The following is a 57,671-nucleotide window of genomic DNA, read 5'->3' on the forward strand; positions in this document are numbered from 1 at the left end:
AATGAAAAAAACATTAATAGCCATGTTCTTAACAGTAGCGCTTTTTAGCATTATTGTTCCAGTTCCACCTACTACAATCGGAACGCTCAATCATGGGGTAAACGGTTAATGGCTTTTTCAAAGACCATCTTTCTAAGGTGGTCTTTTCTTTTCCCTGCGGATTTGTCCAGATCGGAGGGAGCAGCGCGCGCTAGGCGCTTGGGCTTCAGCTCGTGGGCGTTCCTGGTACGTGCCTGGCTGCTGTTTCTTCCGGAGGCGAACAAAAGGACGGCCGTGGCCGTCCTGGGTGTGTGAGCTGCACCGGTGAGCGCTATGCTGCGCGGATCTCGTCCGGATCGGAGAGAGCAGCCGCGTGCCGGTCGCTCGGGTCAGCTCGTGGGCGCTCCTGGTACGTGCCTGGCTGCTGTTTCTTCCGGAGTCGAACAAAAGGACGGCCATGGCCGTCCTGGGTGTGTGAGCTGCGCCGGTGAGCGCTATGCTGCGCGGATCTCGTCCGGATCGGATGGAGCGGCGCGTGCTGGGCGCTTGGGCTTCAGCTCGTGGGCGTTCCTGGTACGTGTCTGGCTGCTGTTTCTTCCGGAGCCGAACAAAAGGACGGCTGTGGCCGTCCTGGGTGTGTGAGCTGCGCCAGTGGGCGCTATGTATCGAATAGAGAAATAGCATATTTAGGATACAAAAACCACTATTTTGTATCCTGATTTGTTTGTTTTTTAGCTCTTATTCTCATGGATTTACCGTTTATTTTGTCTGCTCTTACAGCCAATCCAGACAAATAGTCATCTGTGATTCTCTCAGGAAAGACCCCGGTACGATCCCTTAGAATATTTTCTAGTACCCATGCCTTTCGCGTCCAATATTCATAGTCCTTACCTGTTAACTCGGCATGTTCCTGAAAATCACCCTTGGCCTTATTAAGAACCCTCAGATAGTTATAAAAATCTGTCCGTTTCTGACGAACCAAACGAAGCATAACAATTAAATCATTGGTTGATCTTTGCATGAGCTGCATGGTGTTCTCGTCCGCATCTGAAATGGTAACATTGTTTAGCAGGAAAGGGATCTGCTTGCGCTGACCATTCTCCTGTGCATCTTCAGTTGTAATAGACATTTCACAAAAACCACAGTAATAAGAATCTATTTCACTCTTCAGATCACCACCGCAATAAGGACATGTACATATCACCATTCTTCATCCATCCTCTCTTTCCATGACTTTAATCCTGCTGTTTACTACAGCGATGTATGATAAAATAGGAAGGGTGAGCGACCCGGCAAAAGTTTCTCACCCTAAGTCGATTGCTTATGCAGTCGGCTTTTCCTTTTTTATTAACTCATTATACTGATTCAGTACTGAATCAAGCTCCTGGGACTTTATCAACGTTCGCGGATCATTTATACCGTAATTCTCAGCCAGCTCATTAAGTAAACGCCGTTCCACCTCAATGCGACATTTCAAGTCCATCAGTTCATCAGCTCCCATTATTTTATTCCAAATAATTGATCTGCTACCACCGTAAACAATTCATCGACAGCTTTACCATCTCGAATTAGTCTTTCTTCCAAGCCTGGTATCACCGGCACAGCCATTTCCAACATGAAATATTTCAATTCCTGTTCAGGGGTTAGGTCTTCCTCAAAAGAAAATTTCTTTTGAGGAAACAAAACAACGTTACCACTTGGCACTGAGCTGCTTTTATAAACACTCTCCACGCTTCTGATTCTCCTTCCGTTATCGGATAAAAACACTATTCGGCTTGTACGTGTCACCGTGATTTTCAATTTTGGTTAACTGCTTTCGTACATTTTCCGGAACAAGCAGCCATTTAAGCATTTGCTGTAACCCTCTCGAACCTTCACCACTATAGAACCAGGAGAAGCCGGTAAATTGAAATTGCTCACTCGCTGTACGGATTGTAAGTCTGTACCACCTTCTTTGTGTGAACGTGCCGCGAACGCTGATTATTTCGCCAGGCTGAAGCCTACCGGACTCTATGAGACGTTTGGCAGTCTGTAGCGCCTTTTGCGTTGTAGGCTTTCTATAGTACCGATATTTCATTTTTTATTCAGTCTCCTTTATTGCGCCGGGAGAAACCCGGCGCATTAGATTTAATTAGCTTCTTGCTGGCCGCGAATTTCAATAGAAGGAATATCCATTTCAAAAGTTGCGACATGTTCAGTAATGACTGCATCAATTAGTTCCTGAATCTTGTTGGTTATAAGATGACACTCAGTAACTTGCACCGTCCAAATGCAATAATAGATGGGCTTTCTTTCATCCACCATCTTCAGCATACCTGCCCATTCATGAGTTCGGGCAGGGGTGAGGTTATCAACCATTCCCCGGTACTCGTCCATTGTCAGAAAGTGTATTTTAACCGGTTGTCCATTTAAGACAAACACCGCTTTTTTATAAATGCCATGGCATACAGTCAAAGCTGCTAATATTTTTGATTTATGAGTTTTCATATTCTTCCTCCTGCTCTTTGATGGATGGATGTGGGCAGCAGCCTGGCGGCCGCTGCCGGTCTTCCTATTTCCGGTCATTGTATTTTTGCGTTGACCAATTGAGCAGGAAAGTAATCGACTGAAGAAAAATACTGAACAAAATGAGTATCAAAAGTAACATTTCCATTGGGGTTGTCCTCCCTTTAACATGATAAAATTTTGTGTTATGATGGGAGGGTAAGGGTTGAGAAAGCATCCCCCTTACCCAACCTGTTAGCACGGGTTAATTATTTAGGCTTTTTCTTGGGCTTCGACCGCTGCGAACGGTCGGAGCCTTTTACTTTTTGTTGAGCCGTATTCCATTCAATGAACGCCTTGACGACTCCTAAAAGTTGAACAATGACTTGCATAAAAGCCGCGATAACGGCCAACATGACAATCGTCTCATTCTGCATCTTCATCACCTCCTTTCAGCAATTTCTATTTTTTTTTTTAACCTTCAATCCACTTCCAAGGAGCCGGGAATCTTTAGGTTTTAGGTTTGATGCACAGTTTCGGGTCTCGCTGTCTTGCCGTTTTCGTATGCTTTTGTCAAAGAGCGTTTTAATCCCATGTCCATTTCGCCGTCATAGCGTTTAAACCATATATGTTCCTGGGGAACAAGGCTGCCCGTAGGGATGGAAAAAAATTTGAGTGTCGTTCTCAAAATTTTTTCCACCTTGTTCACCAGGGTTATATATGGTTTGCTATTAGGACGGAGAAAGGGCATGGGATTAGCTCAAAGACAAAAGCAGGAGAAAAGGGCAGTCAGAACACTAAACGGTGCGAATCAAACTGCCTTTGACCTTTGCCCCGTGTGGGGTGTTAAGCGAAGGCCAGGAACGTAGGCGGCTTTAGCTGGGGTGTTTTCCCCCGGCTTAGGCCGCCTAGTTATCGGGCTGAGTAACCCCGCAGCGGTGCGTACCAGGTCTTAGGCGGTGTATTTTACCGCCTTAGAGCTGGTAGCATAAGCCCTTGATGAATTAAAATCCTTACTTGGCTCAAGCCAAGCCTATGCTGAAGCATATACAGAAAAAGGGCAGCCCCTTGTAGGCCGCCCTTTTTAATATTCGGAAATTACTTCGTGCCGGCAAGTTGGCCAACAAATTAATGTTCGTGTTTAACCTGATAAATTCCATGCTGCAGAAACTTTGCTTGGATCCAAATTGCATCTATTTCCGAATGTTAGCCTTCATCCACACCCAGGATCAAAGAGAAGGGTACTCGTTCCCAATCATCTAAGTCGATTGAAATTTTAGCCTGCCTTGTCTGTTGATCCATTTGAGTGACTATCCCCGTTAGCGTTCGATCCTCAAACTCCCCAAATATCCGGATTGTTACCTCACGACCAAGTTTTAATGACATTGCAAGTTTCTGACCAATGTCCTCTTTTTCCTGTTCGTCCAAAACAGGCAATTTTTTACGCCGATTTTCTTTCTCTTGTCGCAACATAGACTCACGATGTTCGGGAAGAATAAAACGACTGTGCCACATACTAGGTTCATCCTGAAGCAAAAAACCACCCCCAAAACAAGAACGTATATTCTCATTATGAGGGCGATTTTTGTTTTATGCAATTGATGAATCGAAACTTTTGCAAGGTGAGAGGACCCGGCAAAGTATCCCACCCATCGGAAAGGGGAGGATGACCCCTTCTATCCATTATACAACACGTCCTTTAGGACGTCGATCTTTAGATCGTTATGGAATATTAGATACTTCGGTAATATCTATAAAAAAAGAGAACAGGGAGTTTACCGACCTTGAGATTAAAAGAAGCACGGGAATTAGCGAATTATACTCAGGAATCACTTGTACAAGAAATTCAAATTCAAATGGAATGCTCTTTACGGCATTATCAGAATATAGAATACGGCAAGAAAATACCTACAATGCCCCTTGGACTATTAATCTGTAGGATCTGCGGTGTTGATCCAAACGATATAGACGAGTGGAAGATCACCAGGACAATCGGTAACTCATGAAATTGATGTGCCTGGATGTTCCTAAACGCTCCTACTGTGGTATAATAAAAGTATAACAGGTGTAAAATAAACAAAAGCCACGATGCGCTAACATCGTGACTTGTCTAACAAAGGCCGGTGGGCGACCACGGCGAATTTCAATCAAACGAATGAAAAACCACCGGATTGCAAGGCTACCAACCTATTCCCGGTGGTTTTTCTTGTTCCGCGCTGCTTTCCACGCACTGCATAAGGCTATTAACCCCACTGCAATACTAACTAGCTTATCGCTAATTTCAAGAAAATGCTGCACGACTTCAAGAAGTGACACGGCGTCACCCCCTTTCGGGTAAGCTTCGCCGTGCCGATAATCCCACCGGTTACTTTGTCTTCTCTATTATACCATAATCAGCCTATTTAACGCTCTAATTCTGGCCCTGATTTTGATTTTGGTAACTCATTTAGATTCGATTTGTCTTGTCCTTTTGGCTTCTCGTCTCGATCCGTGGAAGCCGCTGCCACTTCTCTAGCTGCATCCATACCAGGAATCGTTAGCTGCGTTTTTGTAGCTTCCTGTATACGTTCCCTATTCAATTGGTGGTCAACCTCACGAATAATATTATTAGCGGTTTTCTGGATCTCGCCCAGGGCTTGTTTAGCCAATTGAATATCCTTTGCCCAGGTTGCAATATAACCGGCGCTGTAGGCTTCGGTATCCATTCCATAATACTTTGTGACCATAAAGGCCGTGGCTTCAGCCTGGGCTTCCTTGTGTTCTCGTGGCAAGTCCTTCAAAGGACTGTCCATTCGGTGGAGCTGCGAATGTGCATACTCATGGATTAATGTTTTGAATTTCATTGTCGAATTTTCAATAGCCGGATTGATCCGGATGGCATGATCCTCACGATCATAATACCCACGCACATTAGGCTTGTCCTTAAAATCCTCGGCATTCTCTCGTACATCCATTTTCTTTGCAAGATGATCGGAAAACTGACGATACATCTGTGCAGCTCCTGCACTGTCTCTTATATCATCACGGACAAACTGCCGTACATTGACTATTTCTTTACCTTGCGTTTGGCTTACGTCAAATACGTTTACCGCCTTGAAGCCTGTAAGCATTTCCTTCTTCTCGGTAATTTCTTTTCCCTTTGCATCGAGCTGAGGACGTTGTGTAACTGGATCTATTTTAGTCATTTCGACTTTCTTAAATGTAGGAGCGAAAATTTTAACGGCCGTTTCACCTTTCTGCACCTGTCGCCCCATGTCCTTCCACGCATTGTATCCCTGTACCATTGTAGCTTCAGGTTTTTGGGCGTAAATCATAACCACATTATTCAAACTGTATTTTGGAAATTTAGAAGCTACTTCTAAGTAGCGTTGAAATTCAGACTTATTAAATATTCTTTCTATGGCCTGGTCAACTTGTTTCTGCACCTGAGCCATCTTCGCTTCATAGTCGCCAGATTTAGGAAACGGCATCCTTATTCACCCTCCCTCACATATAGAGGTTCGTACAATTTAACCCCGTTTTCTACAATCTCCAGGTAGGCGATTTCTTCATAGTTAACAAGATCCCCGTTTGGAACTTCCTCATATGACAGATATCCTTCAGGCTTTGTCACGTAGATAGGTTTCTCGCTCCCCACGATCTCATAAAATTGGTACATGGTGTTTCCCCTCTCTGTCATGAGAAAATGTTATGAGAAAATAAATTCGATCTTTCCATCTTTCAAGGAAAGAGCTGCTTCAAATTTATTTTTACTTTTGCTTGTAAATCCCTTGATCGTGCCCGTTTTCCCTTTCTCACATAGCGCCTTAATTTGAGTAGGGGTTAACTTTTTGCCTAGTAGCTCTTTGAAAAATGTTATCTTGCAACCCTCTTTATAGGCCGTACAACCGTAAAACTTCCCTTTGTCCGTTATATAGCCGTTCCCACAAGGACATTTGCAAATTTGATCGGCTTCTTCGGTGGCTGCAATCTGCGCCTGGACGTTCAAATTTCCCATGTCAGCAGAAGCTTGTTCCAATAATTTATGACATAATTTTTTCGTGTTCTCAATAAAGACGCTGCTTTTCTTGTTACCTCGGCCGATCTCCTTCAGGAATATTTCCCATTGAGCCGTCATTTCAGGTTTGGAAAGAACGGTACCTTTCACAGCTTCACATAAAACCTCGCCCTTCGGTGTTACATAGACCTGGTTTTTCTTCACTAGTATAAATTCACGTTGCATGAGTGTTTCGATAATACTTGATCTTGTCGCTTCAGTGCCTAATCCTTCACTCTCATTCAAGGCATCCCGCATTTCCTTATCCTCAACGTGACGACCGGCATTAGTCATGAGCGTGATAAGCTGTCCCTGTGTGTACGGCTTAGGCGGCTGCGTCATCCCGTCCTTGACTCCCACGATCCCAGTGGTTGGATCAGCCTGTTTAACGCGCGGTAGGGCTTTATCCTCGTCCTCTTCATCATCTATTCCTTCCGGATCGTTGCGATACAGCAGCTTCCAGCCGATAGACTTTTCAGTCTTTCCCTTTGTAATAAAATCCACTTCACCGATGGCTGTTGTAATGACTGTTTCCTCGTAAGTGTAGTCGGGCAAAAACATGCCTAACGCACTCTTTATAATTTCATCATAGGTAGCCTTTTCCATTTCCGTAAAGTCTGCGGTCGTTGATGGTATTTTTTCGGTCGGAATAATGGCGTAGTGGTCGCTCACTTTATCCGGATTCACATATCGCTTGGATGGCTCCAAACTATGCGCCTGGAACGACACACCTATGAGCTGCTGATAGTTACTTAGGTTTTGCTTCAAGTATGCAAACTCTTCTATTGTTATGTGCTGTGAATCGGATCGCGGATAGGAGACAAAACCTTTTTCATAGAGTGACTGCACAGTAGTTAATACGTCCGTTGGGCTATATTTCTTCTTTTTATTCATGGCAGCCTGTAAACCGGACAGATTATACAAGGTAGGCGGCTGCGTCCGCTTTTCATTCACTTCAACTAGTTTGACTACCCCATTATAAGTAGCCTTTCCATGCTCAATATAGGGTTTTACCGCTTCATACAGTTGTTCTTTAGATTGATAACGATCGCGTAGCTTACCAGTGTATTTCCCTGTAAAAACGGCGAACTCAGCCACAAGCTCATAAAATGGTTCGGATTTGAAATTTTTAATTTCACACTGACGATTGTAAATGAGAGTAAGCACCGGCGTTTGTACTCGGCCAACACTAAATACTTCCTTGAACCCCTTACGCTGCAGATGCAGCGTGTACAATCGACTAGCATTCAGCCCGATTAGCCAGTCAGAGATTTGCCGAGCTTGGGCTTCATAAAAGAGGTTAATGGTCGTTGATCCGTCCCGTACTTCAGCAAAACCTTTCCGTATCGCATTTTCGGTTAGAGAGGAAGTCCATAGCCGTTTTATTGGCTTGTTGGAACAACCGGCCATCATAATAAGCAGCCGGGCAATATTTTCACCCTCTCGCGCCGGGTCAGTCGCTATAATAATTTGATCGGCTTCTTTCAATAAATCCTTTACAATTTTGAACTGTACTGCCTTATCCTTTGAAACCTTATATTCAAAACTCTCCGGAATAATAGGGAGACTGTCCAAGCTCCATCTCTTCCAGGCTTCGTTGTATTCATCTGGATTTTTAAGTTCTACGAGATGCCCAATAGCCCATGTGACCTTAGCACCGCTCGTAAACTCCTTGCATGGGTTAATGAGAAGAAAGCCTTTCCCCTTGGTATGTGGGAAAGGCGCAGCCAATTTTCTAGCCTGGTCAGGTTTTTCAGCTAGTACGGTTATCATTGTGCATTCCTCCATTTATCACATTGGTAAGTCGTCTGAATCGTCCAGATCCTTTTTCTCTTCATCCTCAACCGTTTCTTCCTGATCAGCAGCCGCTTCATCTGTAAGCTCCTTAATCACTTCCATTAAAGCTTCAGCGTCAGGATCGTCGTCACCAATGCCGTTTAACGCTTCCTCTAGCTCTCTAAAGGCCGCCTGTACATCTTCATCGGTAAATCCATCATCTGTTGCTTCAGTAGCAATAGGAGCTTCTTCAAGTGGTTCTAATGGTGTTTGATCGATTGGGTCAAGATTACCTAACAACATGCTTAGTTCTTCTGTTGATATACCTTCTCCGTCCTCAAATTCATCTTCTTCCGCAAACGGTACGTCTTCTTCTTCAGGAATCTTTTCCATTTCCTCTTCTAAGGCCAGCATTTCGGCTTCTAAGGCTTCATCATAATCCGCATCTTCTAATTCCCGTTCTTCTGGATCGATGGCTGTATGAGCTTCTGGAAGCTTCTCAACATGGTTTACTGAGCTAATACCGAAGAACTTCAAAAAGTTATTTCTGGAAGAACGTTCGTAGTTAGGTTTACGGTCTTTTCCAAATAGGAATTCGCCATACACTTTATACTGATAAGACTTTTCTAGTTTTAAAGGAAAATAGCCGTTTACGAAAAGATAGCACACAGCAGGGTTTACATTAAGTAGCTCACCTTGTGTAATCAAAGGTCGCTTTACAAACTGTTCGGAAATGCTCTTAGAAGCGTTTTTCTCTCCAATAGAGGTACTTTTCTGTTTATGCTTAATCGTGGTTTCCCCGGCAACATCACTGAAGTATTTGGCGGTCTTGGTATCCTTGGTTCGCAAAAACAGTGTTGTATCATGATTGTTGATGATGGATCGCGCCATATCCGGGCCATACATACGTTTGTCTTCCAATTGCCCGATATCTTGAATAACCGTGTGCATCGACATCCCCAGTCCTCGACAAGTTGCCAGGATGTTCGGATATCCATTGATTTTCCCGATATTCGCAAATTCATCCAGTAAGTAAATAGAGTCAATTGGCAGCCGTGAATGATTCTCGTCCGCGATATCATAGAAGGTGTCAATTAGTTGTTCAAAGAAAGTGGCCGTGAGCTGCTTAAATGGATTACTCTTCATCCGTACTTTAATGTAAAGTACCGTTTTTTCTTCCTGAAGATCCCGGAAGTTAAAAGAACTCTTTGCCGTAAATTTCGCAATCTTCCGCATCGCGAAGATCCCAATTTGTTGAGCCAATGTGGACATAATTCCCGTTCTTGTGTTCCCGGCGCTCATATTAGCCAGAGTAAACATGTCATATGCTGGATGGTCAACAGACATTTCTTCCAGCAAGTTATCCAGGAATTCTTCATCCTTTCCTGCCTTGGCTGTAAATTGTACTACATGAGTCATTGTTGCAGTATGACGGTATTCCGTTTTGATATAGAGAATAATAGCTGCAAAGTAGGCTATGGCCGATTCGCTCCAAAAATCCCTTTTCCCATCATCTACCGCATTGGATGCAATAGTATTCGCGACAGCTCGCGCATCTTCATCATCGTCAACATAATCCAGTGGATTATAGCCAACCTCTTCCGAAAAATTAACAAAGTCAATTTGATAAACTTTGTAACCTTGATCTCGTTTGAGTTGGTGAGTCGCTTCATAAATCTATAGTGATAGGTAAGAGTTTGAAGTAATCTCCGTCTTTTCCCCCACTTCACACCGTACGTGCGCGTTTCCGCGCATACGGCGTTCCATCGTTTCCAATTGACTGAAAGTTAACTTGTTATTGGTTCATTATCTAAGGCGGCTCGTAAATAGTTAAGCTTAATCAACTGCGATTTTTCGAGAGAGAAATATAGTAGGTATTTGTTTATCTTGTCTTCATTTGTAATGTGTAACAGTCTGTGAATGAAGCTATCAATAATGACAAGGTTCGAATATTTGTCTGTCCCACCTTGGTGGATGGGAGTTATATGGTGACAATGTACTCGATCAATACCAATGGGTTCTTTTGTAATGAAGCATCTTCCATACTGGGCAATGTATTTGGATATCCGATTATCGTTGTACTCAATACTCCTGTTTTTGGAGTAGGTCATCATCACTTGATGGAGCACATCTTTCGGTATCGCCTGTAGATTCGTATGAATCTTAGCTCTGCCGAAGGCAGTATAGTCACAGGTGTCTTGACTAAAGTTCCAGGGATTTTTATGGTGAACACCTGAAACAGGGAGCATCGGCGTCTGTTGTACGCTATAGATTTTGGAATCCGGATGGATACCTCTTGTTCTCTTCTTGAAATTTTCACTAGTTGATTTAAAACTCATTATTATACTTTTATTTCTGAGTCTAGCCTTTATGGTCTTAAGAAGAGTGTAATTCACTTCTGTTAAGTCCATATATACGGTTGTAGCTACTCTGTAGTAATTCTGAATCCCAACAAGGGTTGTGTTGAATCTAAGGACATTGTCTGCTACGGGTTCAGCCTGTACATCTTTGACTTTCGCCTTTAGGATTCTTTTGGTTTTCGCAATAGCTTTGTCACTCATAGAAGTCTTGGCTGAGAAGCCATGTTTACTTTTATTTTGCCGAGTGATTTTCACCTTAAATCCAAGAAAGTCAGAGGAATTCTTTTTGAGATTAACCACGCTGGACTTCTCCTCATTGACCTCTAATCCCAGTCGGGATTTAAGAAAGTCGACCGTCGCAAAATAGAAGCGTTTAGCCTCTTGGTATGTACGGCACATGATCTTGAAGTCATCCGCATAACGGACAATGTATCCTGATTTTAAATCCGTATAATCTCTAGCATACTGAGCGAATCCATTCCTGCTCCTTCTCGTTGGCTGGTAAGTTTCCCATTGGTCACTAATCCACCAATCCAGTTCATTAAGAACGATGTTCGAGAGAAGAGGTGATATGATACCTCCCTGCGGAGTTCCTTTGGTGGGTATTCCTATCCCCTGGATTTCGGATTTTAGTATCTTGGATATTATGCAGATTAGGGATTTATCTCTTATTCCTAAAGTCCACATTTGTTTAATCAGTTTTCCATGATCCACGTTATCGAAGAAGCCCTTAATATCAATGTCGACACAATAGTGAGCACGACCAATGTTGATGAGACTTACCATTCTGCTGAGCGCATGATGCGTGCTTCTATTTGGGCGAAACCCATAACTATGAGAATGGAATTTTGCTTCACAAATGGGCTCAAGGACTTGTCTGATCGCCTGTTGTACTAGACGATCCCAGATTGTTGGAATGCCTAGCGGCCGTTTCTTGTCAGATCCTTCTTTAGGAATGAAAACCCTTTTAACAGGTTTGGGCCGGTAGTTGTTCAATCGTTTTCTGACCTCATGAACAATTTCAAAGTCGTTAAGGTGCCAGATGTCTTTGATTGTTAGACCGTCGGTACCTGCCGTTTTGCTTCCCTTGTTGGTTTTGATGTTTCGATAAGCTAACCGTATATTTTGCTCTGAACCAATGATATTTGTTAACTTGTAGAAATTGTTACCATTGAGACTGTCGGAATATAACCCGTCATACACTTTCTGCATGTCGTAATATTCGTTGTATCTCAGCTTGGGTTTCTTCAACATGGGCTGTAACCTCCTGTCCTGTCTGGAGAATTACTTCTCTTAGTCTTACATGAAACCATGTGAACCAAGTCAGTAACTGTCAATCTTCAATCGACTAGTGGCTATCCCTCCACGTTCGTTACACGCTTCATCGGTACTGTGCCACCACTTTCACTGCCATAAATCCGAGTTATACCATTGAGTAGTATCCTCAAAGCTTTCCTCGGAACCGTATCATCGGAATGCAAGTCCTCTACGTTGGCAGTTTCCCACGTTCCGTTATTCCTATCTATGCATATACCGTTAGGTTTCCCCTATGAGCCTGCTACCTTGACATTGCCTGTAACAATGTATGGATTTTCATAAAGGAGAGTTTTACTAATCCACAGTAGCGACACATATTTGTGTCCGAGAGCCTTTCGACTCCCTCCCGATATAGACCCGTACAATCAGAGATTCGTCTGCACTTTACCCTCAATCACTTTGGGCTTATCATGCATCCTAACCATAGGTATTTTGTAGACTTCCGGCTTATAGGTCGCGTCTCTCACCTCTGAGGACTTTCGGACACCGTTAGGTGTCTACGGCGACTCTCAGCCGACTTCACCGAGCTTCTTACGAATTGGTTCTTGCTAACGTCTTCGCAAGTCGGAGGATTAAAGGAAGCCCTTCAAGGCGTTACCCTATCTTTTGACTTCTCGGAATAACAGTTCACTGTGAACTGTATAAGTTCGACAGCGCCTAAGCTTTTCACTTAGGAACGTGTCGCGCCCCCTTTAGGGTCGGTTACGATAATAGTTTCTTCAACATGATTCATCATATTTGGAAAAACATAAGCCTGGCCTTTACCTGATCCAGATGATCCGATAATTAAAACATTTCGATTATCAATATTTGTTCCTTTGGGCATGATGATTAGTTCTTTTCGACTTGGAATTTTCCCCAAGATGATACCCGGTTCCATCTTGAATGCGCTCATTGGATCTTTGTTGTAAGCATTACGTTTAGAAAATGTCTTCCCATTAACTACATCAGATGGCTGACCCCATTTTGATGTTCCGTGTAATCCGAAATCACTGGCATCCACAAGTTTCGGTAACAAAATAGATGACCTCATGGAATACAACATGCCCCCTAAGATAACAAACGGCATCAAGGAAAATATGACTTTCAAATTTTCCTGGGCGTAAGCAAAAGAAACAACCTTTACAGGCTCTAGCAATAATTGAGTTAAATCGCCACCTGGGCCAATTACATAAAAACCAACCATGAGCAGATATGAGAACAAAATACTCATCAGGAAACTAGCAAAAATAGGTTTCCACGCCTTGTTTTTAAATTCCATAATACCTCCTTAATGATCCAACTCTTGACCTCTGTATCTTCTTCGTTGCTTCTTCTCAGTAGGATCTTTTTCATGTTTTTTGTTTTCATTCGCACGTTGCGCTTGCTCCAATGCCTGGAACAATCCAGATGCAACACTTTGTGAATATTGACGTTCGACTTGTTGATCAGGTGTAAATGAATTATCCATAGGTTTGTCATTAATTTCTTTTGTGATTTGTTGATGAATAACATTAAGATCCTGGTCAACTCGTCCGGAACTCATTCCGTTGTCTTGCCGATCCTGAAGGCGTAGTAAGACTTCAGCATTTGTAATGTGATCGAGTGAATCAGAATAATGTTTTTGTAAATTCACTCGAAGTAATTGAACGTTTCCAGCTAAATCTTTTTCATGTCGGTCTTTTTGTAATGTGAACTGTTCAATCTTTTTGTTCGCTTCATAAACAAGATCAAAGTTTTGTTCTTTTAAAGAACTTAACCGTTCTTTCATTTGTTTCTGTATCGCTCTGTCTAAGATGAAAACACTCTTCGAAATATTTCTAGTTTGTTCAGCTAAAGAAGGAGTGTTTTTTTCATGCTCTTTATATTTGGAAACAGCATAAGAAGATACTTCATCTTCGCGTAGAACTTGGTTCGTCTCTTTAAAATACTGAACTGCATGATACATTTCATCGACAGAATAATTATTGGTGGATTGATACAAAACTGAAAATTCTTTTCGAGTAAAATCACTTTGAATATCTAAAGCTTGATCAGCTTTGTCTAAAAGCATTTTCAACTTAGATAGGTCTTCCATATTTTTTTGTTCTAGCGTTTTGATATGTGAAACCTTCTCCTTCATTTGATCCATAAATTTTGAAGGAGTGAAGCCATATTTCAATACTTGCTTCGGATCATCTTGATATGCTTTGTATGCTTTATTTAGTAAGTTCTTTTCAGAAGTAATTTTAACTTTTTCGCTTTCAATTTTCTTATTCCAGTTTCCATTTTCGATTTCATCTTTAACTTGTTTTGCAATGATATAATCCACATAACTTTTCGATCTTTGCGCCACCATAGATAGAGCTGTTTTCTCTCCATCATTCAGCTTTCGACTAGATCGAATAACATCAAGTTGTTCAGAAAGGGATTTTTCATTTTTATATTCAGAAAGAGAAACAACTTGTTGCTTTTTCAATTCTTTTAGCTTATTTAATTCGGAATTAATTTGTTTAATTTCTTCGTTAATTTTTCCATAGTAAGTAACTGGTTCATAAGGAACATTGTTTCTGAGCGCTTGCTCTTTCACTCTAGTTTCATACTGGAAAGCTGTACGTTCCAGTCTGATTCCAGGTACACGATCCAGTCCTTGATTTTTGTAACTTTCGTGACTAACTCGATCTTCGATACCACGATCTTTTAACTTTTCATTAATTAGATCCGCATAATTCTTCCTCCATTGAACGAGCGTTTCTTTTTCATTCCAGTTAGTCAAATGTACACTTACTTTCTTCATCACCCCGTTAACTTCTTTATCAACTTTCTGACGTTTGTTCCCCCAGGAACCATCTTCATTAAACGGACGCATGGTGAGCATGACATGAGCATGGGGATTGTTCTCTTTGTCTCTGTGAATTGCAATATCTGCAACCATTCCTTCATCTGAAAAGTTCTCTTTGCAAAATTGAAGAAGCAATTCCTTTTGATCATCGTTGTTTAGATCGTTAGGAAGAGCAAGACGAATTTCTCTCGCTATTTGTGCATTCTTCTGCTTTTCAATTTTTTCGACTTCATTCCATAAACGTTCACGATTATTGACCCATTTAGGCGCATTCTTCGGAGCCAGGATGAAGCACTCAGGTGGAACAGTTCTTTCACCGTAATTTTTTGTCAAACCATCGCGTTCAGAATATAAAGGTTCTCCGCTGCGATAAGCTGCGGCCGCGACAGCGGAATGATTCATACGGTTAAATATCTGTGAGCTGAAGTAAAAGTACCCCATACCATGCCCACCTCCTTCCAAGCCCCTGCGGGTTATTTGCTGCAAGCAAACTCCCTTTCCAACGGAAAGGTCATTCACGGGAAGTGAATGAAATCGAGCGAAGGTGAGACCCATTCCCTGCGAAACAGGGGTATAAATGGGCACTCTCACTTCGTTTTGTGATTTACTATACCATACATTTCCACATTTTAGTAGACTTTTCTCCTAAATTACGGTAAAATTATTGCACAAAACACCGTATTTACCTAAAGGAGGAAAACAGGAATGGCTAAAAAAAGTAAACTCGGACAAGTGCAGAAATTAGAGGAACAGATTAAAGAGTTACGAGAGAAGCAGAAGAAAATAATCGAGCAAGCTCAAAAAGACATTGGGGAATATTTGATGGATTCATGGGAAGTTGAGGACATAGAGCAAGCTAAGAAACTTATTGATAAGTTTCAGCAGGAAGTTAAAAATATGAATGATGCAGTTAGCCGTCAAGTTCCGAGCACAAACAGTAACCAGAATAATTTTAGTACAACCGGTTCTAATTCAGTAAATTGATATGGATACAAGAAAAACTCCGATCTCTGATATTGATATAAAGATTGAACAGCTCGAAGAGAGAAAAAACAGAATAGTTAAACTAGCATCAGATAAAGAAAGAAAGCAGCGCGCTAACCGTTTAATACAGACGGGTGCATTAGCTGAGAAGTATTTTGGAATTGAGCATTTGTCTATTGAGAAAAGAGAAGAATTATTTAACATATTTGCTGCTTTTATATCGAAGAACACACCCGAAAAATACCGGAGGAAGAATAAATAATTTTTCATTTCTTTATGACTGGGAGGTTTAAATAATGGACGCAAGAGATCACTTGAATAATCAAGTTATTGAGATCATTGAAGAACTTGCGAATAAACAAAAAAGCAGATTAATGAGAAGACAACAACTACATGGAAATCAAAATAATCAATCTGTCGATAATAAAGTCGTTCCGATCCGTCCAGACTTGAACGATAGAATCAATAAAGTTAGTAAAACTAACGATACACCACAAAAGGAAGAAATACAGTCTTTAAAAAGCTTGTTGGCTGCGCGTCATAATTTGGAATCACTTAAAGAAAGACTGAATAAAGATTCTAATAAAAATAAAACAGAGCTTGAAAAATTGAGTAAAGTTGAGGTCAAGCTTAACAGCAGCATTGTAAAAGCACAAAGAAAAGAAATCACACTGGCTATTGATAATTTAAAAAGAGAACCTCGAAGATTTGTTTTAAAATTAGCTGATATAAAGAGTAAAATTGAGTTACTTAAAACTAAACTTGAAAACAATCCACGTCTATACAAAATGCACTACGAAAAAATTGAAAAACTCGAAATAATAATCGACAGGAAAATTAACAATACTCAAACAAGAACATTACGATCTGCAATAAATAACATACAAAAAAATCCTGAAAAGTACCGACAAGAAATTGATCGTTATGACGAAATGGAAAAGACTTTAAACAAAGGTTTGAGCCAAAATAATCAAAATAATATGCAAAAAGACAAGGAAAATGAAAAGAACCAAAAGCAAGAAAGGACAAGAGATGACTTGGAGTTGTCACGTTAAGATAAAAACTTTTCTCAACACTAAATCATCCCAAATGTTTTCAAATTGAAAGCATTTTGGATTCGTTTTGAAAAAAATGTTTGATCAGCAGCCAAACTCGCCATATTATGAGCGCAAATTGAATTGCTAATACATTCAGTTGGAGTTACAATGAACCTACGAATGATATTTGAATGCCTTGTGAATTGAATTTGAATTTAAAATTATATCTTAGGAGTGATTCTGTTGAAATTGAGAGTGACAACGGATTTTGGTAACTCAAAAACAAAAATTCGGATCAATGGTGAACGTATCGAACAACCTTCCGTCATCAAAAGACTTCATAATCCTGAACCTGCATCAGAAACAAATATTGAAAAAAATATCGCGAATTTGCTGGAGGAACTCAGCGTAAATATAGCTAGTCCTTCCTTGAAAAGATCCGGATTCTTTTCTGTTGGTCAACACGCAAATCTGGATGCTTTAAAGTCAGAAAACATGAATATTAAGCTCGGAAAAAAATCTAAACATGACATCCCTATCGTTATGAACTTGTCTTTAACAGCTGCACAAGTAGTAAAAAACTATTACAAGAAAAATAAGAAGCTCCCTGAGAAAATTGATGTTCAGGGGACTTTGGCTGGTGCAATCCCTGCTTCTGAGTACACTTCAGAAATAGCAAAAGAATTTGAAGAACGCTTCATCGGAAAAGAAGGGTCTCCAATCGTTCATGTCGTCATTGTATATGTTGGATCTCAGTCTGTAACAGTCACCATTAGATATACGAATGCCAAGATTACACAAGAAGGTATTCCTGCGTTATACGCTTTGATCGAAACGAATGAAACGATTCTGAGAAAATTCCGCGAATTGTATAAAAACGACCCGAAACGCAATAGCATGACTCAAAGAGATTTTCTCTCTCTGAAAGGATTAGGAATTGATATTGGTTCTGGAACGACTGAGTACATTCATAGCCGCGGCGTAAATCCAGTTTTACAAAACTGCCATGGTGAAAAACGCGGCGTGGGACATGCAGCAGAAGAAGCAACGAAATTACTGGAATCGGAGCTTAATGGTCATTTGAAAATAAATCGCCAACGCTTTGATGAAATCATGCAAGATAATCAAAATAATTATCATGAATTGGCTCAAAAATTTATGTCTGAAGCTCAATATGGCGAATCAAACAGAATTTTGGAAGATGTACAAGAAAGGTATAGCGTAATAGGTGGTGATATTGATTTTATGATGGTTTTCGGAGGGGGAAGTATCACTTTCGAGGAAGACCTTTATCCAAGTTTGACCGAATTTTCAGAGGATGTGAAATGTATGATCCTCTGGATTCCGGAAGAGTTTGCAATTGATATGAACTTGGATGGTCTTGAAATTTTGCATACCAAAGTGTTTTTTCCAGGAGTTGCATAACGAATGAGCGATAAAAACAGAAGAGAACTCGTTTCATGGCGCATTGGAAAATTACCCGACACTGACCAATTAAACGATTGGGTAAATGCTCAATCTAATGTTCAAAACTCAATCACTAATTTAGTGAGACATATGATTGAACAGTTCGGTTATCGTGATGTTACGGCATACGATATTCAAAAGACTCTTTTCCAAAAACCAGTAGCTGACGAATTGCGTTCAATTTTATCTGGACTAAAAAATGTTCCTATATCAATTCCAACAGGTGAAGCTCCTTTGTCCAAAAATGAACCAGAAGACGTTGCAGAAAATCCGGCAGAAAATGAAATCAATAAACCTGAAACGCACAAAAATGCTAACGATGATATTTACGGAATGATAGATAGAACAAGTCTTTAAAAAAGAAGATGGTTTGGAAAACCAAGCCATCTTCTTTTTTATGTTCGTGATCTATCTCGTCCGGATCTAACAGCGCGCCAGCCGCTATGAATCAAATCGTATGGGTATTGGTTGGTGCGTGGCTGCTCTATACTTCCAGAGACGAAGGGAAAAACGGCCTTTCGATTATCTCGGTGTATGAGCTGCGCAGTGGCTCTAGATCAATGATTAAGTATCTTACTTGCTCTGTATCCGTATGAACTAACGGTTGATAATAACAGTAAACGGTCATTTTGCATTCAGTAAACGTAAGTGTTTACGTTTACGTTTACGTATGTGTGTTTTAGATATTGTAAACGCTTTGTTCTTTTAAATGCTTACTGACCTGCAAATCATGGTGTAAGTCGTAAAAAAGCAATTTCATCCTGGAACATCATTAAGCAACTTCCTGCGAGCAATAGATATACCGCTATAGTTAAGCACATCTAAACATTTCTGTTATGGTGTGAGTTGCCTGTAGCATAGCCCGCACTCTAAATCAAAATCATATCTGGCTTCACGCATTCACTTGAGTGGTTTAGTAATAAGCCCGTTTTCAATTCATCAGATAACGTGATCCGTTCTAGTTAATCAGATGAGTTCTTCACATACATCATTTTACAATATCACAAACGTATACTTATACGTATACGTTTACAAAAATTCTATCCTAAATGGTCTTATTCTCATTATTCCTTGTTTTCGTAGCTTTATACGTAAGTGACTGTATTCTTGTAAAAAAAAAGAATAGACACTAGATCTAATCTACATAACCGTAGAACCAAAAGGATGTAGGGAAAACAGACATACTTATTTTTAAGTACGTCTGTTTTTTAACGATACGAGTCATTTTATAGTCTTCATAACCAATACGTGGCATGCCTAAAAACAGTCTACATTTACGTAAACGTAGACGTAGACATTAATATTTGCATTAACTTGGCTCACTTAAAGTATCATCTCAGAGCCTCATTGATTATTATACCTCTAGTAGTTAGTACATATAAACATTTCTGTTGTGGTGTGAGTTACCTGCAACATAGTCTGCAACCTAAATCAAATCAGATCTGGCTTCACTCATTCACTGGAGTGGTTTAGTAATAAGCCCGTTTTACGTGATCTGTTCTAGTTAATCAGATGAGTTCTTCACATGCATCTTTTTACATCATCACAAACGTATACGTATACGTTTGTGAAAATTTATAAAGTTCTAATCCTAAATGGTCTTATTCTCATTATTCCTTGTTTTCGTACCTTTATACGTAAGTGATTGTATTCTTGTAAAAAAAGAATAGACACTAGATCTAATCTAATGAACAGGAGAATCAAAAAGAATGCAGGGAAGCAGACGTACATATTTTTTAAGTACGTCTGTCTTTTAACGATACGAATCATTGTATAATCCTCATAACCCATACGTGGCATGCTTAAAAACGTAAACGTATACGTATATGTTTACATTTTCTTTAACTTGGTTCACTAAAGTATCGTCTCAGCACTTCATTGATTATTACACCTCTAGTAGTTAGTTAAGCACATCTAAACATTCCTGTTGTGGTGTGAGTTACTTGCAACGTAGTCCGCACTCTAAATCAAATCAGATCTGGCCTCACTCATTCACTGGAGTGGTTTTAGTAATAAGCCCGTTTTCAATCATCAGAAAACGTGATCCGTTCTAGTTAATCAGATGAGTTCTTCACATGCATCTTTTTACATTCTCACAAACGTATACGTATACGTTTGTGAGAATGTAAAAAATTCTATCCCTAAATGGTCTTATTCCCATTATTCCTTGTTTTCGTACCTTTATACGTAAGTGATTGTATTCTTGTAAAAAAAGAATAGACACTAGATCTAATCTATTGAACAGGAGAATCAAAAAGAATGCAGGGAAGCAGACGTACATATTTTTTAAGTACGTCTGTCTTTTAACGATACGAATCATTTTGTAATCCTTTGTAACCCATACGTGGCACTCTTAAAAAAAAGTTTACATACACGTAAACGTAGACGTAAATGTTTATATTTACATTTGCTTTTACTTGGTTCACCAAAGTACCCTCTCCGCACTTCATTGATTATTACATCTCTAGTAGTGAGTACATCTAAATATTTCTGTTGTGGTGTGAGTTACGTGCAACACACTCCGCACCCTAATCACAAGATCTGACTTCTCGCATTCACTTAAGTAGTTTAGTAATAAGTCCGTTTTCAATTCATTAGAAAACGTATACGTATCTGAAAATTCACAAAATTCTGTCCTTAAATGCTCTTATTCTCATTATTCCTTGTTTTCGTACCTTTATACGTAAGTGACTGTATTCTTGTAAAAAAAGAATAGACACTAGATCTATCTACTGAACAGGATATGTAGTATGCTTAAAAAATTTTACACATACGTAAACGTAGACGTATATGTTTACATTTTCTTTAACTTGGTTCACTAAAGTATCATCTCAGCGCTGGAGAAGACGGATAAGAAGTAGCTCAGTATGAATATGATGCATGGGGGAATGTTTTAAGCCTGAGCGGTACGCTTGCAGAAGAGAACCCATATCAGTATGCTAGTTATAAATATGATACTGAGACAGGATTATATTATTTATGAAGTCGATATTATAATCCTCAGCATGGAAATTTTATAACACTTGATCTTGAACAGGATTCGGACTTAGATAATCCATTGAACAGAAATGGATATAGTTACTCGTTAAATAATCCAGTTTCGTTAGTAGATGATGATGAGAATTTTCCTTTCATCCCGATTATTATCATAGTGATTGTTAGATTCGTAGCAAACTTACACTAAAACCAATACTAAACGGGTACTGTTTATACTGGGCGAACAAGTGGAAAAGGTACGCCTTTAGAAAACATCGCTAAAAGGGATGCTAACCACCACATGAATAAATATGGATATGGTCGAGCAACCATTTATAGGTCATCAAGTAACAAAAATGCAATACGTGGCAGCGGTGCTAAATCTCAAAATGGTACTTCAGGGAATGCGATCAATGGCATTTCTCCGAATAATAAGAAGTACAGTAAGTATATTAAAGCCGCAACGAAGGAGTTTGGAAAGCCGTGAAAAATACGAAACGTAAGCGAATAAAATTGGGAGATATCTACGCTATCCCTTTGCCCAACGGTAAGTTTGCCTTTGGAAGAAGGCTTAAAGATGCCAGCATTGCAATCTATAATCATATAAGTGACTCTATAGAAGGGATACCTCAAGAAGAGGAATACCAATTTATCGTGGGTGTATATGATGATGTACTGAAATCAGGCGATTGGCCGGTCATTGAGAATCGTCCGTTCCCACATGAAGAGGAGGCATGGACCCCACCTGCCTGTATCATTGATAAGATATCAGGGGAATATTTGATTTATCATATGGGAGAGATTAGAGCTTCTAATCGCGAAGAATGTGAAGGACTAGAGATTGCGGCTGTTTGGGAAGCTCATCATATTGTTGATAGAATAATGGGAGATGATAAGTGGCACCGAGACCCGAATACATAGTGTAAGAATATATCGCCTGTAGATCCAGAGATCACTCTGATGCAATATAACTAAGGATCGTTTCATGACAAGGGCGATCCTTAGCTTTATTTAGTATTGAATCTTTGAATTGATATATGAATTATGTTTGATAGGGATCTTTTGGGTGAATTGTGTCACTATCCGAGGTTAGTGTCGAGGGACAAGAACATTGTGTCATTTCGGATTAGACTGTTATCTAATATCATCATGTCAAAACTTATTCCTTGTTTTCCTACCTTTATACGTAAGTGACTGTATTCTTGTAAAAAAAATAGATAAAACACTAGATCATTCTACTAAACTGGAGAATCAAAAAGAATGCAGGGAAAACAAACACGTGGCATGCTCAAAAAAAAGTCTACATTTACGTTTACGTAAATGTAGACTTTTTTATATGCTTTAACTTGATTCACTAAAGTATCGTCTCAGCACTTCATTGATTATTACACCTCTAGTAGTTAGTTAAGCACATCTAAACATTTCTGTTATGGTATGAGTTACCTGTACCATAGCCCACACTCTAAATCAAAATCAGATCTGGCTTCACGCATTCACTTGAGTGGTTTAGTAATAAGCCCGTTTTCAATTCGTCAGAAAATGTGATCCGTTCTAGTTAATAATCAGCTGAGTCTTCACATGCATCCTTTTACAACATCACAAACGTATACGTATACATATACGTATACTAAAAATTTACATAATTCTATCCTTAAATGCTTTTATTCTCATTATTCCTTGTTTTCGCACCTTTATACGTAAGTGACTGTATTCTTGTAAAAAAAGAATAGACAAGACACTAGATCTAATCTACTGAACTAGAGAATCAAAAAGAATGCAGGGAAAACATATAAAAAAGTCTACATTTACGTTTACGTAAATGTAGACTTTTTTATATGCTTTAACTTGGTTCACTAAAGTATCGTCTCAGCGCTTCATTGATAATTCTTGTTTTTTCCCCTCTACCGTATTCTGAGCTCTGACTATCCAGCTTGTCTTTTAGCTCATTCTCAATCCATACCGTATCTCTTCTGTGCAGTTCCTCAAACTTCTTTTTTCTAGGTAAAGCTTTCGGTTTAGTTCCATGAGAGTTATCAATAAGTTCAGAATGAACACTCTTACTACTTGACGCGCTTCTAATTTTGTTTTTCAAATCATCCATCTTAGACACGCTGGATCAGCTCCTTAACGAACTCTCTATATTGTTTTAAACCTTGATTTAATTCAGGGTTACCTTCAAAACCGTTAATAGATAACCGCCCAACTGCAGCTGTACGAGTCATGATAGTTCCGAAGCATAATTCTCCATACTCTTCCTCTATGAGCTCAATCAACGCCTTATTGTCTGTTCTTCTTACATCTATAAGAGAACGTAAGATCCCGGCAACCTTCATGTCCTTATTAACTAACTCTTGTACATGGATAGCCGTCTCTAAAAAACGACTAATAGCAGAGTAGCAAAATTTGCTTGCTTCAAACATAGCAACAACTGCATCTGATGCAGCTAAAGCATTAATAGTCTGATCTCCTAGAGCAGGAGGGGTATCAATTATAATATAATCATAATTGTTCCGAACGGTATCCAATGTTTCCTTCAACACAAGTGAACGGTTACCTCGATAAGTTTCATACAGCCAAGATGGAAATCGAGCAAGATGATCTTCTGCTGTAAGCATATCCAGCCGCTCAGCTACGTTATGTATATAATTGCGAGCATTTTTTTCTTTTAATGCCTCAAAAACAGTTTTCTCATGGAAATTATAGATATCTTGTTGTGTTAACAATTCTGTTAAATTCCCTTGAGAGTCCAGGTCCACAGCAAGTACTCTTTTGTTATATTCCTGGCTAAGAATATAAGCTACAATGCCAGAAGTAGTGGTTTTACTTGACCCGCCTTTCTGTATTCCAAAAGAAATAACTTTAGCCATAAAATCCCCTCCCATTCATTAAGAAAAGCATATCATACAATTACGTATACGTAAACATAAACGTAATTGTGCCAATTACGCCCCTTTCAAACTAAAAAATACATCTTATGTACTTGCTCCGTCAATAAGGTACAAAATTTAAAAAAATCAAACATTCTGATACTCACTGTGTCAGAGCGAGGTAGGAGCCTCTCATTTCGTTAGGAGTTAAGATATAGATAGAAAGTATGAAATGGACTACAGTGGGGTTTTAGAAGGCTTCCTAGGTGCTTATGATTGGTTTGTGATGTTAAGGAGAAGATGTAGACACGAAAGGGACCGTTTGAATCTGCGTTTACGATAGCCCTGTTCGCTCTTTATCATTTGGAATTTGAAGGTAGCGGATGTATGTCCACTGCTTGATTCTATTTTCGACCTTAGCAACTTAGCCTTCTATAATGTTTGGCAGTACACAAATTTGCTGTTTACAGAGCTACTAAGGATCTAACTAACTGTCCCTATAGGGTAGAGCTACAATGTGTCACGGCTCACTTCCTGCTGCTAGCCATCATAGCTCTCTTTAGATTGATGAGGCAATTAAACAGCTACTACGCTACCTTGATAATTGTGGCCGGTTACTAGATGTTACAGATCTGTAGTTATGGAGCCAATTACCTGAGTAACCACTTGTAATCAGACGATATTCTGCACTTTAAATAGCGAATACAGGAGCTTAGCCATTCAATACATTTACAGCTATAAAGAAGGGCTACGAATATTCTCAGGATAGGAGAGAGCAGGGTATGTGTGCTTGGTTGCTTGAATTCAGATTGTTAGTATAGCGCCTGGCTTAGTGACCTTAACTTTGAATATGAATGATACTCGTTAGCTTGCGGTGTCGTCATTTATCAAAAGACATCAAAGGTTCTGTGGTCGTGCATATTTCATGCGGTTTTCCTTTGAAGCTCGTCTTTATACGAATCGGAATAAAAAGCTTAAAATGTTTGTTTCGTTAGATATAAGATCTCAGTATGATGTTGGCATTAATTGCGGTCGCTTGTTCATGCATTTGCTAAAAGACTTCGTACTTGGTTTTAATGTTTTTGAGAATTTGAAAGTTCAATTCGTTTTTATCTTGTAGGTGATGGAGTTTTTATAGACCTATTAAAACCCTCTTTTAACATCATCCTTTAAAACCATATCTCAAAGGATTTCTTTAATACCATAGTTCAAAACATTTAGTTAATACCTTTTAATGGTTACTAAAAACCCTTGATACATAAGGTTTAATTCATCAGTTTTATTTTGGGAAAGATAGTCAAACGCTGGTCACACACTGCTAAAAACTTTCCTCACGATGAAATACGCTATATCAACGGTTACTTGATCTCATTTCACAATAAGAAAAACAATATACAGCTACAAGAAAGTAATATAAACAACAATAAACACGTAATCAAAAGTGAAAAAAACTTTATCCACAGACATTTCAGGTATGAGGTGAAAACATGGCTGAGAAATACCAGAAAAGAGACACTTTCAATGTAAATTTTATTAAAATAATGAGGAGGTTCTTTCATTTTTTCCAATTACAAATAGACAAATAGCAGTCACTCTACCGTCTTGTAGAAGTCACTGCATGAAGTTGGAAATATTTTATATGAAGAACAACTCAAAGAAGCCTAACTTGATATCACAAAATTAGACAGCCTTACTCTTTCGCTTTGAAATAAATTTTTCGATCTCTAGCTTGATTTCTAGAATAGGAGCGGGTAGAGTTTTTATTTGGTAATAACGTTCGACAAACCATTCTGGATGAGATCTGAAACGATTCAGCCAGCAAAGGTTAATCAGTCGAAGCTTGTCCCAAATTAAGCCTTGTTGTTTCTCCGTTTTTTCGATAACTTTTTGGTTTATGTCTGAGATTTCTTCATTGGTAAAGAGAATAGTTTCAGCCATTTGTTTTTGTTGTTGAACATGATCAAGCTCTACAGATAACTGTACGGCGTAATTGAGCTCTGCAGACTCCATAATTGAACGAAAATAAGCACTGATTTCATCTAGTTCATTCTTTTCGTCATTTACGATGTAATCGGAATCATCCTTATAAATCATGTTTAAGAAAGTTTGAGAACGCATTTTATTATGCTGAATACGATAGAGAGCATTATCAAAAATGTCAGTCGCATACTCATATCCGAATTTCACATAATAATCTTCCATGACCTTGGCCATTTGCCAAACGGCTTTACGAGATAGGAATTCACAGCAAAAACGATGCTTTTTCAGTTGTTTTTGAACCCACAACTCAGCACCTTCCGAAAAAACTTCCCCCATGGCGATCCATTTTTGATGGACATTGAGAACCTGGAAGTTTTCAGTGTGTATTTTTATATTCAGATATTTAGAAGCTTTCAAAAGGACTTGCTTAGCTTCTTTTGGAGTTCTTATATTAAGGAGACCTGTTGGTCCGTAGAGATCGCTAACATAACCCCATCGGAAGTTTCTTGGGATGTATACGAGCTCCTTACCCACATAGTGAAGGACAAATCGTTGAACATTCCGATCTTCAGCGAGGAATTCATCGCAGGTGAAAAATACAAAGTTCTTAGCATATAGATTAGTGGGAGTCATTTCTTCCTGATCTCTTACAAAGGTATAACGATTAAAAAATAAGATGCCGATTTCATTATAATGAATGATACCTTCGAGATCTAGTTTTTGAAGGAGGATACGAATACGATATGTAGAGGTTCCCATTCGTTTAGCCAGTTCTCCTTGGGATAAAGGAACCTCGCCACCATAAGCACAAACTGTACCTAGCAGCAGTTTAAGTTTGAACAGCAAACGAGTGTCATTGTAGAGAGTGCGTGCGTCAAATAAATCAGGATGATGCTTCATAATGTCACTCCTTCATTTCAACCCGAAAATGGTATGAGAAATAAAGGTTTTGGCTTTTTTTTCTGAAAAAGACATGCTATAATTAGGACATATCAGTTAAAGAAGTAAGACCAGAACCCGATTTCTCGAATTCTATCTAAGTGCCAGGTCGCCAAACTCAGCCATTTAGATAGAATATTGCGATTGGGTTTTTTTATGGAATTCTTTATTTCGACAATAGATTTTGAGTTTTGATTATTATGTAAATTAAGCTACTTGTCTTCTCTAAACATTATATCACCGATAAATTTCATGGTAAATAGAGGCGAATTGAGCGGAGTTTTGGAGAAATTATGAAGTACCCTTTGAAATATAAGACTTTTAAATAGAGCGGAGATTTGGGGGGGAAACCTCTAAAGCCTTGTGTGCCTAGGATTAGTGATAGTTTAACGAGGAGAAAATTTATTTTCGGAAACTTTCAGCGGAAATTTGGAGAACTTCTTCTGAAATTGTTAGAAGCATTGTCTATATACATATAAAGTACATAAGTTTAGCGGAAATTTGGAGGAATAATTATTGAAATGTTGTACCTAAAGTTAAATTTCCTCTTGAAATTTCGCCGAATTATTTTTGAACTGAGTGTTTCGTGCAAGTAGAGCGGAGATTTAGGTGGTAAATTAAAGTTTAGCGGAGATTTGGAGTAGTTTGTTTATACTAGCGGAGATTTGGAGGAAAAATAAAAATAGAGTTAGTAGTAAACTAACTCTATCAGGGGGGAAATACTATATTGGTAAGGTTAGTTGTTCTGGATTGCTAATAAAATCAGTGATTTGTTGATTCCCAAGCAGATCCTCGGCCTCATAAGGTTTAACCGGTAAAAAGGTGATCTGAAACACATCTTTCTTTCGGACATAGGTCTCAACCGTTACTCCATGATTAACAAAATCATTTAAGCACTCCTCAATAAACGCCAAATTGATATCTTTTCTTTTACTTTTAAACTGTATTTTGTGAATAAAGTACGTGTAATCGAATTCAGCAGTATATCCTTTCTGACGCAAGTAACAAAGAAATCTCTCCTTTTGTAAAGGAAAGATGAGATGCTCAGACATCCGATTCTCAAAATGAATTAACTTATCACTGTATGCGCGAACGACTTGACCCATCATGTAGTTTTGGTGGACGTCCTCTGCAATCGTGATCTCAGCCATTTCTCCATCGCCAAATTCAGTAATGTGTAATCGATCAAAGATGCCAAATACTAGGGTTTCATTATCGTTGATGACATTGAATTTAACATTGGCAAGTTTAGTCAATCGGCTCTTTACGGAAAGATAGTTGCTTTTATTATCAGAACTTTGAGTTCTTCTCACAAGATCCCCGATAGTTACATATATTTTCCGCTCTTCAAAAAACAGTTTGCGATCTCGCATGGATAGCACAGCTCTAAATAGTTTAGAATCTGTTTCATCGATGGCTCGCAAAATTTGATCTTCATTTATAATTTCCTGATTAACAAGTGTTAAGAGTGAATAGTTCTCATCCGGTTGATATTCACTGATGTAATGTAGTTTATTATCGATGAGTACACTTTTTTCAGTTAATTTCATTCGTGACCAGCCTGGATTTACAGCAACGTGATCCGTATAAATAAGCGGTTGATCAATGATGACTTTGTTAATGTTCCCATCAAAGTTTTTAATCAGTATATCTGCAATTGTAACGATCGTATCTGATTTAATTGCTTTTTTTATTTGTAAAGGTGTCTTGTCTTTAATATATAGGAAATCAATGAGTCTAGATGTTTTATCATTTGCCCATTTTGTGATCTCTTTAACTCGTTTTACATTTAACTCCTCAAGCGTATTTACTTCATAAATTTTTTTAAACTGCTCCATACCGTACATCTCAATGAGTTCATTCGCAAGGTCAAGTTCTTTAACAACCTCAACACGTTTGTTTTTTACTTTAGATATACCGGAAAGCTCTTGAAGAGACTTGAGCCATCGTTTCTTTGTTTTTTGAAGTTCTTTAAATGTAACTCTTCTTACCTCATGAAGATTAGCAGGTGTGAGCTCTGAAGAAATGATGTCATGCAGGAAGTCCCGAATGTTTCCATCTTTCAATTTATCGTAGAGTTCTTCACATTTTTGACCTAGTTCATCAACAACTTGATTGATAAAATATTGTGGTACATGTTCCTCCCTCAAAACAATCACCTCCAACTCTATCATACCATAGAAACTCTTGGAGTTTATATTGGAATATATGTTCAACTTGTAGAAATCCAAAGGAGCTAGGTCTTTTAATATTGGAGTGCATTCTTCTTTCGTTGTAGAAGATCATGAGTTCAGTGATCGTCTCATATGCCTATCCATAGGGAAAAGTCATTACAAGTTATCATCTGGAAGAATGCGATGGCCCTATTCGATGTGAGTGTTCGTGTTGGAATACGTTCATGTAGGATTTCAATCCTTCGGAAGCCAACTCAAATGCATGAGAGACAAACTGTGAGGAATTATCCGAACGCACCACGGGCTTTGAACTCTCATGAATAGCTGACGTCAATATACGCTTACTACCTTCAATACTTGTCCTTAATAACGAAACCCGGATTAAGGTCTGAGCCATTTTAGTCCGGACTATACATGGATCAAGAGAGTACATCGATCCTGGAAAAGGAAATCTGGAGATTATGGTTGATCAAGAAACCAAAGATCAAATTATGGCATATAGCATACAAATTCACTGACAGTAAGCAGTCTTTTTTCTATTATCTTATGAATGAGGACATCAAGAAGGCTCATTTGAACTTAAATTTAGGAAATAACGTGAAGAAGGTCCTTGAAAATAAGGTAAAAAGGACCAATATCACAAATCAAATCTACTTAAATTTAGTAGCAGAACAAATTATTAGGGATATTTGCCTATAGGGATTGCCTTCACAACGGGCAATCCCTTCTTTACATGTCAAAATTAATCCAATAGATACTATTTAGATTTAACAAGAGGGATTATATGGTAATAATTAGCTAATTATGGTTGGGAGTATCGTCCAATATTCGACTTAGAAGAAGTCCTGTAAAATTCCTATTAGTAGGGAAAATGTTAACACTAAGGGAGGAATACTTAATGTTCGAGTCGTTACAAGGGTTGTTCAATACATTGTTTGGTGATATTACGAAAACCTTCATTACTCTATTTACAATCGGTATTTTGGTTTGTGGTTTGATGGCTGCATTTGGTGGGGAAGAGAATCAACCTAGATTCAAAAAAGGTTTGATCTCTTGCATTGTCGGATTAATTGTATTTGTTCTCGCAAAACAGATTGTGGACTATTTCCAAAGCAATCTTTAATTTAAGGGGCTGATTATGTGATTTTTGACAATCAGTCAGCAGTAGAGCGTAGAGACCGTTTAAGGGAGGAAGGGAAGATTGAACTTCCTCTCAATGTAGATACGAAAAAATACATCCTCTCCTTAATCAAGTACCGGGATATACTTATCTCTTTGCCATTAATGGCTATAGGATTTCTGGTGTTGTGGTATCTAGTTCATGCTGGCTACTCATTTAGCGCACAATTGCTTCTAATTTGTTTATCACCTTGGGGTACATTCTTACTCATCCTCACCCTCCATCACCCGGATCGTAAAAACATCAACTTCTTTACACATCGGGTTATATGGAGAATCCAGTTCAATAGACGGCAAAAATTATTTGTCTATACGAAAGGTGATTTCATGAGCAGTAAACAAAAAAAGAATGCATCGAAAGATATACGGGAACAGCTTGGCATAAAGAATGTGTACTCTGAATGCTATGAAACAACTGATAATCGGTTCGTGAAAGTCATTCGGGTATCCAGTGTTAACTTGTCATTGCTGAATAAGAAAGAAAAAACGAAGATTTTTCAGGCTTATGAAACATTTTTGAATGATTTACCACGATCCATGTTACCTCTTCAGGTGAGCCAAATTGCTCAACCGATAAACCTTACAAATTATGGTCGTTATATTGATGATCAAACAGCCAAAGAGGAATCCTATCCAAAGGCAATTCTTGCTAAGAGCTATTTAAAATATGTTGACGATATACAGAAAAGTAAAAACATGGTTTCACGGAACAGGTACGTGATAATGGCACGTCCATTTAATTCTATGAACCGCAAAAAGGTGCTTGATGAACTGGAACGAGACGTTAAGATCGTAAGCACTCAAATAGAAAATATGCTTGGTGGACGCTACGAGCTGAAAACAAAAGTTTTGGATAATGAAGAACTTTTTCACTTAATGTTTGCTTGCATCGATTATGAAAACGCACAAGTGAATTTCAGCTTTAAAACAGCTCTATTCTCCCCGTTAACCGTGGGTGAACGGACTTACGAAGAAATGAGTGGAAGCTGGCAGCAGATGAAGACAGATCACATCATGTAAAAAAGAAAGGAGAGCAATATGAACAGATTCTCCAGGAAAAAAAACAAAAAATCTATAATTTCTAAACACGATACACATAAGTTTGTGGTTGGTATGACGGGAACAGGGAGGGGTCATAAGTTTGTTAGTTGGTACGACAGAGGAAACTTTATTCAACAAAAAATGATTGTAGTTTGTTAGGGAAGGAGAGGAACCATGGGCATATTCTCCAAAAAGAAAAAGGAGACATTAGAGTCTTCTTATATCGGCTTCAATGAAAACATATTAAATATGTTATCGCCGGACTCTATCGAAGAAGAAGAATCATTTGTACGTTCAGGTGCTAACTTTACACGTACGCTAGTTGCTGTTGAATACAGCGCTATATTGAACCAGGAACACATTATGAACTTGAACGATCTGAGCGAGAACATCAGTGTGGTGCAGTTTTTGACGGAATATGATTCGGCAGAGGTTCGAAAGCAGTTGTCTGAAAGCATACGTCAGAACCGGCAAAAGGCTGATTCTAAGTATGTAAACGATGCTGGTAAGGCTGAAGCTGAAGCACAGATTGATAGTGCCCGTATGACGCTCAATCAGCTCAGTTACAAAAATGAACGGATGTACATGTTCCAATTGCTCATTCACATTGTTGCAGCGGATAATAAACAACTTGATACACTGACGCAACTGGTTAAATCCGTTGTCGGGCCATTTGCAAAAACTGTAACGCCTATGACCAAGCTCAAAGATGCTTTTGATAGCTTTCTTCCAATTGGTAATAACAAGGTCTATGACTTAACGTATCGGCCAATGAACGCCGAAGCAGTAAGCTTCTTTTTTCCATTTCATGAAAACGAAATTTTTGATCAACATGGGATTATTAAGGGACGCAACATAACAACCGGTAATGTCGTAATCGTAGATGATTCCAAGCTGCACAATAAACATGAGTTTTTGATAGGGATGTCAGGAACCGGTAAATCAAGTACCCTTTTCGCGAACATGATGCGTAAATGGATGCTTGGCAACATCATCCGGACAATTGATCCCAAGGGAGAGTTCGGGGCGATTTATAAAAGTCTCGGCGGTGAGTGGGTTAAATTCTCTTTTAATGGTGGGAGCATAATTAACCCCTTCGATATACCGGCGATCAGCGTCGACGCACAAAAAGAAATGGAAAGACAGGGAATGTCAGAAGGAAATCCATTGCTTGCAAAAATAAGTACCCTGTTAACCATGTTTAAGCTTATGTATCCAGACATGAATGATCTTCAGGAAGATATACTTTCAAAATATCTCATAGAGTTGTACGAGAAATTCAACATCAACGAGCGAACAAACGTAGGGAAACTTAAAAAAACAGACTTTCCGATTATGCGTGATTTGTATGATTTCCTTGCAGAGAAGAAGGAAAAAGGCGAAGAAGAATTTACGAAAATTTCTGATTTCCACACTATCCTATATGCGTATTCCGAAGGACTTTTTGCAAAAATCCTGAACGGTCACACGAACGTGGATATCACGAATCCATTGTGTGACTTTGATATTTTAGAGCTTCAGCACAAACCAAAGTTGCAGCGTGTTGTGTACTTCCTGCTTTTATCTCATATCCAATATGAAGTGGTGAACGGTGATAAATCAGAATCACAACTTTATATTGACGAAGCTCATATCATTGCCGATCCGAAGGTTCCTCTGGCAATGGAATATTTGTACACGGCTATGAAAATGCTGCGATCCTTTAACTGCGGTATTACACCGGCCAGTCAATCTATCAAGGACTTTTTATCGGCTAGAGACGATCAACGAAATTACGGAGAAGCCGTTATTAACCAGGCGACTCAAAGATTCTATCTGCCGATGGCTGATACTGAAGTTGACTTCTTAGAACGTGAAATGAACATGCAATTTTCGGAAGAAGAAAAGACGGCCATAACGGTTGTGGAAGGTCGTAAGGAAGATGAAGCTGGTAAGGGGCTGTACTTTGTTGGATCTAAAAAAATTAGGCTGCAAGTCGTTCTGACAGACGTAGAGAAACAGCTATGGTTCGACCGGAAGCCTTTTAGTGAAGTGATCATGTAAATGAACGACTTTTTAAAACAGGCTTTAATCTACAAAGCAAGGTACTACATTTTGATCATAGCGCTTGTAGCAGGCATGGTAGCAGTCATAGCGGCGATCATGGCCGCTATCGTGGATGATAACAGCGGCGGAAGTGGACCTGGTGGATCTGGGCCTTTGCTCTGTACCCCTGGCGAATTAAACATGGGGTACATTGACAAAATGTTTGCCGATCTAGGGGTTTTTACCGGTAAACAAGATGTATTCATTGATACTGCTACAAACAATAACATTGATCCTATTTTGTTGATGTCCATTGCCATGCATGAAACCACATATGGGAAATCACCAGCCGTGAAAAACAAAAATAATCCCGGTGGACTCATGAGACCCGATGGAGGTGGACTTATGACGTTCAGAACCCTGGATGAAGGCATTGAGTTCATGGCCGCCAATTTGTATAGACTTTATATTTCTCAGGGCTTAGTCACCATTGAGCAAGTAGGTAACAAGTACGCTCCAGTCGGTGCGAAAAATGATCCTAATAATCTAAATGCTCACTGGATTCCAACCGTGACACGGATCGTTAATAGTTTTGGCGGCTTATCGGCAAACTGCGAATATGTTGCTTCCGGAGACTATGCATACCCTGTTACCCCTCCTTTAGTGGTTACATCACACTATGGAATGAGGACGCATCCAGTAACCGGTAAACCATCGACTATGCATAAGGGTACGGACTTAGCGTGCAGTATCGGTGATCCAATTTATGCAGTAGACAATGGGACTATAGCGGTTGCTGTGAAATCAGGCGGCGGTAATTACGGTCATCATATCATCATAAATCACGGAAACAGGTTTACCTTATACGGCCATATGACGGTTGTATCGGTTAGTGTAAACCAAAATGTTACCAAAGGCGAACAGATTGGTACATGTGGGAAAACCGGGCGTGTGACGGGGCCACATTTACACTTCGAAATTCAGACAGGAGATATATACGGTACAAGAGAAGATCCTTGGCCTTTCCTCCAAAGCATCGGGAGGAGCGAGGAAGAGTCTTATCCGGACGAAGGAGCTGACGACTCTATGGGTAGAGAGGATGAATAGAAATGAAAAAGGGTTGGATAATGCTCCTTCTAGGTGTTGGTCTTGCATTGTCTCTCGGATGGGGATTTAACCAGTACACAGCGCTGCACAAGGCGCGGCAGACCATTGCAGGATACCAGGATGTTGAAGCCCTCAATCAGCGCTCTGAAGACTTTGTACGTGCGTATGCACAGGGGAAGCATCGAGAGTTTTTATCGAAGGCTGCTGCCGATCGTTTTGCTAGAGAAGATAATCGGGAAAAAGATCATGAAGACGTGCACATGTCTGAAGACACCGGTCTACAAAAGGTGGACATACAACAGCTGTATACGAAAAAAGTAAAGGACAGAGACGATCAGGCCGAATCTTATGCAACGCTTCGTCTGCAGTATGAATTAGGTGGATCAAATAGCCCAGCTGATGATTATATTCAAACCTTCTCGGTTCATTCGGTTTGGATCCGGGAGAATGAGCAATGGAAGGTGAATGACGTGGACATCATCCTTACGGGTGATACCAGTGACGACGAGTTAAAACGCCAAGCACAAGAGGCTTTAGAAAATGCTACGAGGGCGAGGGACGGGGAATGAGACTATCTCCAAGCCAAAGAGCAAAATTGCTGAAGCTATCCCGTAATACGCTGGCTGGCCTAGATAAGCTATTCAAGCTACTGTCCAAAATTTATGAGCAGCCAATAGAAAAAGCAAAGCGTGAATTTTATTTAGAGTACAAAACTGAAATGACAGAGGATGAGATCAGAGAGTTAAGGTATCGGATCACATTAAAGTGGAGTGTTGCTGTTTTTGTTGTCCTGTTTCTCATTTTCTTTATTGGGAGGTCTGGAGGACAATGAAAATAGCAAAGTGGTTAGCAAGTTTCGTTCTTCTCCTTACGTTAGTAATAACGATTTCCCCGGCAGTCAGTTATGCCGATGAAGGAGATTACTATAATGAGCATCAACCCTTTTTTGAAAATGCTCCAGAGAGCTATGTAGACTTTATCAAAAAATATGATCCGGTTGAACGTACAGTAAGTTGTGGTCGATTCGACGTATCATGTCATGTCTATAAAATCGCTTTGGATTCTGGGGTTTCAGCCATGGATTTCATTAAAGATCTAATGAAAAAAACTGTCATATCCCCAACAGATGTGATCGGAAATCCATCGTATGAAGCGTATAAAGATGGTATTTTTGCATTATCCAAGATTGTTTTAGCCATATTTATTGCCTTTAATGCTGCGAAGATTGTGAGTTTACGAATGGGTGATGCGGAGGACAGCACAACCGTATGGAATGAAAAAATAGTGTCGATTGTAGTCAGTGCATTTTTTCTCTTCGTCTACGACTCGATCATTGAATGGATTTTGCACGCGCAGGAGCTGCTAATGAATGAGATTATCGACACGATCAGCAGTCAAAATATGATATTAAACATGATTACCAATATTCTAATGGGGCCAGGACTGTTTTCAATCATCGTCATTTTAATCATCGGTATTCTGCTTATTGTTTTAATGCTTCAACTCTTTTATCGCACCGCCTTTGTAGCCATTTTGTATATTGCTGGGCCAATTGCGATAGCAACAAAAATAAATGACACGTACAACTTTTTCGATTTCTGGCTCAAAAACTTCATTATTGCTTTCGTCACGTTAGCATTACAACTTATTGCTATAGCGGTCGGATTAAATCAATTCCTTATACCACCTTCTTACTTTGGGGATACGTATCACCTATTTATGGGTGCAGCATTTTTTATCCTCTCGTTGACTCTTCCAGGCATATTAGGACAATGGGGATTCAGTACTGGATCGGCTAGATCTGTGGCTTCAGGTGCTAAGTCGGCGGTTAAAATGATGGTTATGAAACGTAGATAAAAGGAGTGATTCAGGGTGAAAAAACTTATTTTTTTAGCAGCTGCCTTCATAATCGTTTTGTCGGGGTGCAGCAAGGATGATTCAGCAGCACCTGTAAGTAATCCTATAGGTGGTGGAGAACAAGTTCAGGAACCAGTGCAACAGCAGGAACCGCAAAGGGAAGCTGTCTTTAAGAATGAAGATATTGACAAGGCTAAAAAAATGGCACAGCAATATGTTGCTACACTTACTGGATTTCATGGGCGTACAGTGTTTTCTACAGCAGATGTAGATGGTTTACAAAAAGAAATGTCAGAGAAAATTAAATCTACCATATCTATTCATGAACAATCACGCATCTATCCAGAGAGTGGGACAAGTAGCAATGATGATCACAAGATGGAGCTGAGTGCTTCACGTTTTGGCTTGCTTTTAGAAGAAGTACAAGAAGTTTATTATCCCAACCTTAATGTAAGTGAGCTAATCATCCCGATGACTTATGTAATACCCGGAAAATACGCAAGTGGCGATCCTAAAACATACAAACTACACTTCGTTAAAAATAATGATAATCAGGTACAGCTTATCTATGATGGTTTTTTTGTAGGCGGTTCTAATCTGGAAAAGAAAGATCAAGATGAAGTAGACCAGTATAATCCTGAAAAATTAAAAGAAGATCTAGAAATTCAGTGAATGGAGTGAAAACTAGTATGCAATCTACTGTTAATAAATATGGTGAAATTGAAGTGGTTGGTAATGAAGTTCACTACAGCATACCGCTTTCGTATACCGATTTTGATAGCCTGGATGAATTAGAAACGGTCTATAAGCAAAAGGGAATATCGTTAGCAGCCTTCAAAAATTATTTGTTTGCACATGATATAACACTTGTGACTAATCGCCTGGTGTTCACTTACTTTTTAGAAGACATGAAATCTTTTTTCTACTTGCGACAGTTGTATTTTGAAGACCAAATTTACTATTTCCGATCTTTCATTGAATTAGCTAAAAATAATCCTAATACAGCGATTTTGTGGGATAAAAATAATCTTTTTGTGGATCTGACAGATAGTAAAATTAAGGCTCTGGTCTTTGAATTTGAAGGTCATAGGCTTTACAGCACCCCTCCTACGTTGGATGGACTGAAAGAAGTAATTTTGTTATCCTTAACTACACTTTATAGGGTTTTGGGCAAGCCGCGGCTAATTGATTTTATAGACCAAAGGGATAAAGTAATCAGGTTTGCAGAACAGGTGCTTAGGGCCTCGTCAGTCCAGGAAGTTGAACGGGTGCTGGAAGAAACCATTGTAAATGTGGAACGTCAGGAAGAGATTCACCGGGAGTACGAGGAAAACCTAAAGCAAATGAAATTTTTTGAAAGACGCAAGGAAATTCGAAAAGCCAAGGCTAACGGGAAGTTAACGGCTGCAACTTCATCTGAATTTGTAGAGAAGCTGAACCGCGGCTTGCGATCCAAAAATGATCTTGCTCGACCTGTCAAGAAGAAAGGCGATCTGGAAGAAAAACAAGGCTTCTTCAGTTCCAAGTATTTTTACTTGGGATCGGTGGGTGTAGCGGCCGTAATTCTTTTAGCGAACACACTCACACCGCCTAATCCGGACGCGAATGCAGCATCTTCAGAAAACGCCGAGGAGCAGCAGACGCAAGAGAAGCCAGCGCTGAACTCAGATCAGGCGGCCGATGTTTACCGCAAAGTCATGAATGGCGAAAACGAAGAAGCTCTAAAAATATTGGAAACAGTCGGATACGAGAACCTGGCTGAAGCCGAAAAGAAACAAATGGTACTATTATATGAAAAAGAAGGGCTTTATGAAGAGCTCCTACAGCTTGACCCCACCCAATCCGATACAGTGGTCATGAAAATGATTGAGAACAAAGAAACGGCCAAACTAAAGGAACTACAGATACAATACCCTGATGCTGCATCGATTAATTATGAGGTTGCCTATATGACAGCTAAATATGATACTGTAATCGGCCTAGCGAAGGATATTGATATGACAGATGGTGAGCTTGCGGACAGAAGAAAAAACCAGCTTCTGGTTTCTTATCTCTGGTCAGGATTGATTCAAGAAGCTACTCAATTAGCCGGGGATGATCCCGAAATGAAAGAGAAAGTGACTCAGTTCAAATCCAGCAACCGACGAATCAAGGAACTCACTGATAAAATCAATGTTGCTCAAAATAAAAATGATGATAAGCAAGTGAAGGAGCTGAAACAGAAGATTGAACAAATTAAAGCTAACGTAAACAGAATCTAGAATCTAACTTGGGCAGGGGGAGGATGGTTTGCAAAAGAAGAAGTATATCCGGAGTCTTGACGAGATAGGAAGATTTGTTCTTCCAAAGCAGATTCGTAAAGAACTGCATTTAGGGGAGAAACAGATGCTTGAAGTATTCAGTGATGGTGAGAGGATCATCATTGAAAAATACGACAATCTGGAACCCTGTTTAGTTACAGGAGAATCAACAAAAGCAAATCACACCTTTGCATTTGGAAATGGAACAGTAACGTTAAGCCCTGAAGGGCTGGAAAAATTAATTGAAGAATTAAGTGAGTATAAAAAATCAAATGAGGATTGAAGGAAGGCAGCCCTTTGGGGTTGTTTTTTTTTCACGGAACTCGTCCAACGTTGATATATTGTGGATATTCGGAGAGCTGAAAGGCTCTCTTTTTAGTACACTTCAACCGATAAATATACTGAATACATTGAGGGGGAATTTACATGAAATCCAAACCGCCTAAAAATCAGAGAAATAAGGCAAAGGGAAAGAGTAAGGCCGGGGTGATGATTGCAATAGTGGCCGGACTTAGTTTATTACTTTCCGGATGCGGTGGCGGTGACGACATCAAATTTGAATTTAAAGTACAAGAAAAATACTCAGGACAGTTTATTTCAGAGGAGGCAGCACGGCTACTCGACTATTTGACGCTGGCGACTGAGATATAAAATGAAGGGTATGACACGCTTGAGATTACGGAGGCAGAACAGGCCCTAGTAGACAGTGAGGCAATTGACTATTTCACAAAATCGGATGGGGCTGCAAGTACAGAAGTCGCCAAAACTATGCTAAATCTTAAGATTAATGTAGTAACCACAAAATGGGTTAAAGTTAAATATGCCTCAGCCGAGCTTGATGAGGAGATGGGGATCGATTCGGAATACGAGGAGTACCTTGACGAAGAACTTGTTCTTAAAAATAAGGAAGATGCCCGAGAGGCCCTTTTAGCTATTAAAGAATATGTAAAGTAAACGACAAAGAGACCATCCGGAGGGAGTTAAAAGAAGTGCAACGTACTACTAGATCAACAATCAATCAACCTAACAAGACAACGCTCTCCCAAGATAACAGGAGCGGTCAGTCTAGAGCGGGGATTCAATCGAACACTGCAAATCATGTAAGTTCCGTTACTTGTCGCAAATGCAAGTCACAGCAAATTGTAGCCAATAAAAGGGGTTACAGTTTTTCAAACATGTTCAAAACACTTGGGTGGATGGGATTACTACCACTCATATTAGTGTTAGTCGGTACGGTTGGGGCTTATCTTTTTATGCAGAATGTGAGTGGTGGAAGTGGTATAGGGGGTGGGGAAACTGAAGGTTTCATTTTCTTCGGCATTATTTGTTGGATATCAATTAGTTTGTCCTTGCCTGTAAGTATCTTAGTCGGCTTCGTTGGGAGAAGTGAAATTGTTAACGGCTGTATGAACTGTGGCTTCAAATGGAGACCTTCCAAGAAAAAGTGAAACTTGACGGGGTGGGTCTAATTTTGATGTACCTCCCACATTATGACAGTCAAGACTCGTTGGCCGTCCTGGGCATGAGAATCGTAAATGGGCGCTACTGGTGGTATGAAAAAGAATGTTCAAAAATAACAGCCTTTTAGGTAACTTAAATTAAGCATTCATCAATCGTTCGTATTTTTAATACTTTTAGTACAATGACATTTTTTTCGTTCGGTTTTTGATGTGACGGCTTGTCACACTTGGTTTGTGAAAATAAAAACTTCTTCAGAAACAAAAAACCATCTGTCCAAGCAAAAGTCCGGACAGATGGTTTTTTTTGGTCTATTCATCTTTCATACGAGAAGTGAATGCTTGCCGGTCCTAGGAGGGAGTTCCGGCGTTTTTATATTGCTGGTGTCGCTGTCGTTGGTTCTATGATAGGCTGCTGAAGATGCTTTGTTTAGGGGGTGGAGCAGCAGTAGATCCAACAACCAAGCGATAGCGATTGTCGTATTGCTCACCTCATACTTCGCTGCAATCTCATCGATTTTTGCGTTGCCCCAGAAGACACCTTCAAACAATTTGTATTGGAAAGGTTATCATGGATGAATTGGTGTTATCATACAGACGGCAATAATCAAGATACTGCCATCACAGTTCACCACATCATCATTCTCCATATTCACGTTGATTCCAAAATTTTAAATATGTGTACGCACTTGAAAAAAACTTGGCTTCTTTCATGGAGTTATTTAAACATTTAAATAGACGTCTCGGCTAGAATATTATTGTCAAGAACAAATATTGAAGCTTCAACTGAGGGAGTATTTAACTGCAGAACGTCATGATATACACATAGGAACTGGGTGTTATAGTAATAGAGCTTCTCCTCTCAAACACTTGTGCTCAACTTTTTAAAGAAGTAACGCAAGAGTGCTTGGCCTATCACTGATGCTAAATATAAAGAATAACACGCTATACAGCATAATGTTGATAGTTGGGTAACCTTTTGAAATACAACGTGAAGTATCTATTTTAACTCAATTAAATGAGACGTTGACTTCTTCAAGGCATACAGATGTAAGAGAATATAATTGGCACAGAACAGGTCTTCGGGAGAAATCCCGGAAACCTGTTCAATTAATATTATCAATTTCCTGAATCCGTGAAATAATTATGATCGTCAAAACAAGATCGGCTATGGACTTGTTTCACCTCAGACAAGCCCGGATCTGACTTTTTCAGGCATAGGAAAACAGAGCTTGCCCTTCAACAAGCCTTTATCGAACGTTTGTTTCCTGAATTCTAATGCGACAAGCTTCTGTAAATACGTTGTAAGGTTGGAAACCAAGGATTGTGCCTTCCAAAAGGAAGCTTCGTTTGTCTCGCATGTTCCACCATACGGGAAGCCAGCCAGATCAGGTCAGCATCTACCTCGATAACCTGTTCGACATACCTGGCGTTATTATCCCAAAAACGGGAACTGTCCAAAATTACAGCAATTTGGAAATCAGACTGTAAACTCCTGCGGGTGGATGGTGGTTCAGTGAAACACTTCCCTTAAGTCTGCGAGGAACTCGCGACAACTAATTCTTATTCCCACGGTTTTTTTTAAAATCGTAAGCAAAAGGCCACTTGCAAATTGCAGATGGCCTCTTAAATATTACGTATACATTTACGTATACGTAAATGTAAATGTGAATAATAAGTGGCATACATGGTAACTGCGGGCCTCTTTTTATTCATTGCTATTACTACAAAAAGGACAACTATATAGTTTAATCAGTTTCTTTTTGTTATTTACTTTATCTTATATTTCATATTGCGCTACATCCAACTTTGCAAGGAGCAGGTATGAAACTGAGAATAGTCTACGGATTCTCCCAAACTCCGTTCTTTTTCCTACACCAATGGCTATGGTTAGTTTTGCCGCTTCTATTTATCTTAGGAATTTGTTGTTTTATTTTTCTGGTATACACGGTCCCTTTATTTTCAAGGAGTTAACTACCCGTTATGGCTCAGGCAGCGACTATTCTTCTGACCATAATTATATCTCCGATTATTCTTCCCTTAACCAGGAATACGAGCTGCAATTAGAAAGAGACAGGGAAGATGCAGCCGACGAAGCCCGCAGGTCGAATAGAAGCAGAGCTGAAATTGATTATTTGGATGATGCGGCTGATAGGGATTCTCTGGACCGAAGGGTTGCGGACCATCGTAATGGGTACTTTTCCGAGGATGACGATTAAGGAAAAAGGAAAATCGACCACACAGAAAAAATAGTTATGGCTCAGATTGGATATCTTATACACTAAAATTTGATACATTGGGCAAACAATCATTCCCCATAGAGATTGTATATGAGCCCATTTTCGTAACTCCTGTTTCAAGGACTCTAACAGTAAGCTATTCTGATCAAGTAAACGTCTAGGGATTGGGCTTCCAATTAAGTAGTTCTTCAACTACAGTAGCAGGATTAACTTGAAGATTGACGGTGTAGAGTATGCACTCCATTACATTCAATTAAACAAGGGACCAACCATTCATATGGATACATTTGGTTCCTTAATCACTTTTTGGCTGTATGATTGATATTCTTTAGTGTACAAGAGTTTGTAGAAAGAGTGGTTTTTCATAAGTCTACGAACGTCTTCAATAAATTCAACTAGTACTTTTACTCATTTAATACTGGTATAATAGAACCGGTACTATTGTCCTAATATCATAAGGGAGGAGTCAAATGAGTATTTTAGCTTTAGCTGGAGTTTAACTTCCAAATTTCGAATGAATAAGAATATATAAAATAACCGAATTGGAGACTTAAAAATGAAAAAGTTGACTATCACACTTCTTTCCATAACATTATTTTTTATGGTGTTCGTTCCAGTAATACAAGCAAATAATACTAGTTCAGCTCCAGTCATTGAATCAATGTATGACAATGCAACAATATATGATGGTACATACACTTTTAGTGAAGGACTTGCATGGGTAGTCTTAGACTACAAGGCTGGAGTAATTAATACATCTGGTGATTGGGTTGTTGAACCTCAATATAACTTTGATATTTATCGTCATGGGTCTTATCGATTCAGTGAAGGACTTTCCAGAGTATATGATCAGAAATGGAAGTTTATTGATAAAAACGGTAAAGTTGTGATAGATACAAATTATCAATCTGTCAAAGATTTCAGTGAAGGTTTAGCTGCTGTTAAAAAGAACAATTTATGGGGTTTCATTGACCGTAAGGGTAAAGAAGTCATCAAACCCCAATACAAGCTATTGGCGGAGCTTTAGGTTATCTAGGAGAAGGCTCTGGTGGATTTAATGAGGGATTAGTTGCAGTTAAGAAAAATGGAAAATGGGGATACATTGATAAAAGCGGGAAAACAATAATTAAATTTCAATATTACATAGCAGATAACTTTAATGAAGGTATTGCCCGTGTTTATCTTGATGAAAATACTACAAGTAGTAATAGATACATTAACAAAACAGGAAAAATTGTTCTCACTAACGTTACTTCTATAAAATTCATAGAGATCACAGATTTCCATGATGGATTAGCGATAATAGTAAATCCTTCAGGCTACTGGGGAGTCATAAATAAAACAGGGAAGAAAATTGTTAAGCCAACAAATAGAAAAGAATACGAAACGATATCTTCATTTAGTGAAGGCATGGCAGTTGTACAATCCTCTTATATCTATGGGAAGTCTATTTGGAGCTATTGATAAAACGGGGAAAATCATTATAAAACCAAAGTATAATGAGTTGAAAGATTTCCATGAAGGTTTGGCGGCTGTTGGAAAAGAAATAAATGGTGATACGTTATATGGGTTTATCGATAAGACAGGCAAAGAGGTGATTAAACCTCAATACGCTAGTGTAGGAAGTTTTAACAGCGGATTAGCTCTCGTTCAAGACAAAAATACTCTCAAGTATGGGTTTATTTATAATCCATTAAAATAATATCTCACGGGTTAAGACAGTAGGAGCACTGAGACGATACGGAGGAACAGTCTTCAAATGCTGAATATTTGTGCTGAGAGCAGAAAAATTGTCTAAGTCTTCTTGTTTCAAAAAAATGTAACTTTAAAGAATCCCAATTTATAAGGGGTTCTTTTTCATTTATATCGTTTTTAACTTGAATGTAGTGCTCCATACGATAATTGATGGACGTTATTTATGGTGTGTTGAATAAGAAGAGTCTAAAGAAGGAAAATAATCGAATGATGTCGAAGTTTGATATTCGAGTAATTTTCCAAGATACACCAATAAGGGGCGGAATAATGATGGGCTTTGTTAGTATTAACCGTAACAAGTATAAAAAGAGTTTATGGCTTTGTATGATAGGTGTATTAAGCATAATTTTGCTTGTCAGCTGTAAAGATGAAAAAGAGCAGTCATCACAGGAGAAGAACACAGTTACGACCGTTGGCGACGAGAAATCTTACTCCGATCCAGACCAAATGGGCGAGGCGTTTATTTCACTCTATAATAACCGAGAGTATGATAAAATCCCGTCGTTTTTCTCTACCTATTATTGGAACGCTACCAATACGGATTCCGAACAGTTATATAACAAGCTACACACCAGTAACTCGAATAATCCGGGGGATTATCGGATGAGCTTTACGGACTCCCCTGACAGTACGCATCACATTTACTACTATACTTCTGAGAAGGCTACAGATTCAGTGCTTGTTCTTCGTTCTGTTCAGGAGAATGGGGAGTGGCGGTTTACCGAGATGTTTAACGGTCATCGATCGGAGACAGAATCAGATCACGCCGTTGTGCAGCACGAGTATCGTCAATTCATCCAAGCACTCAACAGCGGTGAGTTGGAACGGGTACTACCTTATTTCCCTAATTTCGATAATCCGAACTGGTTGGTCGAGATCATGGACAAGTATGCTCCGTTCCGCTATGTTGCGGGGGATGAAGCAAGTTTCAACTCTACTGTAACCATCTATGATAAAGAAAACGAAGAGTATCTGCTATCGCTCGAGGGGACGGAAACTTCCTTAATTCAGCAGCCGGTTGTCTATATTTGGAACTTCAAGGGAGAGAGCATATTCGCTCCATTTCGTGCAGAACAGAAGCGAAAAAACAGTCCTATTGCTTGGGATCCTCTCAATAATATAGGTGTCGATGATCTAGTCATGCAACGTGGGAAAGTGTCTTCTCCTACTGAATATCAGAAACAAATGAAAGCCTTTTTGATGGCCTTCAATAAAAAAGATTGGGAGTCGGATGCCGTACAGTCGTTCTTCAGCGGACCGATCAATAATACGGACAACCTGGATCTTCTGTACGAAGCTTTTGCTCCATTCGATACTGAGAATATCGTAGAGACTAGTTACCCAGTAAGCATACAAGAAATTGTTGTCGATAAGAATGGAATGAATCACACCTTCGCTATCCTTTATGATAGCGGGAAGCTGGTTATTTGGGAGGCGCCTGCCTATGACATTGCGTTGGGGAATGGCATTTACCAAGAGTATAGCGAAAATAGCTTTCTAACGAATTAAGCTTAGGAAATATCATTTATATTATTCAGGAGTTTAAGATATTAATTTCAATTATATATCGACTGTCATTATCTCACTCTTTCTGTGGATGGAGCTTTATTTCACGGGTTGTTGATGAGGTCATATACGATCTTATTAAAGAGGAATGGTTACATATCAGTGCCGGTTGAACTAACGGGAAATGTTAGCTCTGTAAAACAAAGAAAGCAGCCGATCAATAGTGAAGTGACCCCTTAAAGTTAGACAAATATTTTTATGCAACTTGTTGGGCATGAGCTCGGTATTGTACCGGGCTCATGCCTTTTAATTTTGACTTGATGCGTTTGTGATTGTAGTAATCCATATACCATGCTAGTTCTTGCTTGAAGTGATCTACCCTTTCAAACTCATGAAGATAAAGAAACTCTGACTTCATAATGCCAAAGAAGTTCTCCATTACTGCGTTATCGTAACAATTCCCTTTGCGTGACATGCTCTGGGTAATCGCTTGTTCCTTTAAAGCCTGTCGATACTGCTTCATCTGGTAGTGCCAGCCTTGATCCGAATGCAGGAGGAGCTCATCCTTGCTGGATAAGCGCTTAAAGGCTTTATTTAGCATTTCGGAGACTAATGAATACGTAGGGCGAGACCCTACTGTGTAAGTGATAATTTCACCGTTGAACAAGTCCATAACAGGTGATACATACAGCTTTTCTCCAAACAACTTCAATTCCGTAATATCGGTAACCCATTTCTCATTTGGTTTTTCTGCTTGAAAGTTACGATCCAGTACGTTTTAGGTGCAATTTTATCTACGGTTCCTTTATAGGAACGATATTTTTTTATGCGAACCACAGATTTCAAGCCTAATTCTTTCATGATACGTTGTACCTTTTTATGGTTAACTTGGTGTCCACGATTAAATAGTTCATCACGGATACGGCGATAGCCATAACGCCCCTGATGTTCCTCGTAAATGGATTGAATAAGGAGTTTCAGGTCTGTGTCTAGATCGGGCTTCTCCAACTGTTTCACCCAGTAATAGAAGGTGCCCGTGGGACTTCAGCGAACGCTAGCAATGCAACTACCGGGAATTCAAGCCTTAATTCATAGACGACTTGTGATTTGTCTTGTTTGGTGATTTTTCCTTGTTTTGAACTAAGGCATTCAACTTTTTTAAGTAGGCATTTTCTATACGTAAACGTTCTAATTCAGCTTGTAGAGCTTCAACGGATCCCTCAGCAGCCTCATTCTTTTTAAGCCCTTTTTTATTCTTATCCGTCATACGATGATGCCCCTTTATCTTTGGTTTTAGGGCGTCGATCCCATTTTCATTGAACTGACTACGCCACCTTCGAATAACCCCTGGAGAAGAGATATTGAAAATGACAGCTGCTTCATTTGGAGACGTCCCATTTTCGTTCATATCGTTGAGTACGTCTAGTTTATATGGAAGGGAGTAAGCTGTATAGGTTTTTTCAAAAGCTTTTATACCGTGATAGTCGTATTGCTTGATCCACATACGCAGGACTTCATGATTAATTCCTAAGGATTTCGCAATGCTTTTAATCCCTTCATTTCCTGATAAGTATTGATGAATAGCTTCTATTTTCAAGTCTAAATTAAATTTCGACAAAAAAACTGCACCTCCAATTGCTAGTTGGTGTCTAACAATTGGGGTGCAGTTCAAACACTGACCGTGAACGGAAATGTCACTACAAGTGGACAAGCTAGTAACCCGATCTCCCTGACTGCTGGAAGCAATTCCATCACGATCCTGGTGACTGCACCAGGTGGGCAGACGAAGACATATACGATTCATGTCACTCGTCAAGTAGCCATTCCATATTAGGATGCGACTCTGACAGCGATCACGGTTCCAAGACTTAATCTGACTCCAGCCTTCAGCCCGGATGTGGACAGTATACAGCTAGCGTGAGCAGTTCAACCAGCACGTTAGTGGTTAGTGTCACTCCAGTTCAAGAGGGTGCGAGCGTTCAGATAAATAGTACGAGTGGAAATAGTGCAAATATTGCGTTCGAAAACGGATGCAATATAGTAACTATCGAGGTGACTGCACCGAATGGCAACACCAAGAAGACATACACGCTGCTCATTACTCGTAGTATCAGCAGCCCTGATAACCCGATCGATAATAATACAGGCAGTGGAAACTCTGCTGGAACTATTGGTACTTGGAGCAAGCAACGGCGGTGGAGGCGTTACGCCACCATTGACAAATAATAATTCCAGCAGCGGCGTTCAGGTACTGGTGAACGGCTGGGCAGAATCTGCGGGAAGCTTAACGACTACCACAGTGAATGGGAAGCAGGTCGTGACGATCTCTGTAAATGCGGAAGCGATTGCCCAGAAGCTGAATACCGAACCCGCTGGCAGCGTAATCACGATTCCAGTCACGGGATAGTAATAGCGCGAGTGCAAGTGTAATTATCGGTGAGCTGAACGGACAGACGATGAAGCTCATGGAAGATAAGCAGGCGGTGCTGGTGCTCCAGACGGACACAGCAAGCTACACACTGCCAGCAAGTCAGATTCAGATTGACAGCGTGGCTGAGCAACTTGAATTGAATAGTAACGACTCCCTTGAGAGCATTAAGCTTCAAGTAGAGATTTGCTCAAGTAGATCCGAATACGGTGGAAGCAACGAAGTCCGTTGCACAGCAAGGTGGATATACGCTAGTCGGAACACCTGTGGAATTCAACGTAATCGCTAGCTATAACGGTAACACCACACCTGTAAATGAATTCAGTAGCTACGTGGAGCGTACGATTGCTCTTCCAGCCAACAGTGCTCCAGACCAAATGACAACAGGCGTCGTCATTGATAAAGATGGCAGCGCTCGTCATGTACCAACGAAGATTACAACAATTAACGGAGTATATTATGCTCAGATTAACAGCTTGACCAAAAGTGCATATAGCATTGTGTACTAATCTCAAGCCTTCACGGATGTGGCTAACCACTGGAGTAATACAGCAGTGAACGATATGGGCTCGCGTATGATCGTGAGTGGCGTATCGGACAGAACTTTCGAACCAGATCGCAGCATTACACGCGCCGTATTCGCAGTCATCGTCGTACATGCACTGGGTCTAAAGCCAGGTGAAGGAAGCAATAGCTTCCGCGATGTGAACGAGAGAGACTGGTATGCAGATGTCGTGAAAACTGCTTCTGACTATGGTCTGATCAGCGGCTATGAGGACGGCACATTCCGTCCGTAAGAGCAGATTAACCGTCAGGAAGCGATCTCTGATCGCACGAGCCATGAAGGTGACAGGACTGAACAGCCAGGTACCTGCCAATGCTGTGCAGCAATTATCCAGCTTCTCAGATGCAGTACAAGTAGCCGACTGGGCGAAGGAAGCAGCCGCAGCTAGTATCCACACGGGACTAGTGACGGGTCGCGGTTCGAATACGATTGCACCATTGCAGTCGATCACAAGAGCCGAGACAGCTACCATCCTTAGAAGACTATTGCAACAGTCTGACCTGATCTAAGATAACAAGGATTCATGACTGATCCAGTCATTGCAATCCAGTTTGTGAAGAGCCTCCGTACGGTTAGATGCCGAGCGGAGGCTCTGTGCTCCTTAAAAATCCAAAAGCTTATAACAATAGTTCATTAAGCTAACGGGAAACGATAGCTTAATGAACAACGCGACAATCGGTCGTTAATCGGCTGCTGTTTTCATTGAAGTAACTGAGGGTTGTTTGGTTATAAGGAACTCGCATTCTACTTCTATGGGAAAATACACCTAATAAAGGAGGAGCTTAGTTGAACATTGAAATAGTGCTTGTTCCGTATGAAGAAAAAACGGTTCTTTACAATCTCGTTCAGTTATATCGTTACGATAGTAGTGAATTTGACGGGCATGTAATTAATGATCATGGATTGTACTTATATAAATATTTTGATCATCAATGGACAGATAATTTCTCGTCGTGGGAACTGCTATGACAATGCTTGTATTGAGGTCGTTCTTCTCCCACTTAAAAACGGAGAAGTTGTATTTGGAGAAGCCTCAGAATCTGGAGCAAGCAAGGAGCCAAATTACGAAGTACAGTTTGTTTTACAACAAGGAACGTTTCCAAAACAAATGCGGCGACCTCCCCCCGATTGAACTTCCGGGAAAAGTCGCCGCTTGATAAATTTCTTTTTTTATTGTCTACTTGACGGGGCTATGACCAGTTGTTCTTTTTCCTTCTTAATTATTATTCTATTGATATCCTAAAATTGCAGATATTGTTTGAATAATTCGAGCTTCATCAAGTAACAGTTATAGTGCAGCAAATGCATTCAACTAGCCCAAAGTCCCAGTGGAAATGAGGAGTCGCTTTAGACATCGTGTGGCTCTGTTCGACTAGGGCTTGAAGAGCAGTCGGAGCGAGGAGACGTCTGAAACATGACGACGTTCATTATCCAAACGGCATCATGCATGGAGTAACCTAGTACGGGCACCTTTTCATAATTATTATTTTCGATAAATTTGAACATAACTTATTTTGCTTTTTGATGTATCCGCAAAAATATCAATACTGTTTTCACCAAACTTGTACTGTTCTACATAGAGATCTAAGAGTATATCATCATAATAAGATTTAACCGGTTTTCCAAGAGATTTATGAACCTCTGCAAATGTACTAAATGTTAAGGAACCAGCGCCTATTATTACATACCTGAGCATGTCTTTAGAAGTACCAGAGCCATCATCAAAATTAAATCCAGCATTTTTCGCGATTTTGTATGTCCAGAATTCCCCGCCTAAATCATAGAATGAATCATTTGGCTGCATACCCAAAGTATCGGATACTTGCTTTTTAGTCATACCGAGGTTTAGACCAGCAAACCCTGTTATCTTTCCTATTTTCAAGTCGGACTTTGTACTTTCGTTTAGAACAAATTTCAGTGGCTCTGTAATAGCGTTTTCCGGTTTTGATTTATTAATGGTCTTAAAAGGCACCTTTATATCGATATAACTAGTTGAGAATAGTTTTTGAGGATTAAATCGAATTACAATTCCACTATTATAATAATAAAAAGATGCATCGTCATAAGAAGGATTTTTAATATTGTCTTCTGGGATGGAGATGCCTTTGCTCTTTTTCTCTAGCAGTCCAGAAACTACCGCCTCATTCAAATTATTTAATTGGTTTTGTGTTGGTGTTAAATCTTTCAACTGAATTATATCTCCAGTCTTAAGATTGAAATTATAAACGCTGTAAATATGAATACTACCAGGACCGCCAACATTCACCACAGTTTCCATAGAAACAGATAGAAGCTCATTCTTATTAAATAATGTGTTTTGATATATATAATTGTATCCATTATTATCTTTTTTATATTCTGAATTAGCTTGTGCTGATTGAACAGCCTCATTTTTTAGTTTCTTATTGATTTTGGTAGTTGCGGTTTTATTACCTCCATTCACTTTTATATATTCCTGCCCTTTGTAGGTTTCAACCTTAGTAGTGACAGTAACCTTTTTGGTTGCTCCATTCACTTCATTGACCGGTGAAAAAAGAACGAAAATGACAACGAACAAGATGAACCATGTGATTTTTCTTTTCATAAAAACGCTCCTTTAGGTTTCCACATCACTTTTGTTTTTTGTTCATAGCAATAAATGTTATTCAAGCAAAATCATTATATAATTTAACTAAAAAATTCACAATAAAGAAAACACAGCCTGCAAGTAAACAATGAGGCTATTAATGTCACTTAGTCGGTTAGAAATGGAATACAACATTCTTAAACAGGATATCCAGGAACGTTGTTTCGTATGGGAAAATCTTGATGATAATGATGATGGAATACAAATCTCACTTTGATTGGTAATCCGGAATGCTGTTGCGACTAGATTAATATGGATAACACTGAAAAATTTCATATTTCGAAAGCAAGAAATTAGATTCACTCTACCTATGTGGTAGTTTAAGTGAAATTGAACCCTCTAGAGGAACTTATGTGCTATATTAAAGTACGCCAAACATTAATTTGACGCTCTTTAATTTTTAATAGATTTTAATGTATGAAGTAGACTCGTTATAGGCGAACTTTCTTCGTGAAATGACCTTTTATTTCAATTAATCATATTAAATGGATGTACTTGTTTTGGAAAATTGATTAACGAATATTCTTATCAAAATTAGTCTTAATACGAGACCGGAGTGAGCGAAATGCGTAACCGATATGAACTCGAGGATTTGTATAGTGAACAAATCCGTGCTTTTCGAATTTATCTGAAACAATCCGGATACACGGCATCAACTCAGAAAGAGTATATGAGAGAAAGCCTGATCTTTTTAGACTCGTTGAATGGCTCTTTACCCCAAGATGCAGGGAAATTGCACATCATGGAGTTTCTAAGTGACAAGCAGGGTTCTGCTGGTGATAAGACTCGTAATAGATCTCTTTCTGCCATTCGAACATTCTATATGGCTCTGATTGATTTTGATCTTGCATCAAAAAATCCGGCTGCTGAAGTGAAAAAGTCTAAAACTGAAAAAAATAAGAAACCGATCTATTTAGAGGAAGAGGATCTATCTGAGAATCTTAAATATATTGAGGGACGCTATAAGAACAGAAACATTGCGATATTTTTACTTATGGCCTATTGTGGATTGCGTGTAGGGGAAGTTCACAGGTTGAATTTAAAAGATTTGAAAAAAACTAGAGGAACGATTGAAGTATTTGGGAAAGGGCGAAAGTGGAATGAGATACCTGTACCAGACGTATTACTGAACTATCTACTGGCGGTAGAAAAGGAGAGGATTTCTCCTTACAGACTTCAGGAAGAAGCGTTCTTTGTATCTCAAAAAGGGCGCAGACTCTCTATAAGGCAGATACAGAAAATCGTTAATCTCACATTTGAAGCATTCAAGAAGAGCAATCCAAATGTTAGTGATATGAAACTTTCATGCCACAAATTACGGCACTCTTTTGCTACAATGTTACTGAAAAATGATGTAGATATACGCGTGGTGAAGGAACTTATGGGGCATTCTTCGATTGAAACAACCATGATATATACGCACGTTAATGATGAACAAAAGAAAAGAGCTATGGCTACAGTAAATGTTCCCTTGAACGCAATTGGTGAATACAGTCCTTATGCTGGCCAGGCATAAATAGCTTGATGCCTGCATGAAATTTGCTGTGAACGCTTTGATTTTTGGTATAATGGAAGTGTATTAAAGAATGGAGTTTCTGTTATGGAATTACTTGATCTTTGAGTAGATTTTGTCTTCAAACGTATCTTTGGCAGTGAAAATAATAAAGATGTATTACTTGCATTTCTGAATCGAGTACTCACTAAAGTGGGAGATCCACCACTTACAGAAATTATCTTGATGAATCCTTAAACGGACAAAGATGACCCGCTCGATAAGCAATCCATCTTTGATGTTTACGCTAGAACATCAGAAGGAAAACTGATTGATATTGAAATGCAGCTATTTAATAAGTACGATATTGAGAAAAGGACATTGTTTTACTGGAGTAAACGATATTCCAGTCAGCTTCATGAGGGAGAGAAATACCAAGAATTGAAAAAATGCGTCACAATTAATATACTGAACTATGCATTTTTAGCAAATGATGCTTACCATAGTACATTTCATCTTAGAGAAAACCGAACAGGTTTAACTCTAATTGATGACATTGAGATACATTTTCTGGAATTACCTAAGTTAGATGATAGCATTCCTTCACACGGTGGTCTTGAGAACTGGTTATTGTTTCTGAAGGGTGTGGATGCTACACATCGGGAGGTGCTGAAGATGAATGAACCAGGATTAGAGAAGGCTATGGATACCTTGCAATTTTTGAGCCAGGACTCCGATGCCCGTCGCTTGTATGAAGCGCGTCAGAAATATTTGCATGATGAAGCGTCGATGCTTGAAGGAGCACGAAAAGCAGGTATCACAGAAGTGGCCCAAAATATGCTGGATTTGAATTTGGATATAGCTACGATTGCCAAGGCAACTGGATTGACTGAACAGGAAATCATTCAGTTAAAAAGATAATCACTCTTTATAAGTCGCTAAATTAGCGGCTTTTTGTAATCCCGGCCTTTGTATTGCGGCGTAATATGGAGAATATTATCTCCCACAATTTTGTTATCGAATCCCTTGGGTGTAGTGCCCCAACAGAATCTAATCGTTGCTTACAAACGACTATCGCAGAGACCCTGTCTGTTATGCTAGATGGAGAACAATTCGTGGCTATAAGTCTATTTCTCCAATCGTAATCCCCCTACAAAGTGGTTTGATTGAGATCGCTCTCCTAGGGAACCAATCATGCTCAAATCTCAGATAAAGCGCTGGAAGTTACTCAAAATTCGATTAACCACTTTCTGAGAAAATGCTTGGTTTGGAGACCTACTTACAAATCGTTTCTAGAGGAGCTATCGCACTTCGTTTGACATCCTCAAAATAAGCCTACGCATTTTCGAAATCCGAACCTTCATTTAATAGATTTACTTTACCAACACCTCGTGAAGCGTCCTCCATTAGTTCTATGTGCTAGCGTTATCTCGCCGTTACTCAAAAAAAGGAACAGTACTATAATCCTAAATAGTGGTAGCCAGTCAGGTAGTACGATGGTATGATTATTAGATTATTTAGGACTAAAAGTCTATGAGAGAGAGGCAGAAAAGAGATGTATTGTACAAACTGTGGGAAGAAATTAAACCCAAAAAACATGTTTTGCAGCGAATGTGGACAAGCGAGAAACGCCTCGGAACCTGAAAGGAACCAGGAGGAGGTTCAACTACCACAAAAAGGTAATGAGGCATCTGGTACACAAGTGGAAGTGGTTCATCACAAAGGAAAAAAAGTATCTAAACCTAACGTATCAAAAAGATTAATATTATCAATTGCGACAGTTCTTTTGATTGGAGGAGCAGCAGGACTTTGGTATTGGAACTCAGTAAGCGGAGCTTTCAATACCCAAGTGACCGTTAATTCAAATAAAGGATCAGACGCAAAGACGGATCAAGCTGTTTCGATAACTCCTGAACCGATAAGTTCCTCAAATGAGCCAGCAAAACTTGTCTTAAAACCTGCTTATATTCAAGTAAATCAGGTAGATTCGTCCAAATATGAGAATGGAGAAGTCGACGTTTATTTTTCGCTTTTTTCCGACAATGAATTTTCCAATTCGTTAGATTCAACTAGCTTGACAAAAGACATGTTTAAAGTTAACGGTTTGCCTGTTAACTCCGTTTCTCAAGTGAACCAAATTGATACCGTAAGTGTCGATCTTGTTCTAGATAAAAGCGGAAGTATGATGGAACCACCAAATGGATTTATGAATCAATCCAAGATGGAATTGGTTCGAAATGCAGCGATAGAATTTCTTGAAAATGTCCCACATGATGCGAAAGGGAAATTTGGGTTGTTAACATTCTCTAGCTTTGCACCGGAGGTTGCAGATATTGCATTTAATTCAGATCGACAACACATCGCCTCATATTTAAGCACTTTAGAGTCCGATAATGGAAGAACTGCATTATACGATTCCTTAACTAAGGCATTGTATGATACAAATCTACAAATTGGCCCCAAATACATTATAGCCTTTACAGATGGAATAGACTCCGAAGATTCTGACTATGGATCGTCTGCACAATCCGTTATCGATCTATCTAAGCAACTGGGGATCCCCATTTATACAATTGGTTTTGGAGATGCTTTTACAGATTTACAATGGATTTCGGAGGAGACTGGAGGAAGTTACTTCTCCATTCATGAAGAGGATAATTTACAACTAGAGCTGCAAACAATTTATGAGAATGTTTTTCAAAAGTATGTAAAGCAATACAAATTAACATATCGCCCCGAGCAAAAAGTTAGTCCAGGTGAGGAGTTCCCTCTTGCACTCCAATTGGAGTCTCCTGAGTATACGGCTCAAACATCAACATTAGAATTCACTCGTAAGATTGAAGCCACATCTATTGAAGCAATGAACGGACTGTTTGAGTACCAAGTTAATTATGCTAATGCCGTAAATAATCTTGATTTCAGTCTAGTCAGCAATAACGTGAGTAGAGATTCAGACTTCTATAACAATCTAAAAAATAGAATAGAGAAAGACTACGTGAGCTTAAATAATCAAGGGAATCCAAAAATCATTGATCCATTAGAAAATTACAGAACCGAATCCATCGTTAAATTGGCAGACGGAAGTTACAGAATTGAGTTTTTCAAGCTATTCCCTTTAGAGCTTAATCAGGAAAGGGTATACGAAGCAGACTTAAATACCTACACATTAGAGAAAGACTCCTATACTGGAAAATGGCAAGTAAACAGTTTTGGCCGGAGTGAATGTTCAATTTATAAAAATGAATCTGATCCAGGATCCTCTTGCAAAAATGTCAATGGAACTACCAAATTGTACAGTCAAGATCCTTGGGCTAGAGTTTATTAAGGACTACGTATACTAAATAGGAAATTTCAGGGTGATTTATTGATATGAGATTAGGAATACTTTGTTTTCTATTGAGTTTTTTTATACTTACAACCGCTTGTAGCTCAAACTATCACGAGCCAATGATTGAAACTCCTGAGGTCGTGAATAAAACTATCTCTCCTGAATCGACGGATTCGGTGGTATCCATTAAACAGGAGCCATTAGCTAATGGAGAGTTACCTAAGAAGACCGACAACGTTAAAAAGCCTCTCATCTGTATTGAAGCTGGTCATCAAGAAAAAGCAAATTTGGAATTGGAGCCAACGGCACCTGGCAGCAAAATAATGAAAGAAAAAGTGAGAGGTGGAACGCAAGGGGTTCAAACAAAGAAGGCAGAGCACCAATTGAATTTAGAAGTTGCAATGATGCTGGAGAATGCACTTGCTGAAGATTTTGATGTGGTCATGGTGCGTCGAACTAACGATGTCGACATTTCAAACAGTGAACGAGCAATGATATGTAATGATGCGCATGCAGATTTGATGATTCGGTTACATGCAGATGGGAATGACAACAGTGAAGTCAAGGGAATGACCTTTTTCTACCCTTCTTCTGAAAACGAGTATACGAAGCCGGTTGCAGAGAAAAGTAAAGATATTTTAGAGGTGGTTGCCCAAAATATTATTAGTGAAACCGGTGCGAAGTCACGTGGTATCATCCCTCGGGGTGATTTAACGGGGTTCAACTGGTTGAAGGTGCCGTCCATTCTTATTGAAATGGGATTCATGACAAATAAAGAAGAAGATGTTTTACTCAGTAATGCTGAGTACCAGGCGAAAATTGTTGCCGGCATTAAAAAGGGATTAACAGTGTATGATTTTCAAAAATAATATAAACACGAACAAATGACCTAAATCGATTAAAAGGATGGTAGATATGTCTAATAATTTTCAAAATATAATAGGAGAAGGACTGTCCAAGCTTCAGGGAGGTATTGAGCAAGGCAAGCAAAAGTTACAAACTGCTCAAGAAATAAATGAACTCAATAAGCAGACCAATGATCTTAATCAACAGAAAAGTAAGATTCTCTTAGATCTTGGTCAGTTGGCTTATTACAAGATAAGAACTGGCCAAATTTCTGATTTAGAAATGACCGAATTAACAAAAGATTTATTTCAATTAGATCAACAAATATATCGTTCCCTTAGACAACTTTCGGAGTGTAAGAGTTCAAAACAGCAGGGGACTACATGCGGAAATTGCGGTAATTCAACGGATGGCATTGATAAATATTGTGGCAGTTGTGGTGCGAAAGTAGAAATGCAACAAGAAATAGTTTTCCAAGGTGAAGTGGAATGTAGAAGTTGTGGAGAACTTACTCCTTTACACGCTAATCACTGTCCATGCTGTGGCATGAGAATGAATAACTAAACAACATGGAAAGAGGAAGTGAGAGGATGTATTGCAAGCATTGTGGCACGAAAACAGTGGAGGGTGCATTGTACTGTCAGAATGATGGAAGTCCTTTAATACCATTGTTTGAAGGATTGCGATTAAAAAAGGATTCAACGATTCTTTTCTGTAATCATTGTAGTTGCGAGAATAGTAAG

Annotated in this window: 56 protein-coding genes and 5 pseudogenes; 39 read left to right on the plus strand and 22 right to left on the minus strand. The window is 39.3% G+C overall.

Annotated features, from left to right (window positions below; genetic code table 11):
* Window positions 1-682 precede the first annotated feature (682 nt).
* From WFI24_RS30800 to WFI24_RS30835, 8 genes are all read right to left on the minus strand, one after another.
* Window positions 683-1,186, minus strand: coding sequence for a hypothetical protein (locus tag WFI24_RS30800; protein ID WP_336765651.1), 504 nt, complete (start codon window positions 1,184-1,186; stop codon window positions 683-685).
* 114 nt (window positions 1,187-1,300) lie between these two features.
* Window positions 1,301-1,480, minus strand: coding sequence for an aspartyl-phosphate phosphatase Spo0E family protein (locus WFI24_RS30805; protein WP_336765652.1), 180 nt, complete (start codon window positions 1,478-1,480; stop codon window positions 1,301-1,303).
* Complete coding sequence (locus WFI24_RS30810; protein WP_336765653.1) at window positions 1,480-1,710, minus strand: hypothetical protein; 231 nt, start codon at window positions 1,708-1,710, stop codon at window positions 1,480-1,482. Before WFI24_RS30810 ends, WFI24_RS30805 begins: the two co-directional genes overlap by 1 nt.
* A 19-nt stretch (window positions 1,711-1,729) precedes the next feature.
* Window positions 1,730-2,056 carry a hypothetical protein gene (locus WFI24_RS30815; protein WP_063568278.1) on the minus strand — a complete coding sequence of 109 codons (327 nt, stop codon included), beginning with the start codon at window positions 2,054-2,056 and terminating at the stop codon, window positions 1,730-1,732.
* 50 nt (window positions 2,057-2,106) lie between these two features.
* Window positions 2,107-2,466: a hypothetical protein gene (locus tag WFI24_RS30820; protein ID WP_336765654.1), complete on the minus strand. Its 360-nt coding sequence runs from the start codon at window positions 2,464-2,466 to the stop codon at window positions 2,107-2,109.
* A gap of 266 nt (window positions 2,467-2,732) precedes the next feature.
* On the minus strand, window positions 2,733-2,900 hold the full coding sequence (locus tag WFI24_RS30825; RefSeq protein WP_336765655.1) for a hypothetical protein: 168 nt from the start codon (window positions 2,898-2,900) through the stop codon (window positions 2,733-2,735).
* Window positions 2,901-2,980: 80 nt separating this feature from the next.
* Complete coding sequence (locus WFI24_RS30830; protein WP_006211837.1) at window positions 2,981-3,151, minus strand: hypothetical protein; 171 nt, start codon at window positions 3,149-3,151, stop codon at window positions 2,981-2,983.
* Between the two features lie 518 nt (window positions 3,152-3,669).
* Window positions 3,670-3,978 carry a YolD-like family protein gene (locus WFI24_RS30835; RefSeq protein ID WP_006211838.1) on the minus strand — a complete coding sequence of 103 codons (309 nt, stop codon included), beginning with the start codon at window positions 3,976-3,978 and terminating at the stop codon, window positions 3,670-3,672.
* A 269-nt stretch (window positions 3,979-4,247) separates the two neighbouring features.
* Here WFI24_RS30835 and WFI24_RS30840 point away from each other — a divergent pair, with 269 nt between their 5' ends.
* Complete coding sequence (locus WFI24_RS30840) at window positions 4,248-4,469, plus strand: helix-turn-helix transcriptional regulator (protein ID WP_006211839.1); 222 nt, start codon at window positions 4,248-4,250, stop codon at window positions 4,467-4,469.
* Window positions 4,470-4,865: 396 nt separating this feature from the next.
* Here WFI24_RS30840 and WFI24_RS30845 read toward each other — a convergent pair whose 3' ends face one another.
* From WFI24_RS30845 to mobQ, 7 genes are all read right to left on the minus strand, one after another.
* Window positions 4,866-5,933 (minus strand): ArdC family protein, encoded by a 1,068-nt coding sequence (locus tag WFI24_RS30845; protein ID WP_336765657.1) that lies wholly within the window; start codon window positions 5,931-5,933, stop codon window positions 4,866-4,868.
* A 2-nt stretch (window positions 5,934-5,935) separates the two neighbouring features.
* Window positions 5,936-6,121 (minus strand): hypothetical protein, encoded by a 186-nt coding sequence (locus WFI24_RS30850; protein ID WP_006211841.1) that lies wholly within the window; start codon window positions 6,119-6,121, stop codon window positions 5,936-5,938.
* Window positions 6,122-6,151: 30 nt separating this feature from the next.
* A complete protein-coding gene (locus tag WFI24_RS30855; protein ID WP_336765660.1) occupies window positions 6,152-8,272 on the minus strand; it encodes a type IA DNA topoisomerase in 2,121 nt (706 codons plus the stop codon).
* 18 nt (window positions 8,273-8,290) lie between these two features.
* A complete protein-coding gene (locus WFI24_RS30860) occupies window positions 8,291-9,952 on the minus strand; it encodes a VirD4-like conjugal transfer protein, CD1115 family (RefSeq protein ID WP_336765719.1) in 1,662 nt (553 codons plus the stop codon).
* 110 nt (window positions 9,953-10,062) lie between these two features.
* The gene (ltrA, locus tag WFI24_RS30865) at window positions 10,063-11,889 is read right to left on the minus strand and encodes a group II intron reverse transcriptase/maturase (RefSeq protein ID WP_336765662.1); all 1,827 of its coding nucleotides are present in this window, start codon (window positions 11,887-11,889) and stop codon (window positions 10,063-10,065) included.
* Between the two features lie 733 nt (window positions 11,890-12,622).
* Entirely contained in the window at window positions 12,623-13,213 is a 591-nt protein-coding gene (locus tag WFI24_RS30870; protein WP_336765664.1) for a type IV secretory system conjugative DNA transfer family protein, read from the minus strand.
* 9 nt (window positions 13,214-13,222) lie between these two features.
* Window positions 13,223-15,238 (minus strand): MobQ family relaxase, encoded by a 2,016-nt coding sequence (gene mobQ / locus WFI24_RS30875; RefSeq protein ID WP_336765665.1) that lies wholly within the window; start codon window positions 15,236-15,238, stop codon window positions 13,223-13,225.
* 219 nt (window positions 15,239-15,457) lie between these two features.
* On the opposite strand from mobQ, the gene WFI24_RS30880 reads away from it, so the two are divergent.
* The 7 genes from WFI24_RS30880 to WFI24_RS30910 all read left to right on the plus strand — a co-directional run bounded on the left by WFI24_RS30880 (window position 15,458) and on the right by WFI24_RS30910 (window position 22,137).
* Window positions 15,458-15,736, plus strand: a complete 279-nt coding sequence (locus WFI24_RS30880; RefSeq protein ID WP_336765666.1) for a hypothetical protein — start codon at window positions 15,458-15,460, stop codon at window positions 15,734-15,736.
* Between the two features lies 1 nt (window position 15,737).
* On the plus strand, window positions 15,738-15,998 hold the full coding sequence (locus WFI24_RS30885; protein ID WP_336765668.1) for a hypothetical protein: 261 nt from the start codon (window positions 15,738-15,740) through the stop codon (window positions 15,996-15,998).
* Between the two features lie 34 nt (window positions 15,999-16,032).
* On the plus strand, window positions 16,033-16,791 hold the full coding sequence (locus WFI24_RS30890; RefSeq protein WP_336765669.1) for a hypothetical protein: 759 nt from the start codon (window positions 16,033-16,035) through the stop codon (window positions 16,789-16,791).
* 216 nt (window positions 16,792-17,007) lie between these two features.
* A complete protein-coding gene (locus WFI24_RS30895) occupies window positions 17,008-18,198 on the plus strand; it encodes a ParM/StbA family protein (protein WP_336765671.1) in 1,191 nt (396 codons plus the stop codon).
* A gap of 3 nt (window positions 18,199-18,201) precedes the next feature.
* Window positions 18,202-18,597 (plus strand): hypothetical protein, encoded by a 396-nt coding sequence (locus WFI24_RS30900; protein ID WP_336765672.1) that lies wholly within the window; start codon window positions 18,202-18,204, stop codon window positions 18,595-18,597.
* 2,920 nt (window positions 18,598-21,517) lie between these two features.
* Entirely contained in the window at window positions 21,518-21,703 is a 186-nt protein-coding gene (locus WFI24_RS30905) for a hypothetical protein (RefSeq protein ID WP_336765674.1), read from the plus strand.
* Window positions 21,700-22,137, plus strand: a complete 438-nt coding sequence (locus WFI24_RS30910; RefSeq protein WP_336765675.1) for an Imm26 family immunity protein — start codon at window positions 21,700-21,702, stop codon at window positions 22,135-22,137. The genes WFI24_RS30905 and WFI24_RS30910 overlap by 4 nt, the downstream gene beginning before the upstream one ends.
* A 919-nt stretch (window positions 22,138-23,056) precedes the next feature.
* Here WFI24_RS30910 and WFI24_RS30915 read toward each other — a convergent pair.
* The 4 genes from WFI24_RS30915 to WFI24_RS30930 form a co-directional block, all read right to left on the minus strand.
* Window positions 23,057-23,317 carry a hypothetical protein gene (locus WFI24_RS30915; protein ID WP_336765720.1) on the minus strand — a complete coding sequence of 87 codons (261 nt, stop codon included), beginning with the start codon at window positions 23,315-23,317 and terminating at the stop codon, window positions 23,057-23,059.
* A gap of 1 nt (window position 23,318) precedes the next feature.
* On the minus strand, window positions 23,319-24,083 hold the full coding sequence (locus WFI24_RS30920) for a ParA family protein (RefSeq protein WP_336765676.1): 765 nt from the start codon (window positions 24,081-24,083) through the stop codon (window positions 23,319-23,321).
* 1,680 nt (window positions 24,084-25,763) lie between these two features.
* The gene (locus WFI24_RS30925; RefSeq protein WP_336765677.1) at window positions 25,764-26,963 is read right to left on the minus strand and encodes a hypothetical protein; all 1,200 of its coding nucleotides are present in this window, start codon (window positions 26,961-26,963) and stop codon (window positions 25,764-25,766) included.
* A 761-nt stretch (window positions 26,964-27,724) separates the two neighbouring features.
* Window positions 27,725-29,176, minus strand: coding sequence for a hypothetical protein (locus tag WFI24_RS30930; protein WP_336765679.1), 1,452 nt, complete (start codon window positions 29,174-29,176; stop codon window positions 27,725-27,727).
* Between the two features lie 898 nt (window positions 29,177-30,074).
* Between WFI24_RS30930 and WFI24_RS30935 the strand changes: the two genes are divergently transcribed.
* From WFI24_RS30935 to WFI24_RS30990, 12 genes are all read left to right on the plus strand, one after another.
* Complete coding sequence (locus tag WFI24_RS30935) at window positions 30,075-30,299, plus strand: TrbC/VirB2 family protein (RefSeq protein ID WP_006211785.1); 225 nt, start codon at window positions 30,075-30,077, stop codon at window positions 30,297-30,299.
* Window positions 30,300-30,316: 17 nt separating this feature from the next.
* Window positions 30,317-31,375, plus strand: coding sequence for a hypothetical protein (locus WFI24_RS30940; RefSeq protein ID WP_091161923.1), 1,059 nt, complete (start codon window positions 30,317-30,319; stop codon window positions 31,373-31,375).
* Between the two features lie 195 nt (window positions 31,376-31,570).
* Window positions 31,571-33,439, plus strand: coding sequence for a VirB4 family type IV secretion system protein (locus WFI24_RS30945; protein ID WP_336765682.1), 1,869 nt, complete (start codon window positions 31,571-31,573; stop codon window positions 33,437-33,439).
* A complete protein-coding gene (locus tag WFI24_RS30950) occupies window positions 33,440-34,528 on the plus strand; it encodes a M23 family metallopeptidase (RefSeq protein ID WP_336765683.1) in 1,089 nt (362 codons plus the stop codon). It abuts the gene before it with no gap.
* Between the two features lie 2 nt (window positions 34,529-34,530).
* The gene (locus WFI24_RS30955) at window positions 34,531-35,097 is read left to right on the plus strand and encodes a hypothetical protein (RefSeq protein WP_336765684.1); all 567 of its coding nucleotides are present in this window, start codon (window positions 34,531-34,533) and stop codon (window positions 35,095-35,097) included.
* The gene (locus WFI24_RS30960) at window positions 35,094-35,360 is read left to right on the plus strand and encodes a hypothetical protein (protein WP_006211790.1); all 267 of its coding nucleotides are present in this window, start codon (window positions 35,094-35,096) and stop codon (window positions 35,358-35,360) included. Before WFI24_RS30955 ends, WFI24_RS30960 begins: the two co-directional genes overlap by 4 nt.
* A complete protein-coding gene (locus tag WFI24_RS30965; protein ID WP_336765685.1) occupies window positions 35,357-36,385 on the plus strand; it encodes a conjugal transfer protein TrbL family protein in 1,029 nt (342 codons plus the stop codon). The genes WFI24_RS30960 and WFI24_RS30965 overlap by 4 nt, the downstream gene beginning before the upstream one ends.
* A gap of 15 nt (window positions 36,386-36,400) precedes the next feature.
* Window positions 36,401-37,057 (plus strand): hypothetical protein, encoded by a 657-nt coding sequence (locus WFI24_RS30970; RefSeq protein ID WP_336765687.1) that lies wholly within the window; start codon window positions 36,401-36,403, stop codon window positions 37,055-37,057.
* Between the two features lie 17 nt (window positions 37,058-37,074).
* Window positions 37,075-38,646: a hypothetical protein gene (locus tag WFI24_RS30975; protein ID WP_336765688.1), complete on the plus strand. Its 1,572-nt coding sequence runs from the start codon at window positions 37,075-37,077 to the stop codon at window positions 38,644-38,646.
* 28 nt (window positions 38,647-38,674) lie between these two features.
* The gene (locus WFI24_RS30980) at window positions 38,675-38,968 is read left to right on the plus strand and encodes an AbrB/MazE/SpoVT family DNA-binding domain-containing protein (RefSeq protein ID WP_336765690.1); all 294 of its coding nucleotides are present in this window, start codon (window positions 38,675-38,677) and stop codon (window positions 38,966-38,968) included.
* A gap of 143 nt (window positions 38,969-39,111) precedes the next feature.
* The gene (locus WFI24_RS30985) at window positions 39,112-39,336 is read left to right on the plus strand and encodes a hypothetical protein (protein ID WP_336765691.1); all 225 of its coding nucleotides are present in this window, start codon (window positions 39,112-39,114) and stop codon (window positions 39,334-39,336) included.
* A gap of 117 nt (window positions 39,337-39,453) precedes the next feature.
* Window positions 39,454-39,639 (plus strand): hypothetical protein, encoded by a 186-nt coding sequence (locus WFI24_RS30990; RefSeq protein ID WP_336765692.1) that lies wholly within the window; start codon window positions 39,454-39,456, stop codon window positions 39,637-39,639.
* A gap of 958 nt (window positions 39,640-40,597) precedes the next feature.
* On the opposite strand, the pseudogene WFI24_RS30995 reads toward WFI24_RS30990, so the two are convergent.
* A pseudogene (locus WFI24_RS30995) lies at window positions 40,598-40,807 on the minus strand (aldo/keto reductase); the annotation flags it as partial.
* Between the two features lie 685 nt (window positions 40,808-41,492).
* On the opposite strand from WFI24_RS30995, the gene WFI24_RS31000 reads away from it, so the two are divergent.
* From WFI24_RS31000 to WFI24_RS31020, 6 genes are all read left to right on the plus strand, one after another.
* A complete protein-coding gene (locus WFI24_RS31000) occupies window positions 41,493-41,633 on the plus strand; it encodes a hypothetical protein (RefSeq protein WP_336765693.1) in 141 nt (46 codons plus the stop codon).
* A 591-nt stretch (window positions 41,634-42,224) separates the two neighbouring features.
* Window positions 42,225-42,395: a hypothetical protein gene (locus WFI24_RS31005; RefSeq protein ID WP_336765695.1), complete on the plus strand. Its 171-nt coding sequence runs from the start codon at window positions 42,225-42,227 to the stop codon at window positions 42,393-42,395.
* A 543-nt stretch (window positions 42,396-42,938) separates the two neighbouring features.
* Window positions 42,939-43,409, plus strand: a complete 471-nt coding sequence (locus WFI24_RS31010; RefSeq protein ID WP_336765696.1) for a WG repeat-containing protein — start codon at window positions 42,939-42,941, stop codon at window positions 43,407-43,409.
* Window positions 43,394-43,846, plus strand: a complete 453-nt coding sequence (locus WFI24_RS34615; RefSeq protein ID WP_442956284.1) for a WG repeat-containing protein — start codon at window positions 43,394-43,396, stop codon at window positions 43,844-43,846. The genes WFI24_RS31010 and WFI24_RS34615 overlap by 16 nt, the downstream gene beginning before the upstream one ends.
* Window positions 43,737-44,084 carry a WG repeat-containing protein gene (locus tag WFI24_RS31015; protein WP_336765697.1) on the plus strand — a complete coding sequence of 116 codons (348 nt, stop codon included), beginning with the start codon at window positions 43,737-43,739 and terminating at the stop codon, window positions 44,082-44,084. Before WFI24_RS34615 ends, WFI24_RS31015 begins: the two co-directional genes overlap by 110 nt.
* 377 nt (window positions 44,085-44,461) lie before the next feature.
* Window positions 44,462-45,646 carry a hypothetical protein gene (locus tag WFI24_RS31020; protein ID WP_336765698.1) on the plus strand — a complete coding sequence of 395 codons (1,185 nt, stop codon included), beginning with the start codon at window positions 44,462-44,464 and terminating at the stop codon, window positions 45,644-45,646.
* 253 nt (window positions 45,647-45,899) lie between these two features.
* On the opposite strand, the pseudogene WFI24_RS31025 reads toward WFI24_RS31020, so the two are convergent.
* Window positions 45,900-47,261, minus strand: a pseudogene (locus WFI24_RS31025) (IS3 family transposase).
* 27 nt (window positions 47,262-47,288) lie between these two features.
* Between WFI24_RS31025 and WFI24_RS31030 the strand changes: the two are divergent.
* From WFI24_RS31030 to WFI24_RS31060, 8 genes and pseudogenes are all read left to right on the plus strand, one after another.
* Window positions 47,289-47,477, plus strand: coding sequence for a cadherin-like beta sandwich domain-containing protein (locus WFI24_RS31030; protein ID WP_336765699.1), 189 nt, complete (start codon window positions 47,289-47,291; stop codon window positions 47,475-47,477).
* Window positions 47,478-47,584: 107 nt separating this feature from the next.
* Window positions 47,585-47,689, plus strand: a pseudogene (locus WFI24_RS34620) (hypothetical protein); the annotation flags it as partial.
* A 19-nt stretch (window positions 47,690-47,708) separates the two neighbouring features.
* Entirely contained in the window at window positions 47,709-48,050 is a 342-nt protein-coding gene (locus WFI24_RS31035) for a hypothetical protein (protein WP_336765700.1), read from the plus strand.
* A 230-nt stretch (window positions 48,051-48,280) separates the two neighbouring features.
* Entirely contained in the window at window positions 48,281-48,580 is a 300-nt protein-coding gene (locus WFI24_RS31040; RefSeq protein ID WP_336765701.1) for a hypothetical protein, read from the plus strand.
* 18 nt (window positions 48,581-48,598) lie between these two features.
* A complete protein-coding gene (locus WFI24_RS31045) occupies window positions 48,599-48,868 on the plus strand; it encodes an S-layer homology domain-containing protein (RefSeq protein WP_336765702.1) in 270 nt (89 codons plus the stop codon).
* Window positions 48,869-48,917: 49 nt separating this feature from the next.
* Window positions 48,918-49,145, plus strand: coding sequence for an S-layer homology domain-containing protein (locus WFI24_RS31050; RefSeq protein WP_336765703.1), 228 nt, complete (start codon window positions 48,918-48,920; stop codon window positions 49,143-49,145).
* Between the two features lie 277 nt (window positions 49,146-49,422).
* The gene (locus WFI24_RS31055) at window positions 49,423-49,605 is read left to right on the plus strand and encodes a hypothetical protein (protein WP_336765722.1); all 183 of its coding nucleotides are present in this window, start codon (window positions 49,423-49,425) and stop codon (window positions 49,603-49,605) included.
* Window positions 49,583-49,793: pseudogene (locus WFI24_RS31060) on the plus strand (integrase core domain-containing protein); the annotation flags it as partial. The gene WFI24_RS31055 and the pseudogene WFI24_RS31060, both read left to right, overlap by 23 nt.
* A 326-nt stretch (window positions 49,794-50,119) precedes the next feature.
* Here the strand turns inward: WFI24_RS31060 and WFI24_RS31065 are convergent.
* A complete protein-coding gene (locus WFI24_RS31065) occupies window positions 50,120-51,220 on the minus strand; it encodes a hypothetical protein (protein ID WP_336765704.1) in 1,101 nt (366 codons plus the stop codon).
* A gap of 607 nt (window positions 51,221-51,827) precedes the next feature.
* On the opposite strand from WFI24_RS31065, the gene WFI24_RS31070 reads away from it, so the two are divergent.
* The 5 genes and pseudogenes from WFI24_RS31070 to WFI24_RS31090 all read left to right on the plus strand — a co-directional run bounded on the left by WFI24_RS31070 (window position 51,828) and on the right by WFI24_RS31090 (window position 57,492).
* The gene (locus tag WFI24_RS31070; RefSeq protein WP_336765706.1) at window positions 51,828-52,778 is read left to right on the plus strand and encodes a tyrosine-type recombinase/integrase; all 951 of its coding nucleotides are present in this window, start codon (window positions 51,828-51,830) and stop codon (window positions 52,776-52,778) included.
* Between the two features lie 126 nt (window positions 52,779-52,904).
* Window positions 52,905-53,675: pseudogene (locus WFI24_RS31075) on the plus strand (Rpn family recombination-promoting nuclease/putative transposase).
* A gap of 634 nt (window positions 53,676-54,309) precedes the next feature.
* Window positions 54,310-56,079, plus strand: a complete 1,770-nt coding sequence (locus tag WFI24_RS31080; RefSeq protein ID WP_336765707.1) for a VWA domain-containing protein — start codon at window positions 54,310-54,312, stop codon at window positions 56,077-56,079.
* A 44-nt stretch (window positions 56,080-56,123) separates the two neighbouring features.
* Window positions 56,124-56,951: an N-acetylmuramoyl-L-alanine amidase family protein gene (locus WFI24_RS31085; RefSeq protein WP_336765708.1), complete on the plus strand. Its 828-nt coding sequence runs from the start codon at window positions 56,124-56,126 to the stop codon at window positions 56,949-56,951.
* Window positions 56,952-56,997: 46 nt separating this feature from the next.
* Window positions 56,998-57,492 (plus strand): zinc ribbon domain-containing protein, encoded by a 495-nt coding sequence (locus tag WFI24_RS31090; protein ID WP_336765709.1) that lies wholly within the window; start codon window positions 56,998-57,000, stop codon window positions 57,490-57,492.
* The last annotated feature ends 179 nt before the right edge of the window (window positions 57,493-57,671 follow it).

Origin of the sequence: Paenibacillus sp. USHLN196 (assembly GCF_037144955.1) — a bacterium.
In the GTDB taxonomy this organism is placed as follows: domain Bacteria; phylum Bacillota; class Bacilli; order Paenibacillales; family Paenibacillaceae; genus Paenibacillus; species Paenibacillus xylanexedens_C.

Bases quoted from the DNA above. Each gene is read 5' to 3' on its own strand.
- WFI24_RS30800 (WP_336765651.1), bottom strand. From the start codon at position 1,186: ATGGTGATATGTACATGTCCTTATTGCGGTGGTGATCTGAAGAGTGAA.
- WFI24_RS30805 (WP_336765652.1), bottom strand. From the start codon at position 1,480: ATGGGAGCTGATGAACTGATGGACTTGAAATGTCGCATTGAGGTGGAA.
- WFI24_RS30815 (WP_063568278.1), bottom strand. From the start codon at position 2,056: ATGAAATATCGGTACTATAGAAAGCCTACAACGCAAAAGGCGCTACAG.
- WFI24_RS30820 (WP_336765654.1), bottom strand. From the start codon at position 2,466: ATGAAAACTCATAAATCAAAAATATTAGCAGCTTTGACTGTATGCCAT.
- WFI24_RS30825 (WP_336765655.1), bottom strand. From the start codon at position 2,900: ATGCAGAATGAGACGATTGTCATGTTGGCCGTTATCGCGGCTTTTATG.
- WFI24_RS30835 (WP_006211838.1), bottom strand. From the start codon at position 3,978: ATGTGGCACAGTCGTTTTATTCTTCCCGAACATCGTGAGTCTATGTTG.
- WFI24_RS30845 (WP_336765657.1), bottom strand. From the start codon at position 5,933: ATGCCGTTTCCTAAATCTGGCGACTATGAAGCGAAGATGGCTCAGGTG.
- WFI24_RS30850 (WP_006211841.1), bottom strand. From the start codon at position 6,121: ATGTACCAATTTTATGAGATCGTGGGGAGCGAGAAACCTATCTACGTG.
- WFI24_RS30855 (WP_336765660.1), bottom strand. From the start codon at position 8,272: ATGATAACCGTACTAGCTGAAAAACCTGACCAGGCTAGAAAATTGGCT.
- ltrA (WP_336765662.1), bottom strand. From the start codon at position 11,889: ATGTTGAAGAAACCCAAGCTGAGATACAACGAATATTACGACATGCAG.
- WFI24_RS30870 (WP_336765664.1), bottom strand. From the start codon at position 13,213: ATGGAATTTAAAAACAAGGCGTGGAAACCTATTTTTGCTAGTTTCCTG.
- WFI24_RS30880 (WP_336765666.1), top strand. From the start codon at position 15,458: ATGGCTAAAAAAAGTAAACTCGGACAAGTGCAGAAATTAGAGGAACAG.
- WFI24_RS30885 (WP_336765668.1), top strand. From the start codon at position 15,738: ATGGATACAAGAAAAACTCCGATCTCTGATATTGATATAAAGATTGAA.
- WFI24_RS30890 (WP_336765669.1), top strand. From the start codon at position 16,033: ATGGACGCAAGAGATCACTTGAATAATCAAGTTATTGAGATCATTGAA.
- WFI24_RS30900 (WP_336765672.1), top strand. From the start codon at position 18,202: ATGAGCGATAAAAACAGAAGAGAACTCGTTTCATGGCGCATTGGAAAA.
- WFI24_RS30905 (WP_336765674.1), top strand. From the start codon at position 21,518: ATGAATAAATATGGATATGGTCGAGCAACCATTTATAGGTCATCAAGT.
- WFI24_RS30915 (WP_336765720.1), bottom strand. From the start codon at position 23,317: ATGGATGATTTGAAAAACAAAATTAGAAGCGCGTCAAGTAGTAAGAGT.
- WFI24_RS30920 (WP_336765676.1), bottom strand. From the start codon at position 24,083: ATGGCTAAAGTTATTTCTTTTGGAATACAGAAAGGCGGGTCAAGTAAA.
- WFI24_RS30925 (WP_336765677.1), bottom strand. From the start codon at position 26,963: ATGAAGCATCATCCTGATTTATTTGACGCACGCACTCTCTACAATGAC.
- WFI24_RS30930 (WP_336765679.1), bottom strand. From the start codon at position 29,176: ATGATAGAGTTGGAGGTGATTGTTTTGAGGGAGGAACATGTACCACAA.
- WFI24_RS30935 (WP_006211785.1), top strand. From the start codon at position 30,075: ATGTTCGAGTCGTTACAAGGGTTGTTCAATACATTGTTTGGTGATATT.
- WFI24_RS30945 (WP_336765682.1), top strand. From the start codon at position 31,571: ATGGGCATATTCTCCAAAAAGAAAAAGGAGACATTAGAGTCTTCTTAT.
- WFI24_RS30950 (WP_336765683.1), top strand. From the start codon at position 33,440: ATGAACGACTTTTTAAAACAGGCTTTAATCTACAAAGCAAGGTACTAC.
- WFI24_RS30955 (WP_336765684.1), top strand. From the start codon at position 34,531: ATGAAAAAGGGTTGGATAATGCTCCTTCTAGGTGTTGGTCTTGCATTG.
- WFI24_RS30960 (WP_006211790.1), top strand. From the start codon at position 35,094: ATGAGACTATCTCCAAGCCAAAGAGCAAAATTGCTGAAGCTATCCCGT.
- WFI24_RS30965 (WP_336765685.1), top strand. From the start codon at position 35,357: ATGAAAATAGCAAAGTGGTTAGCAAGTTTCGTTCTTCTCCTTACGTTA.
- WFI24_RS30975 (WP_336765688.1), top strand. From the start codon at position 37,075: ATGCAATCTACTGTTAATAAATATGGTGAAATTGAAGTGGTTGGTAAT.
- WFI24_RS30985 (WP_336765691.1), top strand. From the start codon at position 39,112: ATGAAATCCAAACCGCCTAAAAATCAGAGAAATAAGGCAAAGGGAAAG.
- WFI24_RS30990 (WP_336765692.1), top strand. From the start codon at position 39,454: ATGCTAAATCTTAAGATTAATGTAGTAACCACAAAATGGGTTAAAGTT.
- WFI24_RS31005 (WP_336765695.1), top strand. From the start codon at position 42,225: ATGCAGCCGACGAAGCCCGCAGGTCGAATAGAAGCAGAGCTGAAATTG.
- WFI24_RS31010 (WP_336765696.1), top strand. From the start codon at position 42,939: ATGAAAAAGTTGACTATCACACTTCTTTCCATAACATTATTTTTTATG.
- WFI24_RS31020 (WP_336765698.1), top strand. From the start codon at position 44,462: ATGATAGGTGTATTAAGCATAATTTTGCTTGTCAGCTGTAAAGATGAA.
- WFI24_RS31035 (WP_336765700.1), top strand. From the start codon at position 47,709: ATGGCAACACCAAGAAGACATACACGCTGCTCATTACTCGTAGTATCA.
- WFI24_RS31065 (WP_336765704.1), bottom strand. From the start codon at position 51,220: ATGAAAAGAAAAATCACATGGTTCATCTTGTTCGTTGTCATTTTCGTT.
- WFI24_RS31070 (WP_336765706.1), top strand. From the start codon at position 51,828: ATGCGTAACCGATATGAACTCGAGGATTTGTATAGTGAACAAATCCGT.
- WFI24_RS31080 (WP_336765707.1), top strand. From the start codon at position 54,310: ATGTATTGTACAAACTGTGGGAAGAAATTAAACCCAAAAAACATGTTT.
- WFI24_RS31085 (WP_336765708.1), top strand. From the start codon at position 56,124: ATGAGATTAGGAATACTTTGTTTTCTATTGAGTTTTTTTATACTTACA.
- WFI24_RS31090 (WP_336765709.1), top strand. From the start codon at position 56,998: ATGTCTAATAATTTTCAAAATATAATAGGAGAAGGACTGTCCAAGCTT.